Genomic DNA, 55705 nt, shown 5'->3' on the forward strand with positions numbered 1-55705 from the left:
CCGCCCGCCCAGCCCTCTCCCAGAGGGAGAGGGGGCCGATCGGGGAATATTGTAGTAATTCACCGACCTGAACCTGCTCTGCCGAATCCATAATCGACTCGATATTTCAGGTCGGCGTATGGCGCAAGACACCTCACCCTAGCCCTCTCCCTCAGGGAGAGGGCTAGGGTGAGGGTGTGCTTTTAGCTCTTCATCCCCAACCGCTTGGCCATCCGCCCAAGATTCGCCCGATCCAGCCCCAACTCCCGCGCCGCACTCGCCCAGTTATCCTGATTGCGTTCCAGCGCCGCACTGATCAACCTCCGCTGATACTGCTCGGTCGCACTGCGCAAATCCCCACTGATCAACGGCATCTCGGTCACCGCACCAACAACAGACTCAACCGAGTTATCCACAACCTCACGCGGTAAGTCCAGATCCGCCGCGCTCAAACTGAGGATCTTCGGCCGCACCTTGCAGTTGCCCAACGCTTTCAGCGCACTGCGTCCGATCAAGTGTTCCAGCTCGCGCACGTTGCCCGGCCAAGTGTAGGCGAGCAGTGCTTCCTGGGCGTCGCTGTTCAGGCGCAGGCTGTTGAGGCCCATGCGCGAGCGATTCTGTTCGAGGAAAAAACCGCTGAGCAGCAATACATCGCGGCCGCGATCACGCAGCGCCGGCACGCGCAGCGGGTACACGCTGAGGCGATGATAGAAGTCGGCGCGATAGCGACCACTGCGCACTTCTTCCGCCAGGTCGCGGTTGGTCGCGGCAATCAGGCGCACATCGACCTGATGCTCCTTATCCGACCCCAAACGCTGCAATTGACCACTCTGCAACACGCGCAACAACTTGGCCTGTACGGTCAGCGACAACTCACCGACTTCATCGAGAAACAGCGTGCCGCCATTGGCCAGTTCGAACTTGCCGCGCCGGTCACTGGTGGCGCCGGTGAAGGCGCCGCGCACGTGGCCGAACAGTTCGCTTTCTACCAGCGTATCCGGCAACGCGGCGCAGTTGAGGCTGATGATCGGTTTGTCGGCGCGCGGTGAGGCGGCGTGGATCGCTTGGGCGACCAGTTCTTTGCCGACGCCGGTTTCGCCGGTGATCAACACGGTCAGATCGCTGCCGCCGACCAGATTGATTTCCTCAACCAGTTTTTTCAGCGCCTTGCTCTGGCCGATCATCTCGCGGTTCTGCTGACCGCTGGCCTGGCGATAAACCTCGGCGCGCTGATGTTCGTCTTCTGCGCGATTGGCCAGGCGTTGAATGCGTTCGGCGGCGTTGACCGTGGCCGAGGCGAGGCTGGCGAAAGCTTGCAGGGCGTCGAGTTCGATCGGTTCGAAACGCTCGGGGTCGAGGGCGTCGAGGGTGATCAACCCCCAGAGTTTTTCATCGACAAATAAAGGACAGCCGAGGCAATCGTGAACTTCGAGGTGTTCGTCGAGGCCGTCGACCAAACCGTCGTAAGGATCGGGCAAGTCGCTGTCGGCGGCGAATCGCGTGGGGCCGACACCGCTCAGCAGAATCTCGAAGCGCGGATGCTCACTGACTTTGAAGCGCCGGCCAAGGGTGTCGGTGCTCAAGCCGTCCACCGCCAGCGGCACCAGTGCTTCGCCGTCGAGGCGCAACAACGCCGCCGCATCGCAGGGCAGCAAGGCGCGCATGGCTTCGAGCAGGCGTCGGTAGCGCTCGCCCTCGGGCAGTTCGCGAGACAGGTCGGAGACGAGAGGCAGCAGGGCGGTGAGCAGGGATTTGGCGGTCATGGTCTTGTAGTCAAAGAGACAAGATGTAGTCCGGATGACTATAAGGTGCTCTGAGTCTTTATGACTACTTAAATCTCAAGCTATTGATTTATATGAATAAAAAAGTTGGCATGAATACTGATGACTCTTAGGTAACTTTTCCAAGAAGCTCAGGAGTCAACCTTATGCTTAGCGTCCAGGATCGTGCCATCGTCAAATCCACCGTGCCTCTGCTGGAAAGCGGCGGTGAAGCGCTGATCACGCACTTCTACCGCATGATGCTCTCTGAATACCCGGAAGTTCGCCCGCTGTTCAACCAGGCGCACCAGGCCAGCGGTGACCAGCCCCGCGCCTTGGCTAACGGCGTATTGATGTATGCGCGGCACATCGATCAGCTCGACCAGTTGGGCGATCTGGTGGCGAAAATCATCAACAAGCACGTCGCCCTGCAGATCCTTCCGGAACACTACCCAATCGTCGGCGCCTGCCTGTTGCGGGCGATTTCCGAAGTGCTCGGCGAAGAGATCGCCACACCGGAAGTGATGAGTGCCTGGGGCGCGGCGTATGGCCAGTTAGCTGACATCCTGATCGGCGCCGAAACCGCAATCTACGACCAGAAAGAACACGCCGTTGGCGGCTGGCGTGGTGCGCGCGAGTTCATCGTCGCGGCCAAGGTCGAGGAGAGCGCGGAGATCATTTCGTTCTACTTCGAACCTGCTGATAAAGGCCCGATCCTCGCGGCCGAACCGGGTCAGTACATCGGCATGAAGCTGATCCTCGACGGTGAAGAAATCCGCCGCAATTATTCGTTGTCGGCACTGGCCAACAACGGTCAGTACCGCATCAGCGTCAAACGCGAACCGGGTGGCCGTGCGTCCAATCACTTGCACGATCAACTGCAGGTTGGCGCCAGCATCCAGTTGTTCCCGCCATCGGGTGAGTTCACCTTGGCTGCGAGCGACAAACCGTTGGTGCTGATCAGCGGCGGCGTTGGCATCACGCCGACTCTGGCGATGCTCGAAGCAGCGCTGGAAACCGAGCGGCCGGTGCACTTTATCCACTGCGCGCGCAATGGCCGCGTGCATGCGTTCCGTGACTGGATTGATGAGCTGGCGGCGCGTCATCCGCAACTCAAACGGTTTTACTGCTATGCCGAAGATGACGGTGTCAGCCCGGCGGCGGACAAGGTCGGGATGCTGGATCAGGCGTTGCTGGGCGAGTGGTTGCCGGCTCAGCGTGATGTGGATGCTTACTTCCTCGGGCCGAAGGGTTTTATGGCGGCGATCAAGCGGCATTTGAAAGCGCTGGGTGTACCGGAGCAGCAGAGCCGTTATGAGTTCTTCGGGCCTGCAGCGGCTTTGGAGTGATCTGAAACCGGGTTGCCTTCATTCGCGAGCAGGCTCGCTCCCACAGGATTTGTGTTCGGCGCAGATCAATGTGGGAGCGAGCCTGCTCGCGAAGGCCGTTACGCGGTGCTGATTCTTAAAAAGTGTTTAAAGGTTAATCATTTCTTAACCGGTTTATCGTTTATTCCCCGATGCTGATGATAGGCGCTCGTTCGTTTACATGATCAGGATCGCCCCATGTCGCACTTCGCCTTCGCTCGTCGTTTCAGTTTTGCAGCCATCGGTCTTTCAGCCGCGTTGCTGGCCAGCCCGTTTGCTTCTGCCGAATCTGCCTTGATAAAACCGCAGACCCTGATCGTCGATCAGAGCCTGCCCAAGGCGCAGGTCGAAGCCATGGAATTGGCCGCGCGGCGTTATGGCAGTTTCTGGAATTCCGGTGAGGAGGCGTTGGCCACGGCGGCGTTGTCGCCGCAGTTTGTCGACCAGACGCCACCCGAGGGCCGGGTGCAGGGGCCGACCGGGCCGTTGCTGGCGTCGAAGTTCTTTCGCACGGCGGTGCCGGACTTGAGTTGCGACATCGAGCAAATGATCATCGCCGGTGATCGCGTGGTAGTGCACCTGCACTTTCGCGGGCACTTCAGCGGTACGTTCAAGGCTCTCAAAGGGCAGGGCCAGCGTGTAGACTTCCGGGCAACCGATATCTATCAGATTGATAACGGTCGCATCGCGGCCAATTGGCATATCGAAGACAACATCAGCTTGATGGCGCAACTGCACGCGCAGCCGCCGGCCAGCTGAACCATGGACTTACAAGGGAAACGCGATGAGCGAGGAAACGATTCGACTGGGACGTGAGCGGCGCTTTCTGGTGCTGCTGGGCATTATCTGCCTGGCACTGATCGGCGGTGCGTTGTACATGCAGATCGTGCTCGGTGAAGCACCGTGCCCACTGTGCATCTTGCAGCGCTATGCGTTGTTGTTGATCGCGTTGTTCGCGTTCATCGGCGCGGCCATGCGCAGCCGTCGCAGCATCACCGTATTCGAAGTGCTGGTGGTGCTTTGTGCGATTGCCGGGGCCGGTGTGGCCGGGCATCACGTGTACACCCAGTTCTATCCGGCGGTGAGCTGCGGCATCGATGTGCTGCAGCCGATTGTCGATGATCTGCCATTGGCGAAAATCTTCCCGCTGGGCTTTCAGGTCGACGGTTTCTGCTCCACGCCTTACCCGCCGATCCTCGGTCTGTCGCTGGCGCAATGGGCACTGCTGGCGTTCGTGCTGGTGGTCATTCTGGTGCCGCTGCTGACCTCGCGTAACCGAAAAGCACTGCGCTGAGTCAACTATTCGGCAGTCTGGCCGATACAGAAAACGCCTCGATTTGCGTATCAGCATATCGGGGCGTTTTGCATTTCAGAGTGTTTGTGAAAACACCGTGACGGACGGCAAGGGAGGGTGCGGCAAGTGTGCGACATGTTGTCACACGCGCCGTGTCGCAGGGCTCCTCAGTGACGCGGAATCGGCCGTTGTTACAAAAAAGGATTGGTCTGATTCGGGGTTTTTCGGCTTTAGCACGCGAGTGCCAGAGCAGGCAGTTTTAACAAGCGCTGGCAGATGGCCAAAAGCCTTGGGTTATCGGGGCTTGCGCTGTTTCAGCGTTCGGAAAAAGCCTTCAGAGCTGTCTGAACTGACGCGGGTACACCTACAATTTTTGGTGTTTTTGTTGAGAATCTATTTCGATAACATGCGGAACTTTTGCAAAAATGGCGATGGATTGTTGCTCGAACGGATAAAAATTATTTCGGGATAAGACATGGTGTATAGGGCGCTACCTATCTACAATCGCCCGCACTGAATTCCCGGCACTGTTCAGCCTTTATTAAGGAGGCGAGCAGGAAGTCGGGTGTCGAGTGAGTCGCAAGGCTTTCAAGACACCCAGGTGTCGGTGCCTTCCAACTTTCCGCACCAAATGGAATTGGTCTGTAACAAGGCCTTTGACCACGAATTCGAATAAGAACTGACCGCTGTCCCAGGTTTTGTCGAGCGTCTGACGCGCGACGGGCGGCCCTTATTCAATCCAAAGAAAATGCCAACCCTTGGCAGGGTGAAGTGTTGGCGATCAAAACCCAACTGCATTGCGCAAGCTGCTTTAGAGGTCGTGAGATGAGTAAAAACAGGTACCCCAGATTACTAGGCCTAGTGCCGCTGCTCGGCACGTTGTTGCTGGGAGGCTGCAACATGACCTTGCTCAATCCAACGGGCCAGGTTGGCCTGGAACAGCGAAACCTGATCATCACCGCGACCCTGCTGATGCTGTTGGTCGTCGTGCCGGTTATCGTCATGACCTTCCTGTTCGCCTGGAAGTACCGCGCGTCGAACAAGAACGCCGTCTACACCCCGAAATGGTCGCACTCGACCAAAATCGAAGTGGCAGTCTGGACCATCCCGGTCCTGATCATCATTGCCCTGGGTTACATCACCTACATTTCGACCCACGAACTGGACCCGTATCGTCCGATTCAATCCGACGTCAAGCCAGTGACCATCGAAGTCGTTGCGCTGGACTGGAAGTGGCTGTTCATCTACCCGGAACAAGGCATTGCCACGGTCAACAAGATCGTGTTCCCGGCGCACACGCCAATCAACTTCAAGATCACCTCTGACGCTGTGATGAACTCGTTCTTCATCCCGGGTCTGGGCGGCCAGATCTACGCGATGGCGGGCATGCAGACCAAACTGCACCTGATCGCTGACCGCAACGCTGAGATGGACGGTATCTCCGCCAACTACAGTGGCGCGGGTTTCACCGGCATGAAGTTCAAAGCTATCTCCACCACTCAGGAAGATTTCGACGCCTGGGTAAGTGAAGTCAAGAAGTCACCTAAACAGCTTGATCAAGCTGAATACGCGGCCCTTGCCAAACCGAGCCAGAACAACCCAGTCGAGCTCTACTCCTCGGTCACGCCGAACCAGTTCCAGATCATCGTCGACAAGTACGAAGGTATGAAGCCGGGCAAGCCGCTGAAGCACGAGAAGAAAGAGAAAGAAGTGGCGGCCACGGAAATTGACTCGAGTTCGCATTCAGCTGCCGGGGCAGAGGAGTAAACGATGTTTGGTAAATTAAGTTGGGAAGCAGTCCCATTCCACGAGCCGATCGTGATGGTGACCATCGCCATGATCGCCCTCGGTGGTCTGGCGCTGTTCGCTGCAATCACCTACTTCAAGAAGTGGACCTACTTGTGGACCGAGTGGCTGACTTCGGTCGACCACAAGAAAATCGGCGTGATGTACATCATCGTTGCCATGGTCATGCTGCTGCGCGGTTTTGCCGACGCCATCATGATGCGTACCCAGTTGGCCATGGCCACCGAGGGTTCGCCTGGCTACCTGCCACCTGAACACTATGACCAGATCTTCACCGCTCACGGTGTGATCATGATCATCTTCATGGCGATGCCATTCTTCACCGGCCTGATGAACCTTGCAGTGCCGCTGCAGATCGGTGCGCGTGACGTTGCGTTCCCGTTCCTGAACTCCCTGAGCTTCTGGCTGCTGGTATCCGGCGTAGTACTGATCAACCTGTCCCTGGGCGTCGGCGAATTCGCCAAGACCGGTTGGGTTGCCTATCCACCATTGTCGGGTCTGCAATACAGCCCTGGCGTGGGCATGGACTACTACATCTGGGCGCTACAGCTATCCGGGTTAGGTACGACGTTAACGGGGGTTAACTTCCTCGCGACCGTACTGAAAATGCGTACCCCTGGCATGAAACTGATGGACATGCCGATCTTCACCTGGACCTGCACCTGGGCAAACGTTCTGATCGTGGCTTCGTTCCCGATCCTGACCGCTACCCTGGCACTGCTGACCCTTGACCGTTACATGGATTTCCACATTTTCACCAATGAACTTGGTGGCAATCCAATGATGTACGTCAACCTGTTCTGGGCCTGGGGCCACCCTGAGGTTTACATCCTGATCCTGCCGGCATTCGGCATCTTCTCGGAAGTGATCTCGGCCTTCACCGGCAAGAAACTGTTCGGCCACCACTCGATGATCTACGCTTCGGGCGCGATCTCGGTACTGGGCTTCATGGTTTGGCTGCACCACTTCTTCACCATGGGTTCGGGTGCCAGCGTCAACGCCTTCTTCGGTCTGGCGACGATGCTGATTTCCATCCCGACGGGTGTGAAGCTATTCAACTGGCTGTTCACCATCTACCAGGGCCGTCTGCGCTTCACCAGCCAGGTTCTGTGGACTCTGGGCTTCATGGTGACCTTCGCCATCGGCGGCATGACCGGCGTACTGCTGGCCATCCCGGGTGCTGACTTCGTTCTGCACAACAGCCTGTTCGTGATCGCGCACTTCCACAACGTGATCATCGGCGGTGCGGTATTCGGTTACATCGCTGGTTTCGCGTTCTACTTCCCGAAAGCGTTCGGCTTCAAGCTGCACGAAGGCTGGGGTAAAGCAGCGTTCTGGTTCTGGATCTCGGGCTTCTTCGTCGCGTTCATGCCGCTCTATGCACTGGGCTTCATGGGCATGACCCGTCGTCTGAACGCTACCACCAACCCTGAGTGGGTACCGTACCTGTACGTTGCCATGTTCGGTGCGGTGATGATCGCTGTCGGTATCGCCTGCCAGCTGATCCAGCTGTACGTGTCGGTGCGTGACCGCAACAAGCCAGAGAACGTTTGCGATCACGGTGACCCGTGGAATGCACACACCCTGGAATGGTCGACCTCGTCGCCACCTCCGTTCTACAACTTTGCTGTGCTGCCAAAGGCTGACTGCATCGACCCGTTCACTGAAGCCAAGGAAAACGGTACTGCGTACCAGCGTCCGGCCAAGTACGAGCCGATCCACATGCCGAACAACACCGCCACTGGCGTGGTGATGGGCGCACTGTTGACCGTCTTCGGTTTCGCGATGATCTGGCACATCTGGTGGTTGGCGATCGCCAGCCTGGCCGGCACCGTCATCTACTTCGTGATCCACGCTGCACGTGACGACCAGGGCTATATGGTTCCGGTTGAAACGATCGAGCGTATCGAAGCCGAGCAGCACAAGCGTCTGGTCGCGGCAGGGAAAATCCCGGCCGGTGCCACCCGTGTTGAAACCTCGTTGGAACAGGCTTAAACCATGTCGAACTTAGTGACCAATGTTGGACACGCCCATGGTGACCATGGGCACGATGACCATCACCACGACTCGGGCGAGATGACCGTATACGGTTTCTGGCTCTACCTGATGACCGACTGCATTCTGTTTGCGTCGATCTTCGCGGTCTACGCAGTACTGGTAAACAACGTCGCCGGTGGCCCGTCGGGCCACGACATCTTCGAACTGCCATACGTGCTGGGCGAAACCGCTCTGCTGTTGTTCAGTTCGATCACCTACGGCTTCGCCATGCTGGCGTTGTACAAAGGCAAGAAGCAGGCGGTACTGGGTTGGTTGTTCATGACCTTCCTGCTCGGCGCAGGCTTTATCGCCATGGAGATCAACGAGTTCCACCTGCTGATCTCCGAGGGCTTCGGTCCTAGTCGTTCCGGCTTCCTGTCCGCGTTCTTCACCCTGGTCGGTACCCACGGTCTGCACGTGTCGGCGGGTCTGATCTGGATGGGCATCATGATGTACCAGGTCAACAAGCACGGCCTGACGGCGACCAACAAGACCCGTCTGAGCTGCCTGAGCCTGTTCTGGCACTTCCTGGACGTGGTGTGGATCTGCGTATTCACCGTTGTTTACCTGATGGGGACTCTGTAATGGCTAATGCACACTCCCATGACAGCCATGATGCTGGCCACGGCAGCGTAAAGTCGTACGCCATTGGCTTCATCCTGTCGGTGATCCTGACCGTCATCCCATTCGGTCTGGTGATGTACCCGAGCCTGCCGAAAGCCACCACGCTGGCAATCGTTCTGCTGTTCGCAGTAATCCAGGTGATTGTTCACCTGTATTACTTCCTGCACCTGGACCGTTCCATTGCTCAGCGTAACAACGTGATTGCATTCGTCTTTACGGCGATCGTGATCGTGCTGCTGGTTGGCCTGTCGTTGTGGATCATGTTCAGCATCCACACCTACATGATGGCGAAGTGAGGTAAGACCCGATGTCGCTCAAGCACTTTATCCAAATCACCAAACCGGGGATCATTTTCGGTAACGTGCTTTCTGTGGCAGGCGGGTTCTTCCTGGCCTCGAAAGGGCATGTCGATCTGGCGGTGTTTCTGGCTGCCATGATCGGTACATCCCTGGTTGTTGCCTCCGGTTGCGTGTTCAACAACTGCATCGACCGCGACATCGACCTGAAGATGGAACGCACCAAGAACCGGGTGCTGGTGCAGGGCTTGATCTCCCTGAAACTGGCCCTGGTCTACGCGACCATCCTTGGTGTTCTCGGCGTTGCGTTGTTGTACAAGGTGGCCAATCCGTTGGCCGCTTTGTTCGCGGTGATCGGCTTCATCATCTACGTCGGCTTCTACAGCCTGTACCTCAAGCGCAAGTCGGTTCACGGCACGCTGGTGGGCAGTCTGTCGGGCGCCATGCCGCCAGTGATCGGTTACGTCGCCGTAACCAACAGCTTCGACATGGCCGCGCTGACGTTGCTGGTGATGTTCAGCCTGTGGCAGATGCCGCATTCCTACGCCATCGCGATCTTCCGCTTCAACGATTACCTGGCCGCATCGATTCCGGTGTTGCCAGTGAAGCGCGGGATTCAAGTGGCCAAGAAGCACATCCTGCTCTACATCCTGGCGTTCCTCGTAGCGACCTTGATGCTGACCTTCAGCGGTTACGCCGGCATGAGCTACCTCGCCGTCGCCGCGGCCATGGGCATGTACTGGTTGTACATGGCCTGGACCGGCTACAAAGCGGTGGATGACACGGTCTGGGCACGCAAGCTGTTCGTGTTCTCGATCTTCACCATCACTGCGTTGAGCGTCATGATGTCCCTGGACTTCAAGGTGCCCGCAGAGCTGCTGCTGACGTACGCGCCGTAAGGCTCAAAGGCTTGAAGAAAAACCCCGCACATTGAGAGATGTGCGGGGTTTTTTGTTGCCTGGCGTAAAGCCCCTCATCGGAACGCCGCCCGCCCAGCCCTCTTCCAGAGGGAGAGGGGGCCGATCGAGTTGTCTCGAGTCCACCGCCGACCTGCAAAGTCGTGGCGATTATGGATTCGGTAAAGTGCGTTCAGGTCGGTGTATGTCGTCAATATCCTGCGTTCGGTTCCCTCTCCCTATGGGAGAGGGCTAGGGTGAGGGTTGCGAGTGGAGTTCAAAACCCCTAGATTTGGATCCAACCCCGACAGTGATAGCACCAAGCCATTTTTTCGGTGTTTTACTGCCGTGATTCGAGCTTCTTCATGCACTGATCAAAAGGCTGGGCGAAATGACTGAGAGGATGACCTGCGACGAGCGTTTTATTGCCCTGGCCCAAGAGCTGAACTACGACATCTATGGTGAGAACACCGCCGGCGGCAATTACGCGCCGCTGATCCGACATCATGATGAGCTGTACATCAGCGGTATGGTGCCGCGCACTAACGGCAAGATTCAGTACCCGGGTCGCGTCGGACTGGAGCTGACCCTCAAGGATGCGCAAGCCGCCGCGAGCATCAGTGCGATGCGTTGCCTGGCGCTGATCGTCGATGCGGTGGGTTCGCTGGACAAGATCAAGGCGTTGTTGCGGGTCACTGTTTACGTGAAGTCGACGCCGGATTTCGTTGACCTGAGTGAAGTGGCCAACGGTGCGTCGGACGTGTTCAGTCATGTGCTCGGCGATGCCGGTCGGCACACGCGCACCACGGTCGGTGTGTATCAGTTGCCGAAGAACGCAGCGATTGAAGTGGACATGATTGTAGCGTTGCATCCTTCGGCTTGAGGGTGGTTTAGCGGTTTGCCCTCACCCTAACCCTCTCCCGGAGGGAGAGGGGACTGACCGAGGTGTCTTGCGCTATACATCGACCTGAGAGGTCGAGGCGATTGTGGATTCGGCACCGCACTTTCATTTCGGCGAACTTCCACAATATCCGCAAATCGGCTCCCTCTCCCTTGGGAGAGGGGACTGACCGAGGTGTGTTGCGCTATACATCGACCTGAGAGATTGAGGCGATTGTGGATTCGGCACCGCACTTTCATTTCGGTGCATCTCTTGAATATCTCCCGATCAGCTCCCTCTCCCTCGGGAGAGGGCTGGGCGGGCGGCGTTCCGATGAGGGGCGAGGATTTTCGCCACCTCACAAATCCCAAGCCGGACAACAAAAAGCCCCGCCTGAATCTCAGTGCGGGGCTTTTTCGTTCAGCGGCTGCGCGATTACTGCGCGGCGATGCTGTACCCATCAAACGCAGTCTGCTGTTGCAGCGCGGTAATGATGTTCTTGCGGTTCACTGCCTGTTCGGTACCCGCGTTGTCGACGAAGACTTCGCTTTCCAGCTCCGCTTCTTCGCCTTCACCAACGAAGGTGAAACCGAGGAACTCCAGCGCTGCACGGTCAACGTTCAGGCGCGAGCGTGGCGTGCGCAGTGGCAGGGTCACGCTGATGCCGTCCTTGCTGATGGTGAAGATTTCGACTTCTTTCTTCTTCGCAGCCTTGCTCTTGCCGCCGCTCGGATTGCTGATCGCCTGATGGGTCTGGTTCAGCACTTTCAGCGCGAGGCCGTAAACGATTTCCTGGAACGCCGGATCGTCCTTGAAGCTGGACAGGATGCGGCCGATCGAGAACTTGCTGCTGAGGTCTTCAAGGGCGGCGAGGTCGGCGGCTTCGGCGTCTTTCAGCGCCTTGAGTTCGCCCATCAGCTCGTAGGCCTTGTCGTCATCGAAACTGTCGTGAGCCTGACGGATCGCCGCGCGCAGCTCGCGGATCTGGTCGCTTTCGCGGGTCGACTGGAACGCGTCCAGGACCATCTCGCTGATGATTTTGGCTTGTGGCAGGTGTTGTGAAAGATTGATGGAGTTTTCGTATTCCGCTTTGGACGATTCGGTGACTACGGATTCAGCGGTGTTGAAATCGGACATTGAAATTTCACTACTTTTTTAACTTGAGTGGAGATGAGAAAACCGAGGGCTTTTTCAGGCCGACTAATTTAGGGGAGCGCGGCGGCGTTGTCACGGAGCAACGGTCTGCCGGTCGAGTTTTTTCCCGGCGTGCACTATTTCCGGCGCGGCCGTTCCATGGCAATCACCGAGGTTTCAAAACCCAGGCTGGCAAAAAAAGCCTCTGCGCCCTCGCGTCCGGCCCGCAGCACCCACGTAATATCGGGGTTGTCGCCCATGATGTGCTCGACCAGTGCACGGCCAATCCCTGCACGCCGATGCTGGTCATCGACCACCACCATCGACAGGTAACCGTTGGACAAACCATCGCTGATCCCGCGAGCGAATCCGATGATCTGCCCACCCTGGACGGCAACGGCGGTGCGCTGAGAGTTGTTGATCAACTGGGCGAAGTATTCAGCTGAACCGGTGCGATGGCCCCAGCCATGCTGCCCGAGAAATTGCCTTACCAATTGCGTTTCGGCGGGCCGCAAATCACGTACGTTGGGTGTGTTGTTCATCTGCTGTTCGAGTCCTTGTCAGCAATTTTTCATGGAAGAGCAGCGTAGGCAGCGTCAGGATTTCCCCCACGTCTGCATCGCAAACTCCACGAACCGGCGCAATTTCGGCAAACGATAACGATCTGGCGCGTAGAGCAGATGCATCGGTCTGCTGGGTGGCTGGAAATCGGCCACGACCTTCACCAGTCGGCCTTCGCGCAGGTCTTGTTCCACCAGCGCATCCGGAAGCATCACGATGCCCATGCCGGTGCGGGCCGCCTGGTGCAGCCCGGCGGAGCTGTTGATCAGCATAGGCCCGCTGACGTCGACCATGATCTCCCCATCGGGACCACTGAGACGCCAGCGCTTTTCCACCGATTGCCAGTCGTCGCCGGCGGGGTAGGCGAAAGACAGGCAGTCGTGTTGTTGCAGGTCTTCCGGGGTTTTCGGCATGCCCCGCCGGGCGACATAGTGCGGCGAGGCGCACACGGTCAGGGTGTAATCGATCAAAGGCCGAGCGATCAGGTTGGACTGCTCGAAATTGCCCAGCCGAAACGCCACATCCAGGCCACTCTCCAGTAGATCGGGACGGCTGTTGGTCAGCACCACGTCGAGTTTGACCTGCGGATACAGCAAGGAAAACTCACTGAGCGCCGGGGCCAGCCGTTCAACGCCGAACGTCAGCGGCGCGGTGAGGCGCAGCATGCCCCGGGGTTGATCGAGGGTCTGCTCGGCGAGGCGTTCGGAATCGGCGACCAATCCCAACACTTCCAGACAACGCTGGTAGTAAACGCTGCCGAATTCAGTGAGCCGCTGACGTCGAGTGGTGCGCTGCAGCAGTTGCACGCCGAGCCGTTGCTCCAGAGCGCGCAGATGATTGCCGACCATGGTCGTCGACAGGTCACACTGCAACGCGGCCGCCGTCATGCTCCCGGCTTCGACGACTTTGACGTACACGCTCATCGACTGGAACAGGTCCATTATCAAGCTCAGCTTTTAAATGAATGAAGTTTTCCCGAGTTTATCCAGTTTCGCTGGCTAACCATACTGCCAGCACACCGACCTGCACTGGAGTTTGAAGTCATGACCGCCGCCCTGATGAACACCTACCAACCACTGGCCTTGAGCTTCACCAAGGGCCTGGGCACTCGCCTGTGGGATCAGGCCGGTCGCGAATATCTGGATGCGGTGGCCGGTGTGGCGGTGACCAACGTCGGCCACTCACACCCGCGGATCGTTTCGGCGATCAGCGAGCAGGCCGGGTTGCTGCTGCACACGTCGAATCTGTACAGCATCGACTGGCAGCAACAACTGGCCAAACGGCTGACTGAGCTGTCGGGCATGGAGCGCGCGTTTTTCAATAATTCCGGTGCCGAGGCCAATGAAACAGCGCTGAAACTCGCGCGTTTATACGGCTGGCGCAAAGGCATCGAACAGCCGCTGGTGGTGGTCATGGCCAACGCGTTCCACGGCCGCACACTTGGTACCTTGTCAGCCAGCGATGGCCCGGCAGTACGCCTGGGTTTCAACGATTTGCCGGGGGATTTCCTCAAAGTGCCGTTCGGCGATCTCGCTGCGCTGGAGCAGGTACAGCAAAAGCACGGTGAGCGCATCGTGGCGATTCTGGTTGAGCCAATCCAAGGCGAAAGCGGTGTGCAGCTCGCGCCGCCCGGTTACCTTAAAGCCCTGCGCGAACTGTGTAATCGCCATGCGTGGCTATTGATGCTCGATGAAATCCAGACCGGCATCGGCCGTACCGGGCGCTGGTTCGCCTTTCACCATGAAGGCATTGTCCCGGATGTCATGACCCTGGCAAAAGGACTGGGCAACGGCGTGCCGATCGGCGCTTGCCTGGCCCGGGGCAGGGCGGCGGATCTGTTTACGCCCGGCAGCCATGGCAGCACCTTCGGCGGCAATCCACTGGCGTGTCGGGTCGCTTGCACGGTGCTGGATATCATCGAAGAACAGGGCCTGCTGGAAAATGCCAGGATTCAGGGGGAACGGCTATTAACTCGCCTGCGCGCAGAGCTGGCGGACAATCCCAATGTGCTGGCGATTCGCGGGCAGGGCTTGATGATCGGGATCGAGCTGAAACAACCGGTGCGTGATCTGACCCTGATCGCCGCGCGGGATTATGGACTGTTGATCAACGTCACGCGGGGCAAGACGATACGGCTGCTGCCACCGTTGACGATTGATGAGCGTGAGGTGGAGATGATTGTCAGAGGTGTGGGATGTGTCGTTCAGTCGTGACGATTTTCACTCTTCGATCAAATGTCTGACTTTGGCTTTTCCTGCGCGCATTTCGCCGATCGATCTGATCAACCGCTCGGCGTTTGCGGGTGAGCGCATCAAGTAGGCTGTTTCTTCGAGTGTGCTGTTCTCGCCAGGAGGCATCATCACGACAGGCTCAGATTCTTGCCGGGATTGCGAAGTTAGCTCTCGATCCTCGCTGGATGCCAAGAACGTATGGAGGTGAGTACAGGATGACAAGGCGACACCTACTAGTGGTTGTTTCGCAGAAGGGTTGCTGCGAGCACGTTCAGTATCACTTAAGAACCCTGGAGACGTTTCTGAGACGTCTGTAATCCTTGTCCACTGTCTCGGGCAGTGAGAAACCGCCGCGTTGTCGGGATCTGGTATTTCCAATGTAGGAAAAAACTTGTGGCTAGTCCGGATAATCCGCCAGATCCGGCGCCAGCATCCGTGTCTTCGCCTTGCCATTCGAATTGTGCTGAATGATCTCGCGCGGCTGCCCCTGTTCATTGAAAAACACCTGACCGATCCCCGCCGAATTCCATAAGCGTTCACCTGCCTCAGCATGTTCCGGCGTGTAGGGCACGATGCGCATGCGGCGGCGTTTGGTAAACCAGTTCAACGGTGAGCGTGGCGAGTAGAGCCAGCGGTTGAGGCGGTCGAACCATTCCAGCAGGCTTTTCGGAAACTCGTTCTTGATCCCGCTGCTGGTGATCTGCCAGATTCGCGGCCCGGCCTTGCGGTGACGGATAAGCACTTCGTAGACGAAGGAATAATGCACATCGCCGGACAGCACCACGTAGTTACCCGGTGTGCGCGAGTGGCGGAAAATATTCAGGATCACTTGCGCGGCACCGCGATGGGCCATCCAGTTTTCCGCGTCGACCAGCAGCGGATAACCGCACCAACTGAAAACCTTCTGCACGGTTTCAATCAGCTTCACGCCGAAGATCGGCGCCGGAGAAACGATGATCGCTGACGGGTGATCGAGCAGTTCCTGTTGCAGTTCGCTCAGCGCCTCCCAATCGAGCAGGCCCGACGGTTGTTTGAGCGCCATCTCACTGCGCCAGCGTCGGGTGCGCGTGTCGATGACTACCAGCGCCGGACTGGTTGGCAGTACGAAATGCCAATGCTGAAAGCGCAGCAGGTCATCGATCAAACCGTCCTGCACCGGGCTGTCGAGATACTGATCACCACCACTGGCGCTCAATTGCGCAGTTTTCTCCAACACGTCCTTGAACACGTCGGGATTATTGCCCCAGCCCTGACACAACATATAGGCGATCAACGCGTTGCCGATGATGCGTTTGGAGAACGGATGGCCGTAGGCCGTTTCCTCCCATTGCGCGGACAGGTTCCAGTCATCGGTGATGTCGTGATCATCGAAAATCATCAGGCTCGGCAGATGCGCCAGCGCGCGGGCGACCTTGTCCAATCCAGCCTTGAACGCGTCGATGCGAGTCTGTTCGAGGGTGTAGCGCTTGAGGCGTTCGGGCGTCAGTTCGGGCGCTTGCGGATCGATCAGCGACCAGGCCGTCGGCGACCATACCAGCAAGTACATCGCCATGACTTCGGCGAACGTCACCAGATGATTGTCAGCACTGCTGCTGGTGAAAATCGGCTTACGCGCACCGCCGAAAAATCGCTCGCGCAATGTCTCGTTGCTTTCCAGCGCCGGTAACAAATCCGCACGGTGGTAGTAACTGGCCGGGTGTTTGTAGAGCTTGGCGCTGTCGCTGACCACGGCACCTTCGAGGTGTTCGTCGAACAGGCCAAGGCGTTCGATCAAGGCATGAATCGCCCGCAACATCGGGCCGGCCACGTCGTCGGCGTAGACCTGATCGCCGCTCATCATCAACAGGGCGGGGCGTTGTTGCGGATCGGTTTCCGTCGCCAGCAATTGGTCGACGCAAAGCAAACCATCCGTCGCCGGGTGATGCGGCTTGCGGCAAGAGCCATGCAGCAGTTGATCGATCCGCGAGCGCAGGACGAAGTTCGGGCTGGTTGCATCGCCGTACAGCAAATGCGCCGCCCAGTCGGCGATGCCCTCTGCATTGTCGATCAGCAGGTCATAGTCGATACGTGTGTCGCAGGGCAGGGCGTTGTTGAGAGCAACATCGATGAGATGGACAAACGCCTGACGACCTACCGGAATGACGGTGCATTTCCCGGCGTCGAGAGGAATGTCTCCTACACCTTGCAGGCGTAAGGTCAGCGCCAGTGGCCGCGTGCCGACCAGCCACATGACCACGCGCGTTGGCTCCAGCCGTCGCAACAGCGGGCCGGCCAGGACAGGAGGCAGCGGGATCAGGTCAGCGGGTGTCGAAAACATCGAGGGCAAAGCTCAAGGCGCACAGGCCGGCGATGATAGCGCAGCCGGCGCCTTGATCCCTTAAATGAGGCTTAAGAATCGATCTTCTTCAGCTTCAGATCGAGCAGTCGCCACGCGGCTTTGTCAGTATCTTTGCCGTCTACTTGCTGAACGGAACAGTCAGAACTGTAGCTGACATGGTCGCCCAACATGTTCAGAGCGGTGACGGTGCTGCTGATGGTATAGGTCTGATCCTTGAACCGTTGGCTGCTCGCGCTCTTGGCGCTGGCGATCGCTGTCGACGCTGAAAAACGCATGGCACTTTTGATAATAGGGTCGCAAATCATGAACGCCATCAGGGATCTGTCCGCGTCCGGATGGTTGCCGGCCAGTCGGCGCGAAACTTCAAAATCGTTGCGCACGTTGTCCTTGAAGTTCTTCTCCTGGATTAATGCGGTCAGGCGCTGGCTGTAGTTCGGTAGAAGTGCGGACTCGGGCGGCGAAGGCTCGTTCTGTGGTTCGCTGGCGACATAGGTCGTAAGGTTGTCGGAGTTCTCAGGTGAGGACGCGATCGCAGCCATGGGCTCCATTGCCTTTTCTAATTCAGGCATGAGTGCCGCCGCGGCGCTCTGCGTCTCGCTGCTCTGCGTTGTCCTCGGCGCGGCCGACGGAAACAGCGACAACGTGATCGACAGCACCACCATCGCGACAATGAAGCCGCCCGCTGCGCCAACGATGTTGCCGTAGAAAATATTCCAGCTGCCACGGTTCTTGACCACCCAGCGCCACATGAACCCCCAAACCGCGACAATCGCCAGAAAACGCAGAAACTCCATTTGATCCTTTCCTTAAACCTTCCAAACCTGAAATCAACGCACGCCCAAGGTGAACGCTGAGAATGGCCGGCAAGATAACAAAACAGACGTGAAATGGCAGTGACGATAGCGGTGCTCAGTGAAAATTAAGCGCGAAAAACGCCAGCGTCGTCACACCCGCAGCCAGCCCACAGATACCGGCGAAAAGTTGCCGGGCCAACGGATGCTCTGGCCGAGGACGCCTGACCAGCCACATCCAGACACCCGCCAGCACGCCGAACGTGGTGATCATTTGCAACACGCTACTGGCCAGGTTCTCAGTTGCAGGAGGCACGTGCGCCGGGAAAAGGCCTGCACAGATCACCGAAAAAATCATCGCTACGATGAAGCCGCTGGCGGCACCCGCCAGGTTGGCGAGGATCAGGTTCCAGGCACCACGAGTCTGCACGACCCAAGCCCAAACGGCTCCCCAGACGAAAAAGTACAACACGGCCATCAAGGTGTTTCTCCCTCTGAAAATTGACTCCACCGAGGTGTTGGCGACCTCGTTACTGGCAGTGGACGGCAAGATAGCAAAATAGTAGCGTCGCGCCACTGCCCATCTCCGTAACGGACTACCCATGCCAGTCAGTACCCACTGTTTGCGCTTGCTCTGCGCAATCACACTCACCGCTGCAATGGCCCCAGCATTCGCCGCCGTGCAAGAGCATCCGGAAAACAGCTGGAAGTACTACGCCGGTAACTGCCAGCGCGTGCTGGAGAAAATGGCCGACGTGCAAAGCGGCCGCACCACCGCCTACGACGTGATGTTCGCGCTGGAAAGCAACCTGCGAACCATGAATGAACACCGCTCGAACCTGACGCCCAATCACCTCGGCTCCCGGGAATTTGCGCAATGCGAAAACGTAGCGGGCCAGGCTGAAGCGATGATCGCCCAAGGCAAAGCCGAGTTCGCCGCAAAAATGCAAGGTGCCGCGGAGGAGGGCCGCATTGCCCACCAGAACTCCCCCGAATACCAACGCGCCCGCGCCCTCGGCTACAGCGACGTCGGTGATATATCTTTCCTGAAACTGCACGAAGACACCGACGGCGAAGCACGCCTGAAAACCATGCTGATCACCGTCGACGAAATCTGCGGCCAATACTTCCGCGCCACGCAATACGTGAAGCCGTATGTGATCTATACGGTACGGCCTTCAGACGGCGGCTGTGGCGAAGTGAAGCGCGTCGCGGTGGTTGGTGGCCGATCGGTGGAGAAGGGTGATTACATTGATGAGAAGGGCGAGTTTCAGTATCTGGGCTGGAAAAAACTTGTCGGCGCCGACGGGTTCCCAATCGATATCCGCGTGTTGAAAGCCCGTCGTTGAACCAAAGAAATACCGGGATGTTTTCTTGAATATGAGGATGGACAGATGATCGACTTCAACAACAAAGGCTTCTTCAAACTCAAGCAGAACGATGAGTACGCCGAACGCGTAAGCGCGCTGTTGCTGGACGGTGAAGAAGTGATCGACTCTTACAAGGCCATGCGTGACGGCGTGGTGTTTACCAACAAACGCATCATCGCCGTCAACGTTCAGGGCATTACCGGCAGCAAGAAGGATTTCACTTCCTTGCCGTACAAGAACATCGTCGCCTACTCCGTGGAAACCTCTGGCACCTTCGATCTGGATTCGGAGTTGGAGATTTACTTCTCGTCACTGGGGAAAGTGAAGTTCGAATTCACCGGGAAGACGTCGATGGTGGAGATTTCCAAGTACATCTCCAAGCATCTGCTGTAACGCCTCAGCCCATTACAAGATGTCTTTCAAATAGCCCTTGAGCGCGAGGAGCGGCTGATCCAGCTGCTCCAGCGAACGCGCCTCGCTGAACTCGGCTGACAACTTCTGCAACTCGCGCCCCAGCGGTTTCTCGACACCGCCCAAGGCGTCCATCGCCAAGCCCAGGCATTCATTCAACTTGAACTGAATGGTCTCGACATCCCCACGCCGCACCAATAGTTCGAAAATGTCTTTCTGGTAATCACCCATGACCATGTCGTCCCGCAAAATCGGGCTAAGGCCTTCTTCCTCGTAAGCGAGTTTGAGGGAGAAAAGGGCGACTGTTTCCAGTGACGTTTCCATGGGGTGACCTTTGTGGGATCTCGCGGGACGGCCAGCGGCACTTTCCAGCAGACGAAAAAAAAGGCCTTGCTAAGCAAGACCTTTCTTAATTTTGGTGCCCCGAGGGAGACTCGAACTCCCACTCCTTTCGAAAACGGATTTTGAATCCGCCGCGTCTACCAATTCCGCCATCAGGGCTCAATGGCGGCGAAGTATAGAGATGAGATTACCGTCGGTCAATCAGGTACATAGAGAATTTTCGATATTTCCGCTAGACTTTCCGGCCCTGCTAGACGAACCCCATCATGCGCGTTGCTGACTTTACTTTCGAGCTCCCTGATTCGCTGATCGCCCGCCACCCTTTGGCCGAGCGTCGCGGTAGTCGCCTGCTGACCCTTGACGGGCCGAGCGGCGCCCTCGCACACCGTCAATTCACTGATTTGCTTGAGCATTTGCGCCCAGGCGATTTGATGGTGTTCAACAATACCCGGGTGATTCCGGCGCGGCTGTTCGGGCAGAAAGCCTCGGGCGGCAAGCTGGAAATCCTCGTTGAGCGGGTGCTCGATACGCATCGCGTGCTGGCCCATGTGCGTTCCAGCAAGTCGCCGAAGCCGGGTTCGAAGATTCTTATCGATGGCGGTGGCGAGGCAGAAATGCTTGCGCGTCACGATGCGTTGTTTGAACTGGGCTTCGCGGAAGAAGTGCTGCCCCTGCTCGATCGCGTCGGGCACATGCCGTTGCCTCCTTATATAGACCGCCCGGACGAAGGCTCGGATCGCGAGCGTTATCAGACCGTGTACGCCGAGAAACTCGGTGCGGTGGCGGCGCCGACCGCCGGGCTGCATTTCGATCAGTCGCTGATGGAAGCAATTGCGGCCAAGGGCGTCGAGACCACGTTCGTTACGCTGCACGTGGGCGCGGGGACGTTCCAGCCGGTGCGCGTCGAGAAGCTTGAAGATCACCACATGCACACCGAGTGGCTGGAAGTCGGCCAGGATGTGGTTGATGCGGTCGCGGCATGCCGTGCGCGTGGTGGTCGGGTGATTGCCGTCGGCACCACCAGCGTGCGCTCGCTGGAAAGCGCCGCGCGCGATGGCGTGCTCAAGCCGTTCAGTGGCGACACCGATATCTTTATCTTCCCGGGCCGGCCGTTCCATGTGGTCGATGCCCTGGTGACCAATTTCCATTTGCCTGAATCCACGCTGTTAATGCTGGTTTCGGCATTTGCCGGTTATCCCGAGACCATGGCCGCCTACAAGGCCGCCGTCGACAACGGTTACCGCTTTTTCAGCTACGGTGATGCGATGTTCATCACCCGTAATCCCGCACCTACTGCCCCTAAAGAAACCGGCCCAGAGGAAACAGAATGAGTCGCGAATGTCGCATGTCCTTTGAACTTCTGGCCACCGATGGCAAGGCCCGACGTGGTCGTCTGACCTTCCCGCGTGGCACCGTCGAGACCCCGGCGTTCATGCCGGTGGGCACTTACGGCACGGTCAAGGGCATGTTGCCGCGTGACATCGTTGCCACCGGCGCAGAAATCATTCTCGGCAACACCTTCCACCTGTGGCTGCGCCCTGGCACCCAAGTGATCAAGGAACACGGCGACCTGCACGATTTCATGCAGTGGAAAGGCCCGATCCTCACCGACTCCGGTGGTTTTCAGGTGTTCAGCCTCGGCGCGATGCGCAAAATCAAGGAGGAGGGCGTGACCTTCGCCTCCCCGGTCGACGGCGCCAAAGTGTTCATGGGCCCGGAAGAATCGATGCAGGTGCAGCGCGATCTCGGTTCCGACATCGTGATGATTTTCGATGAATGCACGCCGTATCCTGCTGATGAAGACGTCGCGCGCGTATCGATGGAATTGTCGCTGCGCTGGGCTCAGCGCTCGAAAAATGCTCACGGTGAAAACACCGCTGCATTGTTCGGCATCGTTCAGGGCGGCATGCACCAGGATCTGCGCATGCGCTCGCTGGAAGGCCTCGACAAGATCGGTTTCGATGGCCTGGCCATTGGTGGTCTGTCGGTGGGCGAGCCGAAGCACGAGATGATCAAAGTTTTGGATTATCTGCCGGGCATGATGCCGGCTGACAAACCTCGTTACCTTATGGGCGTTGGCAAACCGGAAGATCTGGTTGAGGGTGTGCGCCGCGGTGTGGACATGTTCGATTGCGTGATGCCAACCCGTAATGCCCGCAATGGGCATCTGTTCATTGATACAGGCGTGCTGAAGATCCGTAACGCGTTCCATCGCCATGATGAATCGCCGCTGGATCCGACCTGCGATTGCTATACCTGCCAGAACTTCTCCCGCGCTTATCTGCATCACCTGGACAAGTGCGGCGAAATGCTGGGAAGCATGCTCAATACCATCCATAACTTGCGCCATTATCAGGTGCTGATGGCTGGTTTGCGCGAGGCTATTCAACAGGGTACATTGGCCGCCTTTGTCGATGCCTTCTACGCCAAACGCGGGCTCCCCGTTCCGCCTTTGGACTGAGTTTTCTGACCCCAAGATTCAACATTTGCAACTGGAGTGCTAAATGAGCTTTTTTATCTCTAACGCCATGGCTGACGCGGCTGCACCGGCTGCTGCCGGCCCAATGGGCGGCGGTTTCGAGTGGATTTTCCTGGTCGGCTTCCTGGTCATCTTCTACCTGATGATCTGGCGTCCACAGGCCAAGCGCGCCAAAGAGCAGAAGAACCTGCTGAGCAGCCTGCAGAAGGGCGACGAAGTGGTCACCACCGGCGGCATCGCTGGCAAGATCACCAAAGTGGCCGATGACTTCGTGGTTCTGGAAGTTTCCGACACCGTGGAAATGAAGTTCCAGAAAGGCGCCATCGCCGCCACGCTGCCAAAAGGCACGCTGAAAGCGATCTGAAGCAACAACTTCTACTCAATCGACGGGGCGCGCAAGGCGCCCCGCGTTCATAACGGGCGGCGTGATGCTGAACAAATATCCTCTGTGGAAATACATTCTGATCCTGGCGGTGCTGGCGATCGGTCTGATTTATTCCGCTCCGAATCTATACCCCGATGACCCGGCCATTCAGGTCAGCGGTGCAAGCACTGCGCTGCAAGTCAATCAGGCTGATCTGGATCGTGTGAGCACTGCGCTCAAGGAGTCCGGGATCAACGTCAAGGCAGCCACGCTGGCCGCCAACGGCAAGGGCGGTCTGATCCGTCTGAGCAAGGCTGAAGACCAGCTGCCGGCCAAAGACGTTGTGCGCAAGGCGTTGGGTGATGACTACGTCGTCGCGCTGAACCTGGCACAGACCACCCCGCAATGGCTGCGCAATCTGGGCGCGCACCCGATGAAGCTGGGTCTGGACTTGTCCGGTGGTGTGCACTTCCTGCTGGAAGTGGACATGGACAAAGCCCTCGATGCACGCCTGAAAGTTTACGAAGGCGACGTCAAGAGCCTGCTGCGTAAAGAGAAGCTGCGCTATCGCAGCCTGCCGCAACTGGGCGGTGCCATTCAGTTGGGCTTCAGCGATGAAGATTCCCGTGAACAGGCTCGTGCACTGATCCGCAAGAACTTCAACGATTTCGACATTGTTCCGGCCGACCTCAACGGTCAACCGGTGCTGCGTCTGGCGATGACCCCGGCCAAGCTGGCGGAAATCCGTGAATACTCCATCAAGCAGAACTTGACCACGGTACGTAACCGCGTCAACGAGCTGGGTGTTGCCGAACCGATCGTTCAGCGTCAGGGCGCCAACCGCATCGTGGTTGAGCTGCCGGGCGTGCAGGACACTGCCGAAGCCAAGCGTATTCTCGGCAAGACGGCCAACCTTGAGTTCCGTCTGGCTGCTGAGCCGGGTGCTTCGAAAGCCACCTCCGAAACCTTCGAGTTCCGTGAGGGCAATCGTCCGCCAGCACAGATCGAACGTGGTCTGATCATCACCGGTGACCAGGTTACCGATGCCAAGGCCGGCTTCGGCGAGCACGGCACGCCTGAAGTGAACATCCGTCTGGATGGTCACGGTGGTGAGCTGATGAGCCGCGCTACTCGTTCGAACGTCGGTCGCAGCATGGCGGTGATCTTCATCGAACAGCGTCCGGTCACCACTTACACCAAGCAAGTGGTCGATGGCGTCGAGAAAGACGTCGCGGTGCAAACGTTCAAAGAAGAGAAGAAGATCATCAGCCTGGCGACCATTCAGTCGCCGCTGGGTGCTCAGTTCCGCATTACTGGCCTGAACGGTCAGGGCGAGTCGTCCGAACTGGCGCTGCTGCTGCGTGCCGGTGGTCTGGCCGCACCGATGTACTTCGCTGAAGAGCGCACCATCGGCCCGAGCCTGGGTGCTGACAACATCACCAAAGGTATCGATGCGTCGCTGTGGGGCATGTTGTTCGTGTCGCTGTTCATCATCGCCATCTACCGCTTCTTCGGCATCATCGCTACCGTTGCTTTGGCGGTGAACATGGTGCTGCTGCTGGCCCTGATGTCGCTGCTGGGTGCAACGCTGACCCTGCCGGGTATCGCCGGTATCGTGCTGACCATGGGTATGGCGGTCGACGCCAACGTGCTGATCTTCTCGCGGATTCGTGAAGAGATCGCCGCCGGCATGACCGTGCAGCGTGCAATCAACGAAGGCTTCGGCCGGGCATTCACCGCGATTCTCGACGCCAACCTGACCACCTTGTTGGTCGGCGGGATTCTCTTTGCCATGGGCACCGGCCCGGTCAAAGGTTTCGCAGTGACCATGTCCCTCGGGATCTTTACCTCGATGTTCACGGCCATCATGGTGACCCGCGCAATGGTCAACCTGATCTTTGGCGGACGTGACTTCAAGAAGTTGTGGATTTAAGGGGCTGCCATGTTACGTACAATCAACTTCATGGGCGTTCGCAACTTCGCGTTCGGCGTCACAGTGTTTCTCACGTTGCTGGCTATGTTCAGTGTCGCTACCAAGGGCATGAACTGGGGCCTGGACTTCACCGGCGGTACGCTCATCGAGCTGACCTACGAGCGTCCGGCCGACGTTACCAAGGTGCGTGAGCAGCTGGCGACGTCGGGTTACCACGAAGCAATCGTGCAGAGCTTCGGTGCGACTACCGATCTGCTGGTGCGGATGCCTGGTGAAGACCCGCAACTGGGCCATCAGGTGGCGGAAGCGCTGCTGAAGGTCGGCGGCGACAACCCGGCAACGGTCAAGCGTGTCGAGTTCGTCGGCCCGCAGGTCGGTGAAGAGCTGCGCGACCAGGGCGGCCTCGGCATGCTGCTGGCGCTCGGCGGCATCCTGATCTACCTGGCTTTCCGCTTTCAGTGGAAGTTCGCGGTCGGCGCCATCGTTTCGCTGATCCACGACGTGATCGTCACCATTGGTATCCTGTCGTACTTCCAGATCACTTTCGATCTGACCGTACTGGCGGCGGTGTTGGCGATCATCGGCTACTCGCTGAACGACACCATCGTGGTATTCGACCGGGTTCGTGAGAACTTCCGTGTGCTGCGCAAGGCAACGCTGATCGAGAACATCAACATCTCGACCACGCAAACCCTGCTGCGCACCATGGCGACGTCGATCTCCACCTTGCTGGCGATCGCTGCTCTGCTGTTCTTCGGCGGTGACAACCTGTTCGGCTTCTCGATCGCGCTGTTTATCGGTGTTCTGGCGGGTACCTACTCGTCGATCTACATCGCTAACGTGGTGCTGATCTGGCTGAACCTGACCACCGAGGATCTGATTCCTCCGGCCAACACCGAGAAGGAAGTCGACGACCGTCCATAACGGCCATCGTTTTCCCGGCTGTCAGCCCAAGAAAGGCGCGAGTTGAACTCGCGCCTTTTTTTATGCTCCAAGGCTGGGAGAAGCGCGGGCGCGTCCCGCATGTGATGGTCAGGAGGTTCATGTGAACAAGTCGTTGCTGGTTGGTGCGGTATTGGGTGCTGTCGGTGTGACTGCCGGGGGTGCTGTTGCCACCTACAGCCTGGTTAAAAGCGGCCCTGAGTATGCGCAAGTATTGGCCGTTGAACCGGTTAAAACACAGATCAAGACTCCACGTGAAGTGTGCAAGGACGTGACAGTGACTCGTCAGGCACCGGTAAAAGATCAACACCAGATTGCCGGTACCGTCGTCGGTGCGCTGGCAGGTGGTTTGCTGGGTAATCAGATTGGCGGCGGCACCGGCAAGAAAATTGCCACGGTAGCCGGTGCGGTCGGTGGCGGTTATGCGGGTAACAAGGTGCAGGAAGGCATGCAGGAGCGTGACACCTACACCACCACGCAAACCCGCTGCAACACAGTCAATGACATCAGCGACAAAGTCGTCGGTTACGACGTGCGTTACTCGCTCGATGGCAAGGAAGGCAAGGTGCGGATGGATCGCGATCCGGGCAACCAGATTCCGGTCGACAAGGAAGGCAAGCTGATTCTGTCGCAGAATGAGCCGGCTCAGTAAAGAGCGACTGTTTTAACAAGAAGCACCCTGCGGGGTGCTTTTTTGTGCCCGCCATTTAGGCTGCACAACAAATCCCCTGTAGGAGTGAGCCTGCTCGCGATAGCTATTCATCATTCAATGCAGGTGGTGGCTGATACACCGCTATCGCGAGCAGGCTCACTCCTGCATTGGTCCCGTGGTGTGGCAGGTGACGAATTCCAGGCATAAAAAAAGCACCCCGAAGGGTGCTTTTTTCGTTTCGCGTGACGCTTAGCGCTTCAGCGAAGCCGGCAGGTGCGGCTGGATCGCCGTCAGGACTGCCTTGAAGCATTTGGTGTTGCCGGCAACGATATGGCCTTTTTCAAGGAAGTCGTGACCGCCGGTGAAGTCGCTCACCAGGCCGCCGGCTTCTTGAATCAGCAGGGCGCCTGCAGCCATGTCCCACTCGGACAGACCCGATTCCCAGAACGCGTCGAAACGACCGGCAGCAACATACGCCAGGTCCAGGCTCGCCGAACCGGCGCGGCGGATGCCGGCAGTCTGGCCAACCAGGGCGCGGAACATGCCCAGGTAGTTGTCGAGGTTGTCCATCTGATCGTCACGGAACGGGAAACCGGTACCCAGCAGGGCGCCGTCGAGGCTGGTGCGACCGCTGACGCGCAGGCGACGACCGTTCAGTTGAGCGCCGCGACCACGGCTGGCGGTGAATTCTTCCTGACGAACCGGGTCCAGAACCACCGCGTGTTCCAGGCGACCGCGGTATTTGCAGGCGATGCTGACAGCGAAGTGCGGAATGCCACGCAGGAAGTTAGTGGTGCCGTCCAGTGGATCGATGATCCACAGGTACTCTTCGCCTTCGATGCCGGTACCGGCGTGCAGGCCGGTCTCTTCACCCTGGATCGAGTGATTCGGGTAAGCCTTGCGCAGGGCGTCGATGATTTTCTGTTCAGCGGCGCGATCGACCTCGGATACATAATCCTTGGCGTCTTTTTCGTCGACCTTGATGGTATCCAGGCGCTCGATGGAGCGGAAGATCAGTTCACTGGCGCTGCGGGCGGCGCGCAGCGCGATATTCAGCATGGGCTGCATGGATGTGTCACCTAAGGTTGTTAAAGAAAGCCGCGCATTCTATCAGAACTTTTCTTCAGGTGAAGGACGCTGTTCGCTTTCATAGCTTAACGGTAGGCTGTTCTGTAAGATTTGCACCCCTTTCCTGTGTCCGAGAGCGCCTCCCTTGCTGCAGAACATTCGTGTCGTCCTGGTCAATACCAGCCACCCCGGCAACATCGGCGGGGCCGCGCGCGCCATGAAAAACATGGGTCTGTCGCGACTGGTGCTGGTCGAACCGCGGGTCTTCCCGCACCACGAAGCCGACGCTCGTGCTTCCGGTGCCGGTGACATCCTTGAAAATGCGCAAGTCGTCGCCACTTTGGAAGACGCCTTGGTCGGCTGCAATCTGGTGCTCGGCACCAGCGCCCGTGACCGGCGTATTCCTTGGCCGCTGCTGGATCCGCGCGAGTGCGGCACCAAAGTGGTCGAGGAAGCCGGGCAGGGCGCTGAAATCGCCCTGGTGTTCGGTCGCGAAGATTCCGGTCTGACCAATGAAGAGCTGCAGCGATGTCACTTTCACGTGCACATCCCCTCCGACCCTGAGTTCAGTTCGCTGAACCTTGGCGCGGCGGTGCAGGTGTTGAGCTACGAAGTGCGCATGGCCTGGCTGGCAGCGCAAGGTCAGCCGAGCAAGATCGAGAAAGAAGAAGTGGCTTCGGTGAAAAGTGCCGAGCTGGCGACCATGGATGAGCTGGAGCGATTCTATGAGCATCTGGAGCAGACGCTGGTCGCCATCGAATTCCTCGATCCGGAAAAGCCGCGGCACTTGATGGCGCGCCTGCGCCGGTTGTACGGACGCAGCTCGGTGAGTCGGGCGGAAATGAATATTTTGCGTGGCATCCTCACGGAAACCCAGAAGGCGGCCCGTGGCGAGCTTCTTAAGCGGAAGGACTAAATGATGTTTGAGCGTTTGCGTGAAGATATCCAGAGCGTATTCCATCGAGACCCGGCGGCGCGTAACGCTTTTGAAGTCCTGACCTGCTACCCCGGCATGCATGCGATCTGGATTCATCGATTGGCCGGCATGCTGTGGCGCAACGAACTGAAATGGCTGGCGCGGCTGGTGTCGAACTTCGGTCGCTGGTTGACCGGGATCGAGATTCATCCGGGCGCCAAGGTCGGTCGACGCTTCTTTATCGACCACGGCATGGGCATCGTTATTGGTGAAACCGCCGAGATTGGCGATGACGTGACCATTTATCAGGGCGTGACCCTGGGTGGCACAAGCTGGAACAAAGGCAAACGCCACCCGACGTTGGGTGATGGTGTGGTTGTCGGTGCGGGCGCCAAGGTGCTTGGTCCGTTCACCGTCGGCGCCGGTGCCAAGGTTGGTTCCAATGCCGTGGTGACCAAGGAAGTACCGCCGGGCGCCACTGTTGTCGGTATTCCTGGACGCATCATCGTCAAGTCCGACGAAGAGCAGGATGCCAAGCGCAAGGCCATGGCCGAGAAGATCGGTTTCGATGCCTACGGCGTCAGCGAAGACATGCCTGACCCGGTGGCGCGCGCCATCGGTCAGTTGCTCGATCACCTGCAAGCGGTGGACGGACGGCTGGAAGGGATGTGCGGCGCGCTGAAGGATCTGGGCAGCAATTACTGTGCGAAAGATCTGCCTGAGCTGCGTGAAGAAGACTTCGCCTGCGTCAAAGGCAAAGACGAGTCCAAGGCCAGCTAACGCCCCCTGTAGGAGCTGCCGAAGGCTGCGATCTTCTGATCTTGCCTTTCATAAGATCAAAAGATCGCAGCCTTCGGCAGCTCCTACACAGGCATCCGTCAACCGGTGTGCCATTAGGCCGCAGAGCCTGCTATCATTCGCGCGCTCTTTTGCGGGTAATCCTGACTAAAGTACTAGGTCTTAAAGTTGACTTAAATACTCGGGAATTGCATACTCGCCCCATTCTGAACTCCGTGGTAACTGTCCATGCGACTGACTACAAAAGGCCGATACGCCGTGACCGCCATGCTTGACCTGGCGTTGCACGCGCAGCACGGGCCCGTGTCCCTGGCCGATATCTCCGAGCGCCAAGGCATCTCCCTGTCCTACCTCGAACAGCTGTTCGCCAAGCTGCGCCGCAGCAACCTGGTTTCCAGCGTTCGCGGCCCGGGTGGCGGCTACCAGTTGTCCCGCGACATGCAGGGCATCCAGGTCGCCCAGGTGATCGATGCGGTAAACGAATCGGTCGATGCCACCAAATGCCAGGGCCAAGGCGATTGCCATTCCGGCGACACGTGCCTGACCCATCATCTGTGGTGCGATTTGAGCCTGCAGATTCACGAATTTCTAAGTGGTATCAGCTTGGCTGATCTTGTGACTCGCCGTGAGGTGCAAGAAGTAGCCCAGCGTCAGGACCAGCGCCGTTGCAACAGCAAGGCGCCACGCCTGGACAAGATTGAAGCGTCCGCCGTCGAATGACAGCCAAAGAGCTAGCGGCACGCCAGCCCTGATTTAGGAGATAGTCCATGAAATTGCCGATTTACCTTGATTACTCTGCGACCACCCCGGTTGATCCGCGTGTTGCGCAAAAAATGAGTGAATGCCTGCTGGTCGACGGAAACTTCGGTAACCCGGCGTCCCGTTCCCACGTGTTCGGCTGGAAGGCTGAAGAATCGGTCGAAAATGCGCGTCGTCAGGTGGCTGATCTGGTCAACGCCGACCCGCGCGAAATCGTCTGGACTTCCGGTGCCACCGAATCCGACAACCTGGCAATCAAGGGTGCGGCGCATTTCTACGGCTCCAAGGGCAAGCACCTGATCACCTCCAAGATCGAGCACAAGGCTGTCCTCGACACCATGCGCCAACTGGAGCGTGAAGGTTTCGAGGTCACCTACCTCGAGCCGACCGAAGACGGTCTGATCACCCCGGCCATGATTGAAGCTGCACTGCGCGAAGACACCATTCTGGTCTCCGTGATGCACGTGAACAACGAAATCGGCACCGTCAACGACATCGCAGCGATCGGCGAAATGCTCCGCGCCAAGGGCGTTCTGTTTCACGTCGACGCCGCTCAGTCCACTGGCAAGGTCGAGATCGACCTGCAGAAGCTGAAAGTCGACATGATGTCGTTCTCCGCCCATAAAACCTACGGCCCTAAAGGCATCGGCGCGCTGTACGTCAGCCGCAAGCCGCGTGTGCGCATCGAAGCGACCATGCACGGCGGCGGTCACGAGCGTGGCATGCGTTCCGGCACCCTGGCGACCCACCAGATCGTCGGCATGGGTGAAGCGTTCCGCGTAGCCAAAGAAGACATGGCGGCCGAAAACGTCCGTATCAAAGCCTTGAGCGACCGTTTCTACAAGCAGGTCGAGCATCTGGAAGAGCTGTACGTCAACGGTAGCCTGACCGCCCGCGTTCCGCACAACCTGAACCTGAGCTTCAACTACGTTGAAGGCGAGTCGCTGATCATGGCGCTCAAGGATCTGGCGGTATCGTCCGGTTCGGCGTGCACCTCGGCGTCGCTGGAGCCTTCGTACGTACTGCGCGCCCTGGGCCGCAACGACGAACTGGCACACAGCTCGATCCGCTTCACCTTCGGCCGTTTCACCACCGAAGAAGAAATCGACTACGCCGCGCAGAAAGTCTGCGAGGCCGTTACCAAGCTGCGCGCTCTGTCGCCGCTGTGGGACATGTACAAAGACGGCGTCGATATCTCGAAAATCGAGTGGGCGGCACACTAAATATAGAAGCCGCCAGATACAGATCCTGTAGCGACGCGGCAGTTTACGCAGCGCAGTTGCAGGGTCTCAAGAGCGGCCCTGATGAGTGAGGATTGAGAATCATGGCTTACAGCGAAAAGGTCATCGACCACTACGAAAACCCGCGCAACGTCGGCAAGATGAACGCGGAAGATCCTGATGTCGGCACCGGCATGGTCGGCGCTCCGGCGTGCGGCGACGTGATGCGTCTGCAAATCAAGGTCAACGACGCCGGCATCATCGAAGATGCCAAGTTCAAGACCTACGGCTGCGGTTCGGCTATCGCTTCCAGCTCCCTCGCCACCGAGTGGATGAAGGGCAAGACCCTGGACGAAGCAGAAACCATCAAGAACACTCAGCTGGCCGAAGAACTGGCCCTGCCGCCAGTGAAGATTCACTGCTCGGTACTGGCTGAAGACGCTATCAAAGCGGCTGTTCGCGATTACAAGCAGAAGAAAGGCTTGATCTGACTTTCTGGATTTGGCGACGAGTAAGGAGTCACCGATGGCTATCAGCATGACAGAAGCGGCTGCTCGACACGTGCGGCGCTCCCTCGACGGGCGCGGCAAAGGTGAAGGGATTCGTCTGGGTGTTCGCACCACAGGCTGTTCCGGCCTTGCCTACGTGCTGGAGTTTGTCGACGAGGTGGTTGCAGAGGATCAGGTGTTCGAGAGTCACGGCGAAAAAGTGATCATCGACCCGAAAAGCCTGGCCTACCTGGACGGCACCGAGCTCGATTTCGTCAAGGAAGGGTTGAACGAAGGCTTCAAGTTCAACAACCCCAACGTACGCGGTGAATGTGGCTGCGGCGAAAGCTTCAACATCTGAGGCTTGTCGTGGGTATTCCTTGTCATTTCGCTTTATTCGAGCTGCAACCGGGTTTCCGTCTGGATCTCGAGCAGTTGGCCACGCGCTATCGTGAGTTGGCGCGCGGCGTTCATCCTGACCGCTTTGCCGACGCTTCCGAGCGTGAGCAGCGGTCGGCACTCGAGCAGTCTGCGCGGCTCAACGACGCCTATCAGACGCTCAAGAGTCCGGCCCAGCGCGCACGCTACCTGCTGACCATCAGCGGGCATGAAGTGCCGATGGAAGTCACGGTCCACGACCCCGAGTTTCTTCTGCAGCAGATGCAATGGCGCGAAGAGCTCGAAGACCTCCAGGACAGTGCCGATCTCGACGGCGTCGCAGTGTTCAAGCGGCGCCTGAAAGTGGCTCAGGAAGAACTCAATGAAAGCTTCGCAGCCTGTTGGGATGATGCAGCGCAACGTGAGCAGGCCGAACGCCTGATGCGGCGCATGCAGTTCCTCGACAAGCTCACCTACGAAGTGCGCCAGTTAGAAGAGCGCCTCGACGATTAACCCAGTGCCGCTCCGGTCGCACGCCTGATATACAGATAAGTCCTGATCACGATGGCCCTACTGCAGATCGCCGAACCCGGCCAAAGTCCTCAACCGCACCAGCGTCGTCTGGCTGTGGGAATCGACTTGGGCACTACCAATTCGCTGGTCGCTGCGTTGCGCAGTGGTCTTTCCGAGCCGTTGGCTGACGCAAACGGGCAGGTCATCCTGCCGTCCGCTGTGCGTTACCACGCCGATCGCGTCGAAGTCGGCGAGTCGGCCAAACTGGCTGCCGCTTCCGATCCTTTGAACACCGTGCTGTCGGTCAAGCGCTTGATGGGTCGTGGTCTGTCCGACGTCAAGCAATTGGGCGAGCAACTGCCATACCGCTTTGTCGGTGGCGAATCTCACATGCCGTTCATCGACACCGTGCAAGGCCCGAAAAGCCCGGTCGAAGTCTCCGCCGATATCCTCAAGGTCCTGCGTCAGCGCGCTGAAGCAACCTTGGGTGGCGAGCTGGTGGGTGCGGTGATCACCGTTCCTGCTTACTTCGACGATGCTCAGCGCCAAGCCACCAAGGATGCGGCGAAACTCGCCGGTCTGAACGTGCTGCGTCTGCTCAATGAGCCGACCGCTGCCGCTGTGGCGTACGGTCTGGATCAACACGCTGAAGGCCTGGTCGCTATTTATGATCTGGGCGGCGGCACCTTCGATATTTCCATTCTGCGTCTGACTGGCGGTGTTTTTGAAGTGCTGGCCACTGGCGGCGACAGCGCGCTGGGCGGCGATGACTTCGATCACGCGATTGCCGGCTGGATCATCGAGAGCGCGGGCCTGTCCGCCGATCTTGATCCGGGCGCACAACGCAATCTGCTGCAAACCGCTTGCGCGGCCAAAGAAGCCCTGACCGATGCGTCCAGCGTTGAAGTGGCCTATGGCGACTGGAAAGCACCGCTGACCCGCGAAGCCTTCGATGCGCTGATCGAGCCAATGGTCGCGCGCAGTCTGAAAGCCTGCCGCCGCGCCGTTCGCGACTCCGGCATCGAGCTGGAAGACGTGCACGCCGTGGTCATGGTCGGTGGTTCGACTCGCGTGCCGCGTGTTCGCGAAGCCGTTGCCGAAGCCTTCGGTCGTCAGCCTTTGACCGAAATTGATCCGGATCAAGTGGTGGCCATCGGTGCCGCGATCCAGGCCGATACCTTGGCTGGCAACAAGCGCGATGGCGGTGAACTGCTGCTGCTCGACGTGATTCCGCTGTCCCTGGGGTTGGAAACCATGGGCGGTCTGATGGAAAAGGTGATTCCACGTAACACCACCATTCCCGTCGCTCGCGCACAAGATTTTACGACTTATAAAGACGGCCAGTCGGCCATGGCGATCCACGTCCTGCAGGGTGAGCGCGAGCTGATCAGCGACTGCCGCTCGCTGGCGCGCTTCGAATTGCGGGGCATTCCAGCGATGGTGGCGGGTGCAGCGAAGATTCGCGTGACCTTCCAGGTCGATGCCGACGGTCTGCTCAGCGTTTCCGCCCGTGAACTGGGTTCAGGCGTTGAGGCAAGCATTCAGGTCAAACCGTCCTACGGTCTGACCGACGGCGAAATCGCCAAAATGCTCAAGGATTCGTTCCAGCACGCCAATGACGACAAGGTCGCCCGCGTTCTGCGTGAGCAGCAGGTCGATGCCCAGCGTCTGATCGAAGCGGTGCAGGGCGCTCTGGAGGCGGATGGCGAGCGTTTGCTCGACGCCGAAGAGCGCATGGTTATCGACCTGCAGCTGCAGGAATTGGCCGAACTGATGAAAGGTACCGATGGTTATGCCATCGAGCAGCAGACCAAGCGTCTGTCGCAAGTGACCGATGCTTTTGCTGCCCGCCGCATGGATCTGACGGTGAAAGCCGCTCTGTCGGGGCGCAATCTGAATGAAATCGAGGATATCTGATGCCGCAGGTCATTTTTCTGCCCCACGAGAAGTTCTGCCCTGAAGGCATGGTTGTAGAGGCTGCGCCCGGCACATCGATTCTCGAACTGGCCCACGAACACCACATCGAGATGGAAAGCGCTTGCGGCGGTGTCTGCGCTTGCACCACCTGCCACTGCATCATCCGCGAGGGTTTCGACTCGATGGAAGAGGCCGACGAGCTGGAAGAAGATTTCCTCGATCGTGCCTGGGGTCTGGAAGCGCAATCGCGTCTGGCTTGCCAGGCTATCGTTGGTGAAGAAGACATCACCGTCGAAATTCCGAAATATTCGCTTAACCATGCGGCCGAAGCGCCGCACTGACTGGTAAGACTGTCATGAGCTACGGTTGGAATGATGTTCAACGTATTGCAGAAGAATTGGCTGAAGCCAAGCCGGGTGTGGATCCGTTTTCTGTCAATTTCGTCGATCTGCAGCAATGGATCAAAGAGCTGCCGGATTTTGACAACACCTCTGGCCGTGTCGGCGAGAAGGTGTTGGAAGCGGTTCAGACGCTCTGGGCCAAAGAATTGGACTGATCGTCTCGCAGGTTAGGCAATACCCAAGAACCCGCGTATAATTCGCGGGTTTAATTTTTCGCAAATTACCGTTTCTGGAGTTACACCATGGCTGTTCAACGCACTTTCTCCATCATCAAGCCTGACGCTGTTGCAAAAAACGTCATCGGCGAAATCACCACTCGTTTCGAAAAAGCCGGCCTGCGCGTTGTAGCTTCGAAACTGAAGCAACTGTCCAAAGCTGAAGCTGAAGGCTTCTACGCTGAGCACAGCGCTCGTGGTTTCTTCGGCGACCTGGTTGCTTTCATGATCTCCGGTCCTGTTGTTGTTCAGGTTCTGGAAGGCGAAAACGCTATCGCTCTGAACCGTGAGCTGATGGGCGCTACCAACCCTAAAGAAGCTGCTGCCGGCACCATCCGCGCTGATTTCGCTGATTCCATCGACGCCAACGCTGTTCACGGTTCGGACTCCGAAGCCGCAGCTGCTCGTGAAATCTCGTACTTCTTCGCAGCTACTGAAGTAACCACTCGCTAAGCATTGGCTTAAGAGTGAAGGTGAATCCATGACTACATCGACTGTAAAAACCAACCTGCTGGGTCTGACTCAACAGGAAATGGAAAAATTCTTCGACTCAATCGGGGAGAAGCGTTTCCGTGCCGGTCAGGTAATGAAATGGATTCACCACTTTGGTGTCGATGATTTCGACGCCATGACGAACGTCAGCAAGGCCTTGCGCGACAAGCTCAAGGTTATTGCTGAGGTCCGTGGTCCGGAAGTGGTCAGCGAGGACATCTCCAGCGACGGCACCCGTAAGTGGGTGGTGCGCGTGGCGTCCGGCAGCTGCGTCGAGACCGTGTACATTCCCCAGGGCAAACGCGGCACTCTGTGCGTTTCGTCCCAGGCAGGCTGTGCCCTGGATTGCAGTTTCTGCTCCACCGGCAAGCAAGGCTTCAATAGCAACCTCACCGCCGCCGAAGTCATCGGCCAGGTGTGGATTGCCAACAAATCTTTTGGCAGTGTCCCGGCAACCGTCGACCGTGCCATCACCAACGTGGTGATGATGGGCATGGGTGAGCCATTGCTGAACTTCGACAACGTCGTCGCCGCCATGCATCTGATGATGGATGACCTCGGCTACGGGATCTCCAAGCGCCGCGTGACCCTGTCCACGTCGGGTGTGGTGCCGATGATCGATGAGCTGGCCAAGCACATCGACGTGTCCCTGGCGTTGTCCCTGCACGCACCAAATGACGCATTGCGTAACCAATTGGTGCCGATCAACAAGAAATATCCGCTTAAGATGCTGCTCGAGTCGTGCCAGCGCTACATGTCGTCTCTGGGCGAGAAACGTGTGCTGACCATCGAGTACACCTTGCTCAAGGACATCAACGACAAGGTCGAGCACGCGGTGGAAATGATCGCGCTGCTGAAAGATATCCCGTGCAAGATCAACCTGATTCCGTTCAACCCGTTCCCGCATTCCGGGTACGAGCGGCCGAGCAACAACGCGATCCGTCGTTTCCAGGATCAGTTGCATCAGGCCGGTTTCAACGTCACTGTGCGCACCACCCGTGGTGAAGACATCGACGCTGCATGTGGTCAATTGGTAGGGCAGGTGCTGGATCGCACCCGTCGCAGCGAACGTTACATCGCCGTGCGTGAGTTGAGCGCCGACAGCGATCTGGCACAGAACGCCGCGAATACTAACTAAGAGAGGATCTCTATGTCCCTGCGCTTTGCGCTGCTGTTGCTGTTGGCCAGCCTGTGTGCTGGTTGTGTCCTTTCGGGTGACTACAACCCGATGAAGACCAGCAAGGGCCGCGATGAAGCGCGGGCTGCCTACGTGCAGCTGGGGCTGGGATACTTGCAGCAAGGCATGACTGAACGGGCCAAGGTGCCGCTGAAAAAGGCGCTGGAAATCGACGGCTCCGATCCGGATGCCAATGCGGCCCTCGGTTTGGTGTTTCAGTCCGAAATGGAACCTGAGCTGGCCGACGAACACTTCCGCAAGGCCTTGTCCTCCCGTCCCGCCGATGCGCGCATCCTCAACAACTACGGCAGTTTTCTCTACGAACAACAGCGTTATAAAGAAGCCTACGAGCGTTTTGAACAGGCTGCGGCCGATACCCTGTATCCTGAGCGTTCGCGTGTGTTCGAAAACCTCGGCATGACGGCCGCAAAGCTCGGTCAGCGTGATCTGGCGCAGCAGCAACTGGAAAAGGCGCTGCGTTTGAACCGCCAACAACCGCGTGCATTGCTGGAAATGGCTGAGTTGTCCTTCGAAGACAGGCATTATGTGCCCGCGCGTGACTATTACGACCGATTCAGCCTGCTGACCGAACAAAATGCACGTAGTCTATTGCTCGGCGTTCGGCTGGCAAAAGTGTTTGAAGATCGCGACAAGGCCGCCAGTTATGGCCTGCAATTAAAACGACTCTATCCCGGTACGCCGGAATATCAGCAATACCTGTCGGAGCAATGATGAAAGCGGCGCATCCCGAAGTTGTAGCAGCGAATCGCGTTAACCCCGGTGAGACCCTGCGCCAGGCCCGCGAAAGCAATGGCTGGTCGCTGGCCGAAGTGGCCCTCAAGCTCAACCTCACCGTGACTTCCCTGAGCAATCTTGAAGCCGGCGCTTTCGACAAGCTGCCGGGGCATACCTTCGCTCGCGGTTACATTCGCGCCTATGCCAAATTGCTCGGCATGGACCAGACCGTGCTGGTTCAGCAATTCGACCAGTCCACCGGCACCGACTCCCAGGGCAGCAACGTTCACGCCCTTGGTCGTATCGAGGAGCCTGTACGGGTTTCCCACACTATTTTGCGTATTGTCAGCCTGCTGTTGCTGATTGCGGTCATCGGCGGCGGTTTCGTCTGGTGGCAGGATCAGACGTCGCTGCGCACCAAGGACCTGACGTCCCTGGCGCCTGAGCACGTTGAAGTCGAGGGCGCTGACGGTACGACCCAGATTCACCCGATCGACGAGCCGGAAGATCAGGCTGTCGAGGAGAACCAGTCCGACAGCTCGACTGCACTGGCATTGCCTCAGTCTGAAACCACTGCTGAATCGACTGGCGCAGAAGCTGCTGCCCCGGCAACTGCTCCAGCGGCACCGGTTGCACCGGCTGTAACGCCGACCGCTCCGGTTCATACGCCAGCCCCGGTTGTCGCCAATCCGGCCACTCCTGCGCCAACCGTTCCAGCTACCCCAGCACCAACCGTTACCGCTCCAGTCGTTGCTGCTACACCGGCACCAGCCGCAGAAGCGGCCGCTCCGGTGGCCGGCGATGGTCAGGTACAACTGCAGTTCAGCGCCGATTGCTGGGCGCAAGTCACCGATGGCCGTGGCAAAGTACTGTTCAGTGGTCTGAAGCATAAAGGCGATAATGTGACCGTCAGCGGCAAGCCGCCGCTCGCCGTGCGTCTGGGCGTTGCCCGTGCTGCACAGGTCAGCTACAACGGCCAGCCGGTCGATATCGCTCCGTTCACCAGTGGCGAGACTGCTCGCCTGAAGTTGGGTCAATAAGTCATGCACGGCGAATCTCCAATCAAACGTCGCGTTTCGCGCAAGATCTGGGTCGGCAACGTACCGGTGGGCGGCGACGCGCCGATCGCGGTGCAGAGCATGACCAACAGCGACACCAATGACGTTGCCGCCACTGTTGCGCAAATCAATCGTCTGGAAGCCGCCGGCGTCGACATCGTTCGCGTTTCGGTACCGGACATGGACGCCGCCGAGGCGTTCGGCAAGATCAAACAACTGGTCAAGGTGCCGCTGGTTGCCGACATCCACTTCGACTACAAGATCGCTCTGCGCGTGGCCGAACTGGGCGTCGACTGCCTGCGTATCAACCCGGGCAACATCGGTCGCGAAGACCGTGTTCGTGCGGTGGTCGATGCAGCGCGTGATCGCGGCATCCCGATCCGTATCGGCGTCAACGCCGGTTCCCTGGAAAAAGACCTGCAAAAGAAATACGGCGAGCCTACCCCGGCTGCGCTGGTCGAATCTGCTTTGCGTCACGTTGAGCACCTCGAACGCCTGAATTTCCAGGACTTCAAGGTCAGCGTGAAAGCCTCCGACGTGTTCATGGCCGTCGAAGCCTACCGCTTGCTGGCGAAAGAAATCGTTCAACCGCTGCACCTGGGCATCACCGAAGCCGGTGGATTGCGTTCGGGTACAGTGAAATCCGCCGTGGGCCTAGGTATGCTGCTCGCCGAGGGGATTGGCGATACTATCCGCATCTCGCTGGCGGCCGACCCGGTCGAGGAAGTGAAGGTCGGTTACGACATTCTCAAGTCTTTGCATCTGCGTTCCCGTGGCATCAACTTCATCGCCTGCCCGAGCTGCTCGCGGCAGAACTTCGATGTGGTGAAAACCATGAACGAGCTGGAAGGGCGTCTTGAAGACCTGCTGGTGCCGCTGGATGTCGCGGTGATCGGTTGTGTGGTCAACGGCCCCGGCGAAGCCAAGGAAGCCCATATCGGCTTGACCGGCGGCACGCCAAACCTGATTTACATCGACGGCAAGCCGTCGCAGAAACTGACGAATGACAATCTGGTGGACGAGCTGGAAAAGCTGATCCGCCAGAAAGCGGCCGAAAAGGTCGAAGCTGACGCTGCGGTTATTGCGCGCGGCTGAGCCTGACTGAAGCGCCGAACGAATTTAAGGATTTAAAGTGAGCAAGTCTCTGCAAGCCATTCGTGGCATGAACGACATCCTGCCCGAACAGACCCCGCTGTGGCGTTATTTCGAGGGCACTGTTGCGCGTCTGCTGGATAACTACGGTTACAAGCAGATCCGCATGCCGATCGTCGAGTTCACCGAGCTGTTCAAGCGCTCGATCGGTGAAGTGACCGACATCGTCGAAAAAGAGATGTACACCTTCGAAGACCGCAACGGCGACTCTCTGACCTTGCGTCCGGAAGGCACCGCTGCATGCGTGCGTGCAGTGCTTGAGCACGGCATCACCGGCGGCGGCCAGGTGCAGAAACTCTGGTACATCGGCCCGATGTTCCGCCACGAGCGTCCGCAGAAAGGTCGTTATCGCCAGTTCCACCAGATCGGCCTGGAGGTATTCAACCTCGACGGTCCGGACATCGACGCCGAGCTGATCATCATGACCTGGCGCCTGTGGGGCGAGCTGGGTATTCGTGATGCGGTCAAACTCGAACTCAACAGTCTGGGCACCAGCGAGTCCCGTGGTCGCTATCGTGAAGCGCTGGTCGAGTACCTCTCGGCGCATCATGACAAGCTCGATGAAGACAGCCAGCGCCGCCTGAAAACCAACCCGCTGCGCGTGCTCGACACGAAAAATGCCGACACTCAAGCGGTGCTGGTCGATGCGCCGAAGATGGCCGACTACCTCGATGACGAATCCCGTACGCACTTCGAAGGTTTGAAAGCGCGTCTGGATGCTGTCGGCATTCCATATGTGCTCAACCCGAAGCTGGTGCGTGGCCTCGACTACTACAGCAAAACCGTTTTCGAATGGGTCACCGACAAGCTCGGCGCCCAGGGCACTGTCTGCGCTGGCGGCCGTTACGACGGGCTGGTCGAGCAGATGGGCGGCAAGCCGACCACCGGCGTTGGTTTCGCCATGGGCATCGAGCGTCTGGTGCTGATGCTGGAAACCCTGGAGCAGATCCCGGAAGAAATCTCCCGTCAGGTTGATGTCTATCTGTGTGCCTTCGGTGAAGAAGCCGAGCTGGCTGGTCTGGCTCTGGCTGAACGTGTTCGCGATCAACTTCCAAACCTGCGTCTGCAAGTCAATGCCGGCGCTGGCAGCTTCAAAAGCCAATTCAAGAAGGCCGACAAGAGCGGTGCGCTGTACGCACTGATCCTCGGTGACGACGAAATGGCCCAGCAAGTGGTAGGTTTCAAACCCCTGCGTGGCCAGGGCGAACAACAAAGCATTGCCTGGGATGCGCTCGCCGCTCACCTGGCCACCTGCGTCGTGCAGGGTTGAAGCTGTCCAAACAGCCGATTTAGCGATTAAGGAGTATTGGGGTGTCGAGTACCGAAGACGAACAGTTGGCGGATTTGAAGGACTGGTGGACACGCAACGGCAAACCTCTGGTCACCGGCGGCCTGTTGGCGCTGGTCATCGTGTTCGGCTGGCAGGCTTATCACAAGTATCAGAGCAACCAGTCGCAAGGCGCCTCGGTGCTCTATCAGCAACTGCTGGAAACCACGCTGACGCCTGACGGCAAGCCTGATGCCGCCCGCGTTGCGGACCTGGCCGGTAAGCTCAACAGCGAATTCGGCGGTTCTGCCTACGCGCAGTACGGCAGCCTGTTCGTCGCCAAAGTGGCGGTCGACAGCGGCAAGCTGGATGACGCCGCGACCGAACTGAAAGCCATCGTCGACAAACCGGCCAACCCGGCGCTGGGCGAAATCGCCCGTCAGCGTCTGGCGCAGGTACTCGGCGCGCAAAACAAGGCTGACGATGCCCTGAAACTGCTCGACGGCGATGCCGACCAAGCGTTCCTGGCCACTCGCGAAGAACTCAAGGGCGACCTGCTGGTACAGCTGGGCCGTACCGATGACGCGAACAAGGCGTATCAAAAAGCCAAGGCGGCACTGTCGGATGAAGCGGCGGTCGGTGGCCTTCAAATCAAGCTCGACGACCTGGCCAAAGGGGATGCGTGACGTGATCCGTTGGAAGCATGCAGCATTGCTGGCTCTGGCCCTTCTGGCCGCGGGTTGCAGCAGCAACAGCAAAAAAGAATTGCCACCGGCTGAACTGACCGACTTCAAAGAAGAAGTGGTCCTGCACAAGCAGTGGAGTCGTTCGATCGGTGACGGTCAGGGCGAAACCTACAACATGCTGGTGCCGGCGATCGACGGTGACACCATCTACGCCGCGGATGTAACTGGCGTGGTGATGGCCATGGATCGCGGCAATGGCGATGTGAAATGGAAGCAGGATCTTGAGCTGCCTGTCTCCGGCGCTGTCGGTGTCGGCTACGGTCTGGTTCTGATCGGTACGCTGCGCGGCGAAGTCGTTGCTCTGGACACCAGCAACGGTGAAGAGAAGTGGCGTGCTCGCGTCAACAGCGAGGTTCTCGCGCCGCCGGCCAACAACGGCGACGTAGTAGTGGTGCAGACTCAGGACGATCGTCTGATCGGTCTGGATGCATCGACCGGTACTCAGCGCTGGGTGTATGACAGCACGCCGGCCGTACTGACCCTGCGTGGTACCAGTGCTCCGCTGGTCACCAACCGCCTCGCGGTGGCTGGCCTGTCGACCGGTAAAGTGGTCGCTCTGGACATTTCCAACGGCGTGCCGGTCTGGGAACAACGCATTGCGATTCCACAAGGTCGTTCGGAGCTGGAGCGCGTAGTCGACATCGACGGCGGTCTGCTGCTGTCCGGCGGTACGCTATACGTTGCCAGCTACCAGGGTCGCGTGGCGGCACTGGACCTGGAAAGCGGTCGTCAACTCTGGCAGCGCGATGCGTCGAGCTACGCCGGTATCGCTCAGGGTTTCGGCAGCGTTTACGTGAGCCTGTCCTCGGGCACCGTTGAAGGCGTCGACGAACGTTCGACCACAGCATTGTGGAGCAACGATTCGCTGGCCCGCCGTCAACTGTCGGCTCCGGAAGTGTTCTCCAGCTATGTTGCAGTGGGTGACCTGGAAGGTTATCTGCACCTGCTGAGTCAGGTTGACGGTCGTTTCGTCGGCCGCGAGCGCATCGACAGCGACGGCCTGCGTGCCCGTCCGCTGGTGGTGGGTGACACGATTTATGTATATGGCAACAGCGGCAAACTGGAAGCCCTGACCATCAAGTAACAACTATGCTTGGGGTTAAACCCCCAGGCGGCCCCGGATTCATGGGGCTTGCAGCGCTAACAGGCGTTGCCCCGAGCACCAGCCGCTGCCTCGCAGCGGCTTTTGTATTTTCTGAAATAACGAAGTGGAGAGCCGCATGGTTCCCGTAATCGCCCTGGTGGGCCGACCGAACGTCGGCAAGTCCACCTTGTTCAACCGCCTGACCAGGACTCGTGACGCCATCGTCGGCGACTTGTCCGGTCTGACCCGTGATCGCCAGTACGGTGAGGCCAAGTGGCAAGGGCGTTCCTACATTCTGGTCGACACCGGCGGTATCTCCGGTGACGAGCACGGTATGGACGAAAAAATGGCCGAGCAGTCGCTGCTGGCCATTGAAGAAGCAGACGTTGTGCTGTTCCTGGTAGATGCCAAGGCCGGCTTCACCGCCGCCGACCAGATGATCGCCGAACACCTGCGCAAACGTAACAAGCGCTCCTACGTGGTTGCCAACAAGGTCGACAACATCGACCCGGAAATGGCCCGCGCTGAATTCGCTCCGCTGGGTATGGGCCACGCGATCCCGATCGCCGGTGCTCACGGCCGTGGCATCACCCAGATGCTGGAAATCGCCCTGGGTGATTTCCCGAGAGACGAAGAAGAGCCGGAAGAAGGCGAAGAAGAGATCGTTGCCGAAGGCGAGGAAGCCAAGCGCATTCCTGGCCCAAGCGAAAAAGACGGGATCAAGATCGCCATCATCGGTCGTCCGAACGTCGGCAAGTCGACCTTGGTCAACCGCATGCTCGGTGAAGACCGGGTTATCGTTTATGACCAGCCCGGCACCACGCGTGACAGTATCTACATTCCGTTCGAGCGCAATGAAGAGAAGTACACGCTGATCGACACCGCTGGTGTGCGCAAGCGCGGCAAGATCCACGAAGAAGTCGAAAAATTCTCCGTGGTCAAAACCCTGCAAGCGATCAAAGACGCCAACGTAGTGATCTTCGTGATGGACGCCCGCGAAGGTGTGGTCGATCACGACCTCAACCTGCTCGGTTTTGCCATCGAATCGGGTCGCGCGCTGGTGATCGCGATCAACAAGTGGGACGGCATGACGCCGAGCGAGCGCGACTATGTGAAGGTCGAGCTGCAGCGTCGTCTGTTCTTCGTTGATTACGCAGACATCCACTTCATCTCGGCCCTGCACGGCACTGGCGTGGGCAACCTCTACGCTTCGGTGCAGAACTCGTTCAAGTCGGCGGTCACCCGCTGGCCGACCAACCGTCTGACCCAGATTCTCGAAGACGCGGTTGGCGAGCACGCGCCGCCGATGGTCAACAACCGCCGGATCAAGCTGCGTTACGCTCACTTGGGTGGTGCGAACCCGCCGATCATCGTGATCCACGGTAACCAGATCGAGAAAGTGCCGAAGTCGTACGTGCGTTATCTCGAGAACACCTACCGTCGTGTGCTGAAGCTGGTCGGTACGCCGATCCGCATCGAGTTCAAGGGCGGCGAGAACCCGTACGAAGGCAACAAGACCACGCTGACCGACCGCCAGGTCAACAAGAAGCGTCGTTTGATGTCGCACCACAAGAAAGCTGACAAGAAGCGCCGCGACAAGAAATAAGGTCGCTGGCTGTTGATCGTTCCCATGCTCCGCGTGGGAATGTATTCCGTGACGCTCTGCGTCACATAAGCGGCGGACGCAGAGCGTCCAAGGCTGCATTCCCACGCAGAGCGTGGGAACGATCAATGTGAGAGAAGGGTGCCATCCGGCGCCCTTTTTTTATGGGCGCCGGATGGGCTATCCTCGGGCTCTCCCGCGCCGTCGTCAGAGCCGGGTGTTGAGCAGGGAACCCCCGATGATCACCAGTAAGCTGCCGAATGTCGGCATCACGATTTTCACGCAGATGTCTCAGCTCGCCGCGCAAACCGGCGCGATCAACCTGTCCCAGGGTTTTCCTGATTTTGACGGCCCGCAGGCGTTGCGTGATGCGGTCGGTAGACACATTGCCAGTGGCCACAACCAGTATTCGCCGATGACTGGCCTGCCGGCACTGCGCGAACAGATTGCAGCGAAAATCGCTCGCAGCTATGGCGTGCAGGTCAATGCTGACAGTGAAGTGACGGTGACGCCGGGCGCGACCCAGGCGATCTTCTGTGCGATTCAGGCGGTTATCCACAGCGGCGACGAAGTCATCGTGTTCGATCCGTGCTACGACAGCTACGAGCCGGCCACAGAGTTGGCGGGCGGTCGTTGCGTGCATGTGCAGCTGAACCCGGACGACTTCTCCATCGATTTCGACAAACTCGCAGCGGCCCTGAGCCCGCGCACGAAAATGATCGTCATCAACACCCCGCACAACCCGAGCGGCGCATTGATCAGCCGTGCCGAGCTGGATCAACTGGCGGCATTGATCCGTGGTCGCGACATTTATCTGATCAGCGACGAAGTCTACGAACACCTGGTATTTGACGGCGTACCGCATGTTAGCGTGCTCGCCCATGAAGAGTTGTATCAACGCGCCTTCGTGGTCAGTTCGTTCGGCAAGACCTACCACGTTACTGGCTGGAAAACCGGTTACGTCGTCGCGCCGCCAGCGCTGACGGCCGAGCTGCGCAAGGTGCACCAGTACGTCAGTTTCTGCGGCGTTACGCCGTTGCAATACGCGCTAGCCGATTACATGGCTGAACACCCGGAGCACGTCGAAGAGTTGCCGGGCTTCTACCAGGCCAAGCGCGACCTGTTCTGCGATCTGCTGGCGCCGTCGCGCTTCAGTTTTACCCGAGTCACCGGCACCTATTTTCAACTGGTCGATTATTCGCAGATTCGCCCCGACCTGAACGACGTCGAGATGGCGATGTGGATGACCCGCGAGCACGGCGTGGCGAGTATTCCGGTGTCGGTCTTCTATCAGAATCCACCCGAAGGCCAGCGCCTGGTGCGTCTGTGCTTCGCCAAACGCGAGGAGACGCTGCGAGAAGCGGCGGCGAAACTATGCGTGATCTGAGTGCGTTACCCGATCTCAACCTGGCGCTGATCCAGACCAGCCTGGCCTGGCATGACCGCCAGGCCAACCTCGAGCATTTCGAGCTGTTGCTGGAGCAGGCGCGCGGGGCGGATCTGATCATCCTGCCGGAAATGTTCACCACCGGATTCTCCATGGAATCCGAAACCCTCGCGGAAGCCGAGAACGGCCCGACCAGCAAATGGCTGCGGGTTCAGGCGGCGAAGCTTAATGCAGTCATTACCGGCAGCGTGATCATTCAGGCCGCCGATGGCAGTCATCGCAACCGCCTGCTGTGGGCGCGGCCGGACGGTGAAGTGCTGCATTACGACAAACGTCACCTGTTCCGCATGGCCGGCGAGCACAACCATTACACCCCTGGCGAACGTCAGGTGCAGTTCGAACTCAAGGGCTGGCGTATCCGTCCGCTGATTTGTTACGACCTGCGCTTTCCGGTGTGGAGCCGCGATGCGCAGGACACCGATCTATTGCTGTACACCGCCAACTGGCCGGGTGCGCGACGGTTGCACTGGAACCGACTGTTGCCTGCTCGGGCGATCGAGAACCTCTGCTATGTGGCGGCGGTGAACCGCGTTGGCACCGACGGCAAGGGCTTCGCGTATACCGGAGACAGTCAGGTGCTGGATTTCCAGGGGGAAACCTTGCTGGCGGCGGGGGAGGCGGATGGTGTGTTCAAGGTGGTTTTGGAAGCGGCGCCACTGGCGGCGTATCGCGAGCGCTTTCCGGCGAATCTGGATGCTGACACGTTCGAGTTCACCTGAGGCAGCCGATCGTTCCCACGCGGAGCATGGGAACGAGCGCATCAGGCAAAAAAAGGCCCCGGAGTTCGCACTCCGGGGCCTTTTACATTTCAGCGGTCGATTACGCTGCTTTCGCCTCAGGCTGGCTCAGCGAGCGGTTCAACGCGCTGAACAGCGCCTTGAAGCTCGCGGTGGTGATGTTTTCATCGATACCCACGCCGTGCACTGCACGTTCGCCGTTCACACGCAGTTCGATGTACGCCGCTGCCTTGGCGTTGGTGCCCGCGCCGATGGCGTGCTCGTTGTAGTCCATGATCTCCACCGGAATCGGCAGGCCGGCGACCAGTGCTTCCAGTGCACCGTTGCCTTTGCCGCGCCAGTGCAGGTTGGTTTCGCCCTGACCTTTGCTGGCCACTTCCACTTCGACGGCGCTGTTGCCGTTTTCTTCCTGCAGGCGATGGCTGACCAGCGCGTAAGGGGTGTTGGCTTGCAGGTATTCGCTGATCAACAGCGAGTGGATCTGCTTGGCGGTCATCTCCAGACCGAGACGGTCGGTTTCACGCTGCACGACCTGGCTGAATTCGATCTGCATGCGACGTGGCAGGCTGATGCCGTATTCCTGCTCCAGCAAGTAGGCGATGCCGCCCTTGCCCGATTGGCTGTTGACGCGAATCACCGCCTCGTAGCTGCGACCGATATCGGCCGGGTCGATCGGCAAGTACGGGACTTCCCAAAGCGCGTCTGGTTTCTGCTGGGAGAAGCCCTTGCGGATTGCATCCTGGTGCGAGCCGGAGAACGCGGTGTGCACCAGGTCGCCAACGTACGGGTGACGCGGGTGAACCTGAATCTGGTTGCACTCCTCGACCACTTTGCGCACGCCGTCGATGTCGGAGAAGTCCAGCTGCGGGTCGAGACCCTGGGTGTACATGTTCAGTGCGACGGTGACGAGGTCGACGTTACCGGTACGCTCGCCGTTGCCGAACAGGCAGCCTTCGACGCGATCGGCGCCGGCCATCAGGCCCAGTTCGGTAGCTGCAACGCCAGTGCCACGGTCGTTGTGGGTGTGCAGGCTGATGATCACGCTGTCACGACGGTTGATGTTGCGGCCGAACCACTCGATCTGGTCGGCGTAGACATTCGGCGTTGCGCACTCAACGGTGGCGGGCAGGTTGAGGATCATCTTGTGCTCAGGCGTCGGGTTCCACACCTCGATCACCGCGTCACAGACTTCCTTGGCGAATTCCAGCTCGGTGGCGCTGAAAGTTTCCGGCGAGTATTCGAAAGTCCATTCGGTGTCCGGCTGCATCGCCGCGTATTTGACGAACAGCTTGGCCGCGTTCACGGCGATGGCCTTGATGCCGTCCTTGTCCTGGTTGAAGACGATGCGACGGAAAGAAGGCGAAGTGGCGTTGTACAGGTGAACGATGGCTTTCTTCGCGCCGCGCAGCGATTCGAAAGTGCGCTCGATCAAGTCTTCACGGCCCTGGGTCAGCACCTGAATGGTGGTGTCGTCCGGGATGTGGCCTTCTTCGATCAGGGTACGCACGAAGTCGAAGTCGGTTTGCGAAGCGGCCGGGAACGACGCTTCGATTTCCTTCACGCCGACTTGCACGAGGGTTTTCCAGAAGCGCAGCTTCTTCACCGCGTCCATCGGTTCGATCAGCGACTGGTTGCCGTCGCGCAGGTCGGAGCTGCACCAGATCGGCGCGGTGTCGATGGTTTTCGACGGCCAGGTGCGATCCGGCAGGTTGATGACAGGAAACGCGCGGTATTTCGAAGACGGATCTTTGAGCATGCTCATCGGGAAATTCCTTATTGTCTGGGCCGAAAAGAGGCGGCCTGCCGGTGTTACGAATGTTCTGGGAAAAGCGTGGGACGAGACGCAGCGATTCAGCCTGGCAGTCGTGCGCTGACAAGGCACAGGCTGCGGTGCTGGCGAAGCTGAATGAGGGTGTGAGAGGTTTTCATGCCTTCAACCCTAACCGCGAGGGGAGAGGATGGCAAGCAGTCGGAAAAAATTGAGAGGAATACTCGGAAAGAGAGTTTTGGCGGGATTTTATTGCGCTGGAGATCGCTGATCGTTGTGATATTTGCGCGAGGTTTGATTGGGGCGCAATCGGGGGTGATGGGGTCTCAGGGGTGTTTGAATACAGCTTAAGCCGCCATCGCGAGCAGGCTCACTCCTACAGTTGATCGTGTTCACAACACCAGTCCAATGTAGGAGTGAGCCTGCTCGCGATGAGGCCTTAAGCTTCGCTCTATTTTTTAAGGTTGAAACGCACCAATGAAAATTGCCGGATCCACCCGCGCATCATTCAGGCTGACATTCCAGTGCATGTGCGGCCCGGTCGCGCGGCCGGTCATGCCAACTTTGCCGACCACAGCGCCCCGCGCCAATTGATCGCCAACCTTCACATCAATCTTCGACATGTGGCAGAACATGCTGATAAAGCCTTGCCCATGGTCGACAAACACTGTGTTGCCGTTGAAGAAGTAATTGCCGGTGAGGATCACCTTGCCCGCCGCCGGGGTCTTGATCGGCGTGCCCGCCGGCACCGCGAAGTCGAGGCCGGCATGCGGATTGCGCTCTTCACCATTGAAGAAACGACGCACGCCAAACTTGCTCGACAGCGGCCCGTTGACCGGTTTGTCCAGCAACAGATTGCTCGGCGTGTTCGGGCTGAAGCTGCGGTAGGCCTTGATCTGCTCGGCCAGTTCACCTTCGATACGCTTGAGGTTCGACTGGTCCGGATTGACTTGCTGCTTGTTCTTCAGGGTGATGCGCTGTTCCGGGTATTTCTTGTTGCCCACGGTGAACGGCAGATTGCGCCCGCCGCTGCTGATCTGTTGCGCGCCCGGCTTCACAGTCAACGGCACGCCGACAATCGCCAGCCAGTTGTTCTGCTCTTTCACCACCAGCACCGGTTTGCCTTGATACGTGGCTTTCGGTGCCTGCGCGGCTGAGCCGAGATCAACCACTGCCACGCCACCCGGCACCGGTTTGTTCAGCAGCCGGGTGATGTAACTGTCAGCGTGGGCATTGAAAGTCAGGCAGAGCAGAAACAGTGGAGCGAGAAAACGCGACATTGATCAGTCCAGTAAAGAGAGGGTGACAGGCGTCAGGTGATTGTCCTCGACGCGCACTTGCAGTTCGCCTTCGCCAAGTTTGGCTTTGAGACGCTGGCCGGTGTGGGTTTGCGCGGCGTTGCGGATCGCCTGGCCGCGCTCATCCAGCAGAATGCTGTAACCACGCCCGAGCGTTGCCAGCGGGCTGACCACATGCAGCGTCTGCATTTGGCTGTGCAGTTGCAGGCGACGGTTTTTCAGGCCTTCGCGCATGGCCCGGGGCAGACGTTCGGCGAGGCTGTCGAGGCGCTGACGCAACATCGCCAGTTGCCGTCCCGGATGTTGCCCGGCGAGGCGAGTTTCCAGGCGGATCAAGCGTTCACGGCGAGTGTTGAGATGACGCTCGAAAGCGCGGCGCATGCGCATGTCCAGATCATCCAGACGCTGAGCCTGCTGGCGCAGACGTTCGCCGGGATGACGCAAGCGACGGGCCATACCTTCCAGGCGCAGGCGATCACGCATCAAGCGATCGCGCATACGCATCACCAAGCGGCGATGCAGGCTTTCGACCTGACGGATCAAGTGACTGGAATCGGGCGCGAGCAACTCAGCGGCGGCGGACGGCGTCGGTGCGCGCACGTCAGCGACAAAGTCACTGATCGACACATCGGTTTCGTGACCGACGGCGCTGACAATTGGCGTCAGGCAGGCATCGACGGCGCGGGCCACGGCTTCTTCGTTGAAGCACCAGAGGTCCTCCAACGAGCCGCCGCCACGGGCGAGGATCAGTGCGTCGAAACCACGGGCATCGGCCATTTTCAGCGCGCGGACGATTTGCGCGGTGGCTTCGCGGCCCTGTACGGCAGTCGGAATCAGCGTCAGTTGCACCTGCGGCGCACGCCGGCGGAATACGCTGATGATGTCGCGAATCACCGCGCCGGTGGGTGAACTGATGATACCGATGCGCTGCGGATGCGCGGGCAGCGGCACTTTGCGTTCGGCACTGAACAGGCCTTCGGCGCTGAGCTTTTCTTTCAAGGCATCGAAGGCCAGACGTAGCGCACCGTCACCGGCAGGTTCGACGGTGTCGAGGATCAGTTGATAGTCGCCACGGCCTTCAAACAACGAAACCTTGCCACGCACCTTCACCGCCAGGCCGTCCTTCAACGCCTGACGCACTCGCGCGGCGTTCTGCCGGAACAGCGCGCAACGCACCTGCGCGCCGCTGTCCTTGAGGGTGAAGTAGATGTGACCGGACGCCGGGCGGGCGAGGTTGGAAATTTCGCCTTCGACCCAGATGTTGCTGAACACGTCTTCGAGCAACACCCGCGCGCGGCCGTTGAGTTGGCTGACGGTCAGGACTTCACGGTCCAGGCCAAGTCTTGCAAAGGGATCTTTAATCATGGGGCGCAGTTTAAAGGCATTTGCTGATCAATCTCCATGAATCACCACAAATCCCCTGTAGGAGTGAGCCTGCTCGCGATAGCGGTATGTCAGGCAATAAGGAGGTGATGGACAGATTGCTATCGCGAGCAGGCTCACTCCTACAAGGGATTGGTGAAAGTCTGGAGGAAGTGTTGGATCAGCGGGGTGGGATCCTGTCGATAGGCGAGGGCGACGGTGCTGTGGCAGTCGGGATCGGTCAGCGGCAGAAATCGTACGCCGCTCGGGGCGATGTCCTGCATCGATTCCGGCAGCAGGGCGATGCCGAAACCGGCCTGGATCAACTGCAATTGCGTGGTCTTGCGCGACATCACCCGCGCCGCTTTCGGGAAGAAACCCTGACGCATACACAGGTCGGCACACAGGTAACTCAAGCCGCCGCGTTGCGGGTGCGGGATCGAGATGAACGCTTCGTCCTTCAGTTGTGCCAAATCGACACGTTCAGCGTCGGCCAATCGATGATCCCTCGGTACCGCCAGCAGCAACCGTTCAGTAAACAGCGGAACAATCTGAATACCTTCGCGCTGGCGCAACACGGGCAGGCGCAGCAGGCCGATATCGAGGCGTCCTTCGGCCAACTCTTCCAGTTGCGCCTCGGAAGACAACTTGCCGATATCCAGTGACACGCCAGGCTGTTGCTGCAGATACGCACCGATTTCACCGAGCAAACGTCCGCTGATCGACACGGTGCTGGAGTGGCTGAGGCGCAATGTGCCGAGCTGACCGTTACCGACTTCAGTGGCCATGGCACTGGCCTTGCTCAACTCATTGAGCAGATTTCTGGCGCGCGGCAAAAACGCCTCGCCTGCCGCTGTCAGGCGAGGCTGGCGCGCGGTTCGTTCGAACAGTGGTGTTTGCAGCCGCGTCTCCATGTCCTTGATCTGCCGGCTCAGCGCCGATTGCGCAACAAACAACCGTTCGGCTGCCGAACTGAAGCTGCCGCACTCAGCGATTTCGACGAAGTAACGCAGTTGACGGGTTGAAAGCATCAGGCATGCCTTTTTGAGATGGGTGAGCGACTTTTAAGATATTAGTCGCAACCCTCGGCGCTGGCTAAAGTCATCTCAGGCTTATTAAGGAAGCAGATCAATGAGCGTGGCCGGGTTGTTGAGTGAGTGGACATGGGGCACCGGCGGCTGGGCGGTGATCGGGCTGGGGATCGCCCTGGCCTATATCGTGTTCGGCATTGCCGGGTTTGGCACGGCGCTGGTGGCGGGGCCGATTCTGATTCTGTTCATGCCGTTGTCGAAAATCGTGCCGTTGCTGGTGCTGCTGGATTTTGTTGCGGCGTTCGGCAATCTGCTGCCGTCGCGGCGGGATGTGGCCAAACCCGAGTTGCTGCGGCTGCTGCCGTGTATGGCAGTCGGTTGCACGCTGGGGGTGATTTTTCTGCTCAACCTCAAATCCGATGTATTGCTGTTGTTGATGGGGTTGTTTATCAGCGCCTATGCGATTTACAGCTTGTGGGTGAAGGCGCGGCCAACGCAATTGTCGGCGGCATGGGCGGTGCCGATGGGGACGGTGGGCGGGTTGTTTGGGGCGCTGTTTGGCAGTGGCGGGTTTCTTTATGCGATCTATCTGAATAGTCGGCTGCCGAAGGATGCGGCGCGGGCCACGCAAAGTGCGTTGATCAGTTGCAGCACGGTGGTGCGTTTGAGCCTGTTTGCTATCGCCGGTGTATATGCCGAGCTACCCTTGTTGATGCTGGCGCTGTGTCTGTTGCCGGCCATGGCGCTGGGGTTGTGGATCGGGCGGCGATTGACCATGCGCCTATCGCGCGAGGCGTTTGTGCGATTGGTGACGTGGCTGGTGCTGGCGAGCGGGCTCGCATTGATCGGACGCTACCTCAGCACTTGACCGGATTTCGTCAGGGATTAAGCTGCCGGCCGCACTGACGCCATCGCGGGCAAGCCCGCTCCCACAGGTTTCTCTGGTGTACACAACATTTGTGACCGAACGAGATCCCTGTGGGAGCGGGCTTGCCCGCGATGGCGGCGGAGTGAGCACCGCAGAATTTCCATTTGACGTCGCAGGCTGCACCATGAATTCGCAAAGCATCATCGTCCCGAAAATCTCCACCCTGCCGGTCCACGAACCCCGGGCCCGGGCGATCGTGCGCTGGCTGGTGCGCAAGAACATCATCAAGGAAGAGCTGACCACCTGTGGCCGCACCGGTAACCGCATGGCTTACGCGATTGCCGATGGCGCCCGTGCTGTGGTCCTGCACCCGCAAGCCTTGCCATTCGGTGAGCCGATCAACGGGCTGGAGATCGTCACCAAGCGCTGCATCTACACGCCGGCCAAGGGCTTCCTCGAAGAAGCTGGTTGCGCCGAGTGCCGTCGTGAAGTCGGCGAAGCACTGTTCGAAAGCCTTGAAGACTGGTTCCCGGGCCGCACCGACAACTTCACGTGCCCGGAATGCGGGCACGAAGATGACATCAACGGTTTTCTGTTTTTGCAGGAATGCGCGTTCTCCAACCTTGGTTTCATCTTCAATAACTGGCTGGAGGCGGGCTTCAAGCAAAGCTTTATCGATGAGTTCGCCGATTGGCTCGATCAACCTGTCTCTTGGGTCAAGGTGGAGCTGTAGGGGCGGGGATTTCCCGTACATCAGCAACATTGATATTAAGCTGAGTTTTACATTGAACAGCAGGGGGTGTCTGACTATAATGGCGCGCTTCCATTTTCCCGCTCGGGAGCCCCCGCGATGCTGCGTATCAGCCAAGAAGCTCTGACATTCGACGACATTCTCTTAGTGCCTGGTTATTCCGAGGTACTTCCTAACGAAGTCAGTCTCAAGACCCGCCTTACCCGTGGCATCGAGCTGAACATTCCTCTGGTTTCTGCTGCAATGGACACCGTCACTGAAGCCCGTCTGGCAATCGCCATGGCTCAGGAAGGTGGCATCGGCATTATCCACAAGAACATGACCATCGAGCAGCAAGCTGCCGAAGTGCGTAAGGTCAAGAAGTTCGAAGCCGGCGTCGTCAAGGATCCGATCACCATCGAGGCTGATGCCACGGTTCGTGATCTGTTCGAATTGACCCGCATGCACAACATTTCCGGCGTTCCGGTTCTGCACGATGGCGACCTGGTCGGCATCGTCACTTCCCGTGACGTACGTTTCGAAAGCCGTCTGGAAGCCACCGTCCGTGAAGTGATGACGCCCAAAGAGCGTCTGGTCACGATCAAGGAAGGCGCGAGCAAGGACGAAGCACGCGAACTGCTGCACAAGCACCGCATCGAGCGCGTGCTGATCGTCGACGACAAATTCGCCCTCAAAGGCATGATGACCGTCAACGATATCGAAAAAGCCAAAGCCTACCCGCTGGCCAGCAAGGACGATCAAGGTCGTCTGCGCGTGGGCGCTGCTGTCGGTACCGGTAAAGACACCGGTGACCGCGTCGCAGCCCTGGTCAACGCTGGTGTGGACGTCGTGGTAGTCGATACCGCACACGGTCACTCCAAAGGCGTGATCGACCGTGTTCGCTGGGTCAAAGAGAACTTCCCTGAAGTGCAGGTGATCGGCGGCAACATCGCCACCGGCGCCGCTGCCAAGGCTCTGGCCGAAGCAGGCGCTGACGCAGTCAAGGTCGGTATCGGCCCTGGCTCGATCTGCACCACCCGTATCGTCGCCGGTGTCGGCGTCCCGCAAATCAGTGCTATCGCCAACGTTGCCGCTGCCCTTGAAGGCACTGGCGTTCCGTTGATCGCCGACGGCGGCATCCGTTTCTCCGGTGACCTGTCCAAGGCCATCGTAGCCGGTGCTTCCTGCGTGATGATGGGCTCGATGTTCGCCGGTACTGAAGAAGCGCCGGGCGAGATCGAACTGTTCCAGGGCCGTTCGTACAAGGCGTATCGCGGCATGGGTTCGCTGGGCGCCATGTCCCAGGCTCAAGGCTCCTCCGACCGTTACTTCCAGGACTCCTCGGCAGGCGCCGAGAAACTCGTTCCGGAAGGCATCGAAGGCCGTGTTCCTTACAAAGGCACCCTGAGCGCGATCATTCACCAGTTGATGGGCGGTCTGCGTTCCTCGATGGGTTACACCGGCAGCGCCAACATCGAAGAAATGCGCACCAAGCCTGAATTCGTGCGGATCACCGGCGCTGGCATGGCCGAATCCCACGTTCACGACGTGCAGATCACCAAAGAAGCGCCAAACTACCGCGTAGGTTGAGCCTTCAAGCAATAAAGTAAGCAACCGGGGCTGTTTGATTCAGCCCCGAGTTGTTTCTGAATCACGACTGTTTCTGAACGACTTAAACGAGACTGAATCATGGCCCTCGATATTCACGCTCACCGCATCCTGATCCTCGACTTCGGTTCGCAATACACCCAACTGATTGCCCGCCGCGTGCGTGAAATCGGTGTGTACTGCGAACTGCACCCGTTCGACATGGACGAAGATGCGATCCGCGAATTCGCTCCTAAAGGCGTCATCCTCGCCGGCGGCCCCGAGTCCGTGCACGTCGCCGACAGCCCGCGTTGCCCACAGGCCGTGTTTGACCTGGGCGTACCGGTTTTCGGTATCTGCTACGGCATGCAGACCATGGCCGAGCAACTGGGCGGCAAGGTTG

The 55705-nt window shown here is 58.7% G+C and carries 57 protein-coding genes and 1 tRNA gene (1 of these 58 running past the window's edge); 43 read left to right on the top strand and 15 right to left on the bottom strand.

Features of this window, described 5'->3' with window-relative positions:
• Positions 1 to 182 precede the first annotated feature (182 nt).
• A complete protein-coding gene (gene norR, locus ACM6JQ_RS01690) occupies positions 183 to 1742 on the bottom strand; it encodes a nitric oxide reductase transcriptional regulator NorR (protein WP_414893126.1) in 1560 nt (519 codons plus the stop codon).
• A gap of 164 nt (positions 1743 to 1906) precedes the next feature.
• On the opposite strand from norR, the gene hmpA reads away from it, so the two are divergent.
• The 9 genes from hmpA to ACM6JQ_RS01735 all read left to right on the top strand — a co-directional run bounded on the left by hmpA (position 1907) and on the right by ACM6JQ_RS01735 (position 10942).
• Positions 1907 to 3088, top strand: a complete 1182-nt coding sequence (gene hmpA / locus ACM6JQ_RS01695; RefSeq protein WP_123376545.1) for an NO-inducible flavohemoprotein — start codon at positions 1907 to 1909, stop codon at positions 3086 to 3088.
• 216 nt (positions 3089 to 3304) lie between these two features.
• A complete protein-coding gene (locus ACM6JQ_RS01700; protein ID WP_007916950.1) occupies positions 3305 to 3865 on the top strand; it encodes an ester cyclase in 561 nt (186 codons plus the stop codon).
• Positions 3866 to 3890: 25 nt separating this feature from the next.
• Positions 3891 to 4400 carry a disulfide bond formation protein B gene (locus ACM6JQ_RS01705; protein ID WP_123376543.1) on the top strand — a complete coding sequence of 170 codons (510 nt, stop codon included), beginning with the start codon at positions 3891 to 3893 and terminating at the stop codon, positions 4398 to 4400.
• 825 nt (positions 4401 to 5225) lie between these two features.
• Complete coding sequence (gene cyoA / locus ACM6JQ_RS01710) at positions 5226 to 6167, top strand: ubiquinol oxidase subunit II (RefSeq protein WP_007916947.1); 942 nt, start codon at positions 5226 to 5228, stop codon at positions 6165 to 6167.
• 3 nt (positions 6168 to 6170) lie between these two features.
• Positions 6171 to 8201 (top strand): cytochrome o ubiquinol oxidase subunit I, encoded by a 2031-nt coding sequence (cyoB, locus tag ACM6JQ_RS01715; protein ID WP_007916945.1) that lies wholly within the window; start codon positions 6171 to 6173, stop codon positions 8199 to 8201.
• Between the two features lie 3 nt (positions 8202 to 8204).
• On the top strand, positions 8205 to 8828 hold the full coding sequence (gene cyoC / locus ACM6JQ_RS01720; RefSeq protein WP_007916943.1) for a cytochrome o ubiquinol oxidase subunit III: 624 nt from the start codon (positions 8205 to 8207) through the stop codon (positions 8826 to 8828).
• Entirely contained in the window at positions 8828 to 9163 is a 336-nt protein-coding gene (cyoD, locus tag ACM6JQ_RS01725; protein WP_007916940.1) for a cytochrome o ubiquinol oxidase subunit IV, read from the top strand. The genes cyoC and cyoD overlap by 1 nt, the downstream gene beginning before the upstream one ends.
• An 11-nt stretch (positions 9164 to 9174) precedes the next feature.
• Positions 9175 to 10062, top strand: coding sequence for a heme o synthase (gene cyoE, locus ACM6JQ_RS01730; RefSeq protein WP_007916939.1), 888 nt, complete (start codon positions 9175 to 9177; stop codon positions 10060 to 10062).
• 388 nt (positions 10063 to 10450) lie between these two features.
• A complete protein-coding gene (locus ACM6JQ_RS01735) occupies positions 10451 to 10942 on the top strand; it encodes a RidA family protein (RefSeq protein ID WP_007916938.1) in 492 nt (163 codons plus the stop codon).
• 432 nt (positions 10943 to 11374) lie between these two features.
• Here ACM6JQ_RS01735 and ACM6JQ_RS01740 read toward each other — a convergent pair whose 3' ends face one another.
• From ACM6JQ_RS01740 to ACM6JQ_RS01750, 3 genes are all read right to left on the bottom strand, one after another.
• Complete coding sequence (locus ACM6JQ_RS01740) at positions 11375 to 12076, bottom strand: hypothetical protein (protein WP_007949995.1); 702 nt, start codon at positions 12074 to 12076, stop codon at positions 11375 to 11377.
• A 134-nt stretch (positions 12077 to 12210) separates the two neighbouring features.
• The gene (locus ACM6JQ_RS01745; RefSeq protein ID WP_414893127.1) at positions 12211 to 12615 is read right to left on the bottom strand and encodes a GNAT family N-acetyltransferase; all 405 of its coding nucleotides are present in this window, start codon (positions 12613 to 12615) and stop codon (positions 12211 to 12213) included.
• Between the two features lie 54 nt (positions 12616 to 12669).
• Entirely contained in the window at positions 12670 to 13575 is a 906-nt protein-coding gene (locus ACM6JQ_RS01750) for a LysR family transcriptional regulator (protein ID WP_007916933.1), read from the bottom strand.
• Positions 13576 to 13677: 102 nt separating this feature from the next.
• Here ACM6JQ_RS01750 and ACM6JQ_RS01755 point away from each other — a divergent pair, with 102 nt between their 5' ends.
• On the top strand, positions 13678 to 14847 hold the full coding sequence (locus tag ACM6JQ_RS01755; RefSeq protein ID WP_414893128.1) for an aspartate aminotransferase family protein: 1170 nt from the start codon (positions 13678 to 13680) through the stop codon (positions 14845 to 14847).
• A gap of 6 nt (positions 14848 to 14853) precedes the next feature.
• Here ACM6JQ_RS01755 and ACM6JQ_RS01760 read toward each other — a convergent pair whose 3' ends face one another.
• The 4 genes from ACM6JQ_RS01760 to ACM6JQ_RS01775 form a co-directional block, all read right to left on the bottom strand.
• A complete protein-coding gene (locus ACM6JQ_RS01760; RefSeq protein WP_081498753.1) occupies positions 14854 to 15057 on the bottom strand; it encodes a prevent-host-death protein in 204 nt (67 codons plus the stop codon).
• 205 nt (positions 15058 to 15262) lie between these two features.
• A complete protein-coding gene (locus ACM6JQ_RS01765; protein WP_414893129.1) occupies positions 15263 to 17182 on the bottom strand; it encodes an alkaline phosphatase D family protein in 1920 nt (639 codons plus the stop codon).
• Positions 17183 to 17253: 71 nt separating this feature from the next.
• Positions 17254 to 17997: a hypothetical protein gene (locus ACM6JQ_RS01770; protein WP_095112386.1), complete on the bottom strand. Its 744-nt coding sequence runs from the start codon at positions 17995 to 17997 to the stop codon at positions 17254 to 17256.
• A gap of 115 nt (positions 17998 to 18112) precedes the next feature.
• Positions 18113 to 18571: a hypothetical protein gene (locus tag ACM6JQ_RS01775; RefSeq protein WP_256588353.1), complete on the bottom strand. Its 459-nt coding sequence runs from the start codon at positions 18569 to 18571 to the stop codon at positions 18113 to 18115.
• 25 nt (positions 18572 to 18596) lie between these two features.
• On the opposite strand from ACM6JQ_RS01775, the gene ACM6JQ_RS01780 reads away from it, so the two are divergent.
• Positions 18597 to 19343 (top strand): hypothetical protein, encoded by a 747-nt coding sequence (locus ACM6JQ_RS01780; RefSeq protein WP_095112385.1) that lies wholly within the window; start codon positions 18597 to 18599, stop codon positions 19341 to 19343.
• A gap of 45 nt (positions 19344 to 19388) precedes the next feature.
• Entirely contained in the window at positions 19389 to 19757 is a 369-nt protein-coding gene (locus ACM6JQ_RS01785) for a PH domain-containing protein (protein WP_034156100.1), read from the top strand.
• 12 nt (positions 19758 to 19769) lie between these two features.
• Here the strand turns inward: ACM6JQ_RS01785 and ACM6JQ_RS01790 are convergent, their stop codons facing one another.
• Both ACM6JQ_RS01790 and ACM6JQ_RS01795 read right to left on the bottom strand, forming a co-directional pair.
• Positions 19770 to 20099 carry a hypothetical protein gene (locus ACM6JQ_RS01790; RefSeq protein WP_414893130.1) on the bottom strand — a complete coding sequence of 110 codons (330 nt, stop codon included), beginning with the start codon at positions 20097 to 20099 and terminating at the stop codon, positions 19770 to 19772.
• A gap of 92 nt (positions 20100 to 20191) precedes the next feature.
• Positions 20192 to 20276 (bottom strand) — tRNA-Leu (locus tag ACM6JQ_RS01795).
• Between the two features lie 107 nt (positions 20277 to 20383).
• Here ACM6JQ_RS01795 and queA point away from each other — a divergent pair.
• The 6 genes from queA to ACM6JQ_RS01825 all read left to right on the top strand — a co-directional run bounded on the left by queA (position 20384) and on the right by ACM6JQ_RS01825 (position 26487).
• Positions 20384 to 21448 carry a tRNA preQ1(34) S-adenosylmethionine ribosyltransferase-isomerase QueA gene (queA, locus tag ACM6JQ_RS01800; RefSeq protein ID WP_007916915.1) on the top strand — a complete coding sequence of 355 codons (1065 nt, stop codon included), beginning with the start codon at positions 20384 to 20386 and terminating at the stop codon, positions 21446 to 21448.
• Positions 21449 to 21462: 14 nt separating this feature from the next.
• On the top strand, positions 21463 to 22578 hold the full coding sequence (gene tgt / locus ACM6JQ_RS01805; protein WP_163004798.1) for a tRNA guanosine(34) transglycosylase Tgt: 1116 nt from the start codon (positions 21463 to 21465) through the stop codon (positions 22576 to 22578).
• Positions 22579 to 22621: 43 nt separating this feature from the next.
• Entirely contained in the window at positions 22622 to 22960 is a 339-nt protein-coding gene (gene yajC, locus ACM6JQ_RS01810) for a preprotein translocase subunit YajC (protein WP_007916913.1), read from the top strand.
• 64 nt (positions 22961 to 23024) lie between these two features.
• Complete coding sequence (secD, locus tag ACM6JQ_RS01815) at positions 23025 to 24893, top strand: protein translocase subunit SecD (protein ID WP_007916911.1); 1869 nt, start codon at positions 23025 to 23027, stop codon at positions 24891 to 24893.
• A gap of 9 nt (positions 24894 to 24902) precedes the next feature.
• Positions 24903 to 25817 (top strand): protein translocase subunit SecF, encoded by a 915-nt coding sequence (gene secF / locus ACM6JQ_RS01820; protein ID WP_007916909.1) that lies wholly within the window; start codon positions 24903 to 24905, stop codon positions 25815 to 25817.
• A gap of 121 nt (positions 25818 to 25938) precedes the next feature.
• Positions 25939 to 26487, top strand: a complete 549-nt coding sequence (locus ACM6JQ_RS01825) for a glycine zipper 2TM domain-containing protein (RefSeq protein ID WP_007916907.1) — start codon at positions 25939 to 25941, stop codon at positions 26485 to 26487.
• Between the two features lie 249 nt (positions 26488 to 26736).
• On the opposite strand, the gene suhB is transcribed toward ACM6JQ_RS01825, so the two are convergent.
• Positions 26737 to 27555: an inositol-phosphate phosphatase gene (gene suhB / locus ACM6JQ_RS01830; protein ID WP_016773320.1), complete on the bottom strand. Its 819-nt coding sequence runs from the start codon at positions 27553 to 27555 to the stop codon at positions 26737 to 26739.
• Between the two features lie 145 nt (positions 27556 to 27700).
• On the opposite strand from suhB, the gene trmJ reads away from it, so the two are divergent.
• The 21 genes from trmJ to ACM6JQ_RS01935 all read left to right on the top strand — a co-directional run bounded on the left by trmJ (position 27701) and on the right by ACM6JQ_RS01935 (position 46640).
• Positions 27701 to 28471 (top strand): tRNA (cytosine(32)/uridine(32)-2'-O)-methyltransferase TrmJ, encoded by a 771-nt coding sequence (gene trmJ / locus ACM6JQ_RS01835; RefSeq protein ID WP_007916903.1) that lies wholly within the window; start codon positions 27701 to 27703, stop codon positions 28469 to 28471.
• Positions 28472 to 28474: 3 nt separating this feature from the next.
• Positions 28475 to 29251: a serine O-acetyltransferase gene (cysE, locus tag ACM6JQ_RS01840; protein WP_007916901.1), complete on the top strand. Its 777-nt coding sequence runs from the start codon at positions 28475 to 28477 to the stop codon at positions 29249 to 29251.
• A gap of 246 nt (positions 29252 to 29497) precedes the next feature.
• On the top strand, positions 29498 to 29989 hold the full coding sequence (gene iscR / locus ACM6JQ_RS01845) for a Fe-S cluster assembly transcriptional regulator IscR (protein WP_003227911.1): 492 nt from the start codon (positions 29498 to 29500) through the stop codon (positions 29987 to 29989).
• A 47-nt stretch (positions 29990 to 30036) separates the two neighbouring features.
• Entirely contained in the window at positions 30037 to 31251 is a 1215-nt protein-coding gene (locus tag ACM6JQ_RS01850; protein WP_007916899.1) for an IscS subfamily cysteine desulfurase, read from the top strand.
• A gap of 101 nt (positions 31252 to 31352) precedes the next feature.
• Complete coding sequence (gene iscU, locus ACM6JQ_RS01855; RefSeq protein ID WP_007916892.1) at positions 31353 to 31739, top strand: Fe-S cluster assembly scaffold IscU; 387 nt, start codon at positions 31353 to 31355, stop codon at positions 31737 to 31739.
• Between the two features lie 34 nt (positions 31740 to 31773).
• Positions 31774 to 32097, top strand: coding sequence for an iron-sulfur cluster assembly protein IscA (iscA, locus tag ACM6JQ_RS01860; RefSeq protein WP_003227904.1), 324 nt, complete (start codon positions 31774 to 31776; stop codon positions 32095 to 32097).
• 8 nt (positions 32098 to 32105) lie between these two features.
• Positions 32106 to 32627 (top strand): co-chaperone HscB, encoded by a 522-nt coding sequence (gene hscB, locus ACM6JQ_RS01865; RefSeq protein ID WP_007916889.1) that lies wholly within the window; start codon positions 32106 to 32108, stop codon positions 32625 to 32627.
• 51 nt (positions 32628 to 32678) lie between these two features.
• Positions 32679 to 34544 carry a Fe-S protein assembly chaperone HscA gene (gene hscA, locus ACM6JQ_RS01870; protein WP_007916887.1) on the top strand — a complete coding sequence of 622 codons (1866 nt, stop codon included), beginning with the start codon at positions 32679 to 32681 and terminating at the stop codon, positions 34542 to 34544.
• Entirely contained in the window at positions 34544 to 34885 is a 342-nt protein-coding gene (gene fdx, locus ACM6JQ_RS01875; RefSeq protein WP_007916885.1) for an ISC system 2Fe-2S type ferredoxin, read from the top strand. Before hscA ends, fdx begins: the two co-directional genes overlap by 1 nt.
• Positions 34886 to 34899: 14 nt before the next feature.
• Entirely contained in the window at positions 34900 to 35100 is a 201-nt protein-coding gene (iscX, locus tag ACM6JQ_RS01880) for a Fe-S cluster assembly protein IscX (RefSeq protein ID WP_047599296.1), read from the top strand.
• Positions 35101 to 35187: 87 nt separating this feature from the next.
• The gene (ndk, locus tag ACM6JQ_RS01885) at positions 35188 to 35613 is read left to right on the top strand and encodes a nucleoside-diphosphate kinase (RefSeq protein ID WP_007916882.1); all 426 of its coding nucleotides are present in this window, start codon (positions 35188 to 35190) and stop codon (positions 35611 to 35613) included.
• Positions 35614 to 35641: 28 nt separating this feature from the next.
• Positions 35642 to 36790: a 23S rRNA (adenine(2503)-C(2))-methyltransferase RlmN gene (gene rlmN, locus ACM6JQ_RS01890; protein WP_007916881.1), complete on the top strand. Its 1149-nt coding sequence runs from the start codon at positions 35642 to 35644 to the stop codon at positions 36788 to 36790.
• A 12-nt stretch (positions 36791 to 36802) separates the two neighbouring features.
• Positions 36803 to 37561, top strand: a complete 759-nt coding sequence (pilW, locus tag ACM6JQ_RS01895) for a type IV pilus biogenesis/stability protein PilW (protein WP_007916880.1) — start codon at positions 36803 to 36805, stop codon at positions 37559 to 37561.
• Positions 37561 to 38604: a helix-turn-helix domain-containing protein gene (locus ACM6JQ_RS01900; RefSeq protein WP_007916871.1), complete on the top strand. Its 1044-nt coding sequence runs from the start codon at positions 37561 to 37563 to the stop codon at positions 38602 to 38604. Before pilW ends, ACM6JQ_RS01900 begins: the two co-directional genes overlap by 1 nt.
• A 3-nt stretch (positions 38605 to 38607) precedes the next feature.
• A complete protein-coding gene (ispG, locus tag ACM6JQ_RS01905) occupies positions 38608 to 39717 on the top strand; it encodes a flavodoxin-dependent (E)-4-hydroxy-3-methylbut-2-enyl-diphosphate synthase (protein ID WP_003227888.1) in 1110 nt (369 codons plus the stop codon).
• A 37-nt stretch (positions 39718 to 39754) separates the two neighbouring features.
• Entirely contained in the window at positions 39755 to 41044 is a 1290-nt protein-coding gene (hisS, locus tag ACM6JQ_RS01910; protein WP_007916867.1) for a histidine--tRNA ligase, read from the top strand.
• Positions 41045 to 41085: 41 nt separating this feature from the next.
• On the top strand, positions 41086 to 41727 hold the full coding sequence (locus ACM6JQ_RS01915) for a YfgM family protein (RefSeq protein WP_095112383.1): 642 nt from the start codon (positions 41086 to 41088) through the stop codon (positions 41725 to 41727).
• Positions 41720 to 42871 (top strand): outer membrane protein assembly factor BamB, encoded by a 1152-nt coding sequence (bamB, locus tag ACM6JQ_RS01920; RefSeq protein ID WP_038362973.1) that lies wholly within the window; start codon positions 41720 to 41722, stop codon positions 42869 to 42871. The genes ACM6JQ_RS01915 and bamB overlap by 8 nt, the downstream gene beginning before the upstream one ends.
• Before the next feature lie 136 nt (positions 42872 to 43007).
• Positions 43008 to 44477, top strand: coding sequence for a ribosome biogenesis GTPase Der (der, locus tag ACM6JQ_RS01925; protein WP_007950048.1), 1470 nt, complete (start codon positions 43008 to 43010; stop codon positions 44475 to 44477).
• A 235-nt stretch (positions 44478 to 44712) separates the two neighbouring features.
• Positions 44713 to 45861 carry a pyridoxal phosphate-dependent aminotransferase gene (locus ACM6JQ_RS01930; protein ID WP_095112382.1) on the top strand — a complete coding sequence of 383 codons (1149 nt, stop codon included), beginning with the start codon at positions 44713 to 44715 and terminating at the stop codon, positions 45859 to 45861.
• Complete coding sequence (locus ACM6JQ_RS01935) at positions 45849 to 46640, top strand: amidohydrolase (protein WP_123376536.1); 792 nt, start codon at positions 45849 to 45851, stop codon at positions 46638 to 46640. Before ACM6JQ_RS01930 ends, ACM6JQ_RS01935 begins: the two co-directional genes overlap by 13 nt.
• Positions 46641 to 46740: 100 nt before the next feature.
• Here ACM6JQ_RS01935 and leuA read toward each other — a convergent pair whose 3' ends face one another.
• From leuA to ACM6JQ_RS01955, 4 genes are all read right to left on the bottom strand, one after another.
• Positions 46741 to 48420, bottom strand: a complete 1680-nt coding sequence (leuA, locus tag ACM6JQ_RS01940; protein WP_007916856.1) for a 2-isopropylmalate synthase — start codon at positions 48418 to 48420, stop codon at positions 46741 to 46743.
• Between the two features lie 464 nt (positions 48421 to 48884).
• Positions 48885 to 49706, bottom strand: a complete 822-nt coding sequence (locus tag ACM6JQ_RS01945) for a M23 family metallopeptidase (protein WP_007916854.1) — start codon at positions 49704 to 49706, stop codon at positions 48885 to 48887.
• A 3-nt stretch (positions 49707 to 49709) separates the two neighbouring features.
• Positions 49710 to 51089 (bottom strand): exodeoxyribonuclease VII large subunit, encoded by a 1380-nt coding sequence (gene xseA, locus ACM6JQ_RS01950; RefSeq protein ID WP_414893131.1) that lies wholly within the window; start codon positions 51087 to 51089, stop codon positions 49710 to 49712.
• 140 nt (positions 51090 to 51229) lie between these two features.
• Complete coding sequence (locus tag ACM6JQ_RS01955) at positions 51230 to 52117, bottom strand: LysR family transcriptional regulator (RefSeq protein WP_414893132.1); 888 nt, start codon at positions 52115 to 52117, stop codon at positions 51230 to 51232.
• Between the two features lie 100 nt (positions 52118 to 52217).
• On the opposite strand from ACM6JQ_RS01955, the gene ACM6JQ_RS01960 reads away from it, so the two are divergent.
• The 4 genes from ACM6JQ_RS01960 to guaA form a co-directional block, all read left to right on the top strand.
• Positions 52218 to 52985: a sulfite exporter TauE/SafE family protein gene (locus ACM6JQ_RS01960; RefSeq protein WP_007916850.1), complete on the top strand. Its 768-nt coding sequence runs from the start codon at positions 52218 to 52220 to the stop codon at positions 52983 to 52985.
• Positions 52986 to 53169: 184 nt separating this feature from the next.
• A complete protein-coding gene (locus ACM6JQ_RS01965) occupies positions 53170 to 53718 on the top strand; it encodes a sugar ABC transporter ATPase (protein ID WP_038363001.1) in 549 nt (182 codons plus the stop codon).
• Between the two features lie 117 nt (positions 53719 to 53835).
• A complete protein-coding gene (gene guaB / locus ACM6JQ_RS01970; RefSeq protein ID WP_007916845.1) occupies positions 53836 to 55305 on the top strand; it encodes an IMP dehydrogenase in 1470 nt (489 codons plus the stop codon).
• A gap of 99 nt (positions 55306 to 55404) precedes the next feature.
• Positions 55405 to 55705 carry the 5' end (the start) of a glutamine-hydrolyzing GMP synthase gene (guaA, locus tag ACM6JQ_RS01975; protein WP_007916833.1) on the top strand. The gene runs 1277 nt beyond the window's last position, so 301 of the gene's 1578 nt are visible here — the first part of the coding sequence; the start codon lies at positions 55405 to 55407; the stop codon falls past the right edge of the window.

Origin of the sequence: Pseudomonas sp. IT-232MI5 (assembly GCF_949767845.1) — a bacterium.
Taxonomy (GTDB): domain Bacteria; phylum Pseudomonadota; class Gammaproteobacteria; order Pseudomonadales; family Pseudomonadaceae; genus Aquipseudomonas.

What these genes read in the sequence shown, in the direction of transcription:
- norR (WP_414893126.1), bottom strand. Translation starts at nt 1,742, where the DNA reads ATGACCGCCAAATCCCTGCTCACCGCCCTGCTGCCTCTCGTCTCCGAC.
- hmpA (WP_123376545.1), top strand. Translation starts at nt 1,907, where the DNA reads ATGCTTAGCGTCCAGGATCGTGCCATCGTCAAATCCACCGTGCCTCTG.
- ACM6JQ_RS01700 (WP_007916950.1), top strand. Translation starts at nt 3,305, where the DNA reads ATGTCGCACTTCGCCTTCGCTCGTCGTTTCAGTTTTGCAGCCATCGGT.
- ACM6JQ_RS01705 (WP_123376543.1), top strand. Translation starts at nt 3,891, where the DNA reads ATGAGCGAGGAAACGATTCGACTGGGACGTGAGCGGCGCTTTCTGGTG.
- cyoA (WP_007916947.1), top strand. Translation starts at nt 5,226, where the DNA reads ATGAGTAAAAACAGGTACCCCAGATTACTAGGCCTAGTGCCGCTGCTC.
- cyoB (WP_007916945.1), top strand. Translation starts at nt 6,171, where the DNA reads ATGTTTGGTAAATTAAGTTGGGAAGCAGTCCCATTCCACGAGCCGATC.
- cyoC (WP_007916943.1), top strand. Translation starts at nt 8,205, where the DNA reads ATGTCGAACTTAGTGACCAATGTTGGACACGCCCATGGTGACCATGGG.
- cyoD (WP_007916940.1), top strand. Translation starts at nt 8,828, where the DNA reads ATGGCTAATGCACACTCCCATGACAGCCATGATGCTGGCCACGGCAGC.
- cyoE (WP_007916939.1), top strand. Translation starts at nt 9,175, where the DNA reads ATGTCGCTCAAGCACTTTATCCAAATCACCAAACCGGGGATCATTTTC.
- ACM6JQ_RS01735 (WP_007916938.1), top strand. Translation starts at nt 10,451, where the DNA reads ATGACTGAGAGGATGACCTGCGACGAGCGTTTTATTGCCCTGGCCCAA.
- ACM6JQ_RS01740 (WP_007949995.1), bottom strand. Translation starts at nt 12,076, where the DNA reads ATGTCCGATTTCAACACCGCTGAATCCGTAGTCACCGAATCGTCCAAA.
- ACM6JQ_RS01745 (WP_414893127.1), bottom strand. Translation starts at nt 12,615, where the DNA reads ATGAACAACACACCCAACGTACGTGATTTGCGGCCCGCCGAAACGCAA.
- ACM6JQ_RS01750 (WP_007916933.1), bottom strand. Translation starts at nt 13,575, where the DNA reads ATGGACCTGTTCCAGTCGATGAGCGTGTACGTCAAAGTCGTCGAAGCC.
- ACM6JQ_RS01755 (WP_414893128.1), top strand. Translation starts at nt 13,678, where the DNA reads ATGACCGCCGCCCTGATGAACACCTACCAACCACTGGCCTTGAGCTTC.
- ACM6JQ_RS01765 (WP_414893129.1), bottom strand. Translation starts at nt 17,182, where the DNA reads ATGTTTTCGACACCCGCTGACCTGATCCCGCTGCCTCCTGTCCTGGCC.
- ACM6JQ_RS01770 (WP_095112386.1), bottom strand. Translation starts at nt 17,997, where the DNA reads ATGGAGTTTCTGCGTTTTCTGGCGATTGTCGCGGTTTGGGGGTTCATG.
- ACM6JQ_RS01780 (WP_095112385.1), top strand. Translation starts at nt 18,597, where the DNA reads ATGCCAGTCAGTACCCACTGTTTGCGCTTGCTCTGCGCAATCACACTC.
- ACM6JQ_RS01785 (WP_034156100.1), top strand. Translation starts at nt 19,389, where the DNA reads ATGATCGACTTCAACAACAAAGGCTTCTTCAAACTCAAGCAGAACGAT.
- ACM6JQ_RS01790 (WP_414893130.1), bottom strand. Translation starts at nt 20,099, where the DNA reads ATGGAAACGTCACTGGAAACAGTCGCCCTTTTCTCCCTCAAACTCGCT.
- queA (WP_007916915.1), top strand. Translation starts at nt 20,384, where the DNA reads ATGCGCGTTGCTGACTTTACTTTCGAGCTCCCTGATTCGCTGATCGCC.
- tgt (WP_163004798.1), top strand. Translation starts at nt 21,463, where the DNA reads ATGTCCTTTGAACTTCTGGCCACCGATGGCAAGGCCCGACGTGGTCGT.
- yajC (WP_007916913.1), top strand. Translation starts at nt 22,622, where the DNA reads ATGAGCTTTTTTATCTCTAACGCCATGGCTGACGCGGCTGCACCGGCT.
- secD (WP_007916911.1), top strand. Translation starts at nt 23,025, where the DNA reads ATGCTGAACAAATATCCTCTGTGGAAATACATTCTGATCCTGGCGGTG.
- secF (WP_007916909.1), top strand. Translation starts at nt 24,903, where the DNA reads ATGTTACGTACAATCAACTTCATGGGCGTTCGCAACTTCGCGTTCGGC.
- suhB (WP_016773320.1), bottom strand. Translation starts at nt 27,555, where the DNA reads ATGCAGCCCATGCTGAATATCGCGCTGCGCGCCGCCCGCAGCGCCAGT.
- cysE (WP_007916901.1), top strand. Translation starts at nt 28,475, where the DNA reads ATGTTTGAGCGTTTGCGTGAAGATATCCAGAGCGTATTCCATCGAGAC.
- iscR (WP_003227911.1), top strand. Translation starts at nt 29,498, where the DNA reads ATGCGACTGACTACAAAAGGCCGATACGCCGTGACCGCCATGCTTGAC.
- ACM6JQ_RS01850 (WP_007916899.1), top strand. Translation starts at nt 30,037, where the DNA reads ATGAAATTGCCGATTTACCTTGATTACTCTGCGACCACCCCGGTTGAT.
- iscU (WP_007916892.1), top strand. Translation starts at nt 31,353, where the DNA reads ATGGCTTACAGCGAAAAGGTCATCGACCACTACGAAAACCCGCGCAAC.
- iscA (WP_003227904.1), top strand. Translation starts at nt 31,774, where the DNA reads ATGGCTATCAGCATGACAGAAGCGGCTGCTCGACACGTGCGGCGCTCC.
- hscA (WP_007916887.1), top strand. Translation starts at nt 32,679, where the DNA reads ATGGCCCTACTGCAGATCGCCGAACCCGGCCAAAGTCCTCAACCGCAC.
- fdx (WP_007916885.1), top strand. Translation starts at nt 34,544, where the DNA reads ATGCCGCAGGTCATTTTTCTGCCCCACGAGAAGTTCTGCCCTGAAGGC.
- iscX (WP_047599296.1), top strand. Translation starts at nt 34,900, where the DNA reads ATGAGCTACGGTTGGAATGATGTTCAACGTATTGCAGAAGAATTGGCT.
- ndk (WP_007916882.1), top strand. Translation starts at nt 35,188, where the DNA reads ATGGCTGTTCAACGCACTTTCTCCATCATCAAGCCTGACGCTGTTGCA.
- rlmN (WP_007916881.1), top strand. Translation starts at nt 35,642, where the DNA reads ATGACTACATCGACTGTAAAAACCAACCTGCTGGGTCTGACTCAACAG.
- pilW (WP_007916880.1), top strand. Translation starts at nt 36,803, where the DNA reads ATGTCCCTGCGCTTTGCGCTGCTGTTGCTGTTGGCCAGCCTGTGTGCT.
- ACM6JQ_RS01900 (WP_007916871.1), top strand. Translation starts at nt 37,561, where the DNA reads ATGAAAGCGGCGCATCCCGAAGTTGTAGCAGCGAATCGCGTTAACCCC.
- ispG (WP_003227888.1), top strand. Translation starts at nt 38,608, where the DNA reads ATGCACGGCGAATCTCCAATCAAACGTCGCGTTTCGCGCAAGATCTGG.
- bamB (WP_038362973.1), top strand. Translation starts at nt 41,720, where the DNA reads ATGCGTGACGTGATCCGTTGGAAGCATGCAGCATTGCTGGCTCTGGCC.
- der (WP_007950048.1), top strand. Translation starts at nt 43,008, where the DNA reads ATGGTTCCCGTAATCGCCCTGGTGGGCCGACCGAACGTCGGCAAGTCC.
- ACM6JQ_RS01930 (WP_095112382.1), top strand. Translation starts at nt 44,713, where the DNA reads ATGATCACCAGTAAGCTGCCGAATGTCGGCATCACGATTTTCACGCAG.
- ACM6JQ_RS01935 (WP_123376536.1), top strand. Translation starts at nt 45,849, where the DNA reads ATGCGTGATCTGAGTGCGTTACCCGATCTCAACCTGGCGCTGATCCAG.
- leuA (WP_007916856.1), bottom strand. Translation starts at nt 48,420, where the DNA reads ATGAGCATGCTCAAAGATCCGTCTTCGAAATACCGCGCGTTTCCTGTC.
- ACM6JQ_RS01945 (WP_007916854.1), bottom strand. Translation starts at nt 49,706, where the DNA reads ATGTCGCGTTTTCTCGCTCCACTGTTTCTGCTCTGCCTGACTTTCAAT.
- xseA (WP_414893131.1), bottom strand. Translation starts at nt 51,089, where the DNA reads ATGATTAAAGATCCCTTTGCAAGACTTGGCCTGGACCGTGAAGTCCTG.
- ACM6JQ_RS01955 (WP_414893132.1), bottom strand. Translation starts at nt 52,117, where the DNA reads ATGCTTTCAACCCGTCAACTGCGTTACTTCGTCGAAATCGCTGAGTGC.
- ACM6JQ_RS01960 (WP_007916850.1), top strand. Translation starts at nt 52,218, where the DNA reads ATGAGCGTGGCCGGGTTGTTGAGTGAGTGGACATGGGGCACCGGCGGC.
- ACM6JQ_RS01965 (WP_038363001.1), top strand. Translation starts at nt 53,170, where the DNA reads ATGAATTCGCAAAGCATCATCGTCCCGAAAATCTCCACCCTGCCGGTC.
- guaB (WP_007916845.1), top strand. Translation starts at nt 53,836, where the DNA reads ATGCTGCGTATCAGCCAAGAAGCTCTGACATTCGACGACATTCTCTTA.